The organism is Rhodococcoides trifolii (assembly GCF_014635345.1).
Taxonomy (GTDB): domain Bacteria; phylum Actinomycetota; class Actinomycetes; order Mycobacteriales; family Mycobacteriaceae; genus Rhodococcoides; species Rhodococcoides trifolii.
Map to the genome: position 1 here is coordinate 681,741 of NZ_BMCU01000001.1, position 56,702 is coordinate 738,442.

A 56,702-nucleotide genomic window follows, 5' to 3' on the forward strand; every position below is an offset into this window, starting at 1 on the left:
GCCGGCCAGTGCTGTCGAGCACCTCGGACACCAGATCACCTTCATGGCGCAGGTCTTGGCCGCAGTTCCCCACACGCTGCGCGCCTACCGACGACAGACCATGCTCGTCCTCACCGACATCACCTGGGGCAGCGGCAATCTCGTCGTCGGCGGCGGCACCGTGTCGGTCCTGGTGATTCTCGGCGTCGCGGTGGGCTCGTCGATCGGCATCGAGGGCTACAACGCGCTGAACCTCGTCGGTATGGGCCCGCTCACCGGGTTCATTTCGGCATACGCCAGCACGCGAGAGCTGGCTCCGATGATCGCGGCGATCGGGTTCGCGGCTCAGGCCGGGTGCCGAATGACCGCCGAGATCGGCGCCATGCGTATCTCCGAAGAGATCGATGCGCTCGAAGTGGTCGGTATTCGCTCGATCCCGTTCGTCGTCACCACGCGTGTGATCGCCGGGATCGTCACCATCATTCCGCTGTACCTGCTCACCCTCATTCTGACGTACGTGTCCGCGTCGTTGGTGGTGTCGCTCTTCGGAAATCAGGCAACGGGAACCTACGACCACTACTTCTCCGCGTTCCTCCAACTGTCGGATCTGGGCTACTCGCTACTCAAGGCAACAATTTTCGTCGCGTTCGTCATCATGATTCACGGCTACCAGGGCTACTACGCCACGGGCGGACCGGAGGGTGTCGGGCGAGCATCGGGCCGCGCCATCCGCGCCTCGCTCATCGCAATCGTCATCCTGGACATGATTCTCACCGTGGTCATCTGGGGTGTCGACGTCGGTATCAGGATTTCGGGGTAACGCGACATGGCTGTTTTCGACGATCTGTCCCGCCGGTCGGCCGGTCCCCGCTCGCTGCGGCTTCGGGGTCTTGTTTTGGCCGTCATCCTCGTGCTCGTCGCTGTTCTTCTGTACAAGTACGCCGTGGGCGACTTCAAGAACAAGTTCGACGTCACCATCGACACCGTTTCTGTCGGTGACGGTTTGGCCGTGGGGTCCGATGTCAAGTACCGCGGTCTGCCGGTCGGGCGGGTGGACGAGATCGAGGCGCTCGGTTTCGGGCAACAACGGGTGCACGCGAGTATCGATCCGGCGTCGGCGAACGCGCTCACCGACGACACGACGGTTCGGTTCTCGTCGGCAACCGTGTTCGGAGCGACGGTCATCGAGCTGTTCTCCGAGGGCAAGGGCAACCCGCTGCGTCAGGATTCCGTGCTGAAGCTGGGACCCGAGACCGAAACTGCAACGGTCACCGGCGTTTTCCGCCGACTCGCGGGCCTCACCGACGTGCTGGACGCAGACAACACCAATCGCGTACTCGACCTGATGTCGCGGGTGTCGACCGAGTTCGGCGACAGCCTGAAGCCGTTCTTCGACACCGCTCAGATGCTGGCGGAGACGCAGCGTGCACCGCTCGGTTGGAAGCTCCAGCGCGGTGCAGTGCTGGCCGACGGACTGGGGGCGTCGATCGGACCGGTGACGGACGTGGTCAGCCAGGTGGTGAACAGCAGTGAGTACTTCGAGAACCCGGTGAACCGGGACCGCGCCATCAAGGCGATGTCCGGGCTGGGAACGGGCCTCACCGTTCCTCTCGGCGATCTGTTCCGAGACAACAATCCGAACCTGAAACCGCTCCTGGACACCACCTTCGACATCCTGCTGCCGGTTGCGTTGTCCGCGGGGACGTTGGCCCCGTCGTATCAGCGAATTCCCGGAGTGTTGAAGGGGATCGACGATGCGTTTCCCAACGTCGACGGAAAGACACAGTTGCAGCTCGCCGTGATCGTGAAGAACATGCCCACGCTCGCGGGCCCCGTGGCGATGTTCGCCGGAGGCGCGCAATGAGCCGGCGTGCAGAGGTGAAGTCCACGGCCGCAGGCATTCCCACCGGAACCCTGGTGAAGCTCGGTGTCTTCGCAGCGGTGGCCATCCTGTGTCTGGTCCTCGTCGGCGGCGCTCTTCGGAACGGTTCCGGAGACGATCGGTCGCCGTACGACGCCCGTTTCGGTGACGTGTCCGGCCTGTACGAAGGCGACGACGTCCGCATGTCCGGCGTGCTGGTCGGAACGGTCACCGGCGTCGACCTCGACGGCGCGCAAGCCAAGGTGTCCTTCGACGTCGATGCCGATCGCGAACTGCGCACCACGACGAAAGCCGCTGTGCGCTACCAGAACCTGCTCGGCCAGCGGTATCTGGAGTTGGTGCCGTCGGACGACCGGGGATCGGAACTACCGTCGGGATCGACGATCAGCGACGACATGACCATTCCCTCCTTCGACATCACCACACTGTTCGACGGGTTCCAGCCGATTTTCGAAACCCTCGACACCAACCAGGTGAACCTGTTCGCGCAGAACGTGTTGGACCTCGTCCAAGGCGACGGATCCGGTCTCGGCCCGGTACTGCGCGACCTCGACGGCTTGACCACCTACGCCCAGCAGCGCGAGAACATCATCGTCCTGCTCGTGCGAAATCTCGGAGCGATCTCGGGTGTCGTCGGCGAGCGATCGGAACAGCTCGGACGACTCTTCGCCGAGCTCGACCGAGTGGTCTCGACGTTCGGCAACCAGGCCGACACACTCTTGGCCGCCGTCGACGACATCAACAACGGACAGGGTGAGTTCCTCGACATCGGTGAGCAACTCCGCGACATCTACGACTCGTCCTACGGACCGTTGGACGGCCAGTTCCACCGACTCGTTCCGGGCGCGCAACAGATCGTCGACCTGCTGGCCATGACACCCGGCCTGCTGCGTTCCTTCGACGGCTCGCTGAAGTCCGCGCCGGGGGGCGCAACGTACGCCTGCTCGAGCGGCGACACCGACATCCCGGGTATCGGTTCCATCGTGCTCGGAAACCAGAAACTGAAGGTGTGCAGATGAGTTCGGTTCGCGCCGGCAGCCAGACGCTGTGGGGGATCGTCGGCATCGTGGCGGTGGTGGTTGCAATCGTGGCCGCCGTCGTGGTGTACGTGCTTCCGATCGGGCACGACACGTACACGGCAGCATTCGAGACCACCGGCGGCGCCCACGCGGGTGACGATGTACGCGTGGCGGGAATTTCGGTCGGCTCCGTCAAGTCCATGGAATTGGTGAACGACCACGTCGAGGTGACCTTCGAGGTGAAGGAAGGCATGGTCCTCGGCGACGCGACATCGGTGGGTGTTCGGCTGCTGACACCCGTCGGCGGCCGTTACCTGTCGCTGGTTCCCGCCGGCGACAACGAACTGCCGGGTGGAGAGATCCCGATCGAACACACGCGTGTCCCGTTCACGCTTTCCGACACCATCGAGGGCGTCACCCCGATTCTGCGTGACCTGGACGGAAAGACGTTGCGCGAGACGATTTCTCAGATCGACCAAGCTGTACAGGCGCAGCCCGACGCCATCCGCGATGTGACCGACAATCTCACCTCTCTCACCGGTGCGATCGCCGACCGACAGGACGATCTCGACAAGAGTCTCCAAGTGGCCGACGAGTACGTCGGCGAACTCGGTACCGATCGTGAGATCCTTCTCGGCCTGCTGAAGCAGATCGGCATCATCACCTCCAAGCTCGGAGCCAAGCGCATGGATGTCGCGCTCGCCGCCGACAAGCTCTACCGGTTGTTCAACCTGCTCAACCGCCCGATCGTCGCGCTGGATCAAGGTCTCGGGCCGTCGATCGACGCGCTCGAGTCGATCGTGGCGACGCTGAAGGCGTCGACTACGCCGCTCGACGACGCAATCACGGCCGGTCGCGAGTTCACCGACTCGATGTCGGGTCTGCTCGACGCCGGACGAGGTCCGGTCATCGACCGCAGTGCCGACGTCGTCACCGGGGCGAGCATCTGCGTTCCGCTTCCCGGAAAGGTGTGCTGACGTGGCCGTTGGCAAGAAACTGGTGTTGGGCGCCGTGGTCCTGGTGGTGGTGCTCGGCGCCGGCACGGCAGCATCGTCCGCGGCTCAACTGATCGGCACCTCGACGTCGGACGTGTGCGCCGAGCTGACCGACTCCGTGGGCCTGTACGAGGGAAACAACGTCACCCTGCTCGGCATCCCGGTCGGCGAGATCGAGAGCATCGAACCACAGGGCGACCATGTGCAGGTGACGATGTCGGTGCAGGATTCTCTGCAGTTGCCGGTCGACATCGGTGCCGTGACCATGTCCGATTCGATCGTCACCGATCGCCGACTCGAACTCACCAAGACCTACGGCGACGGTCCGACATTCGATCGCAGTCAATGCATTCCGCTCGAACGCACGCGTACGCCCATCGGCATCAGTGACACCCTCGAGGCCGTCAACAAGCTGGGTGCGGAACTGCTCGGCACCACCTCGACCACCGATCCGAACAATCCGCAGCCGCCGAAGGAACAGATCCTCGGTGACACGTTGCGGTCGTTGAACACCGCACTCGACGGCAGCGGTGACCAGTTGGGCACGGCCCTGTCTCAGGTGTCGTCGTTGGTGGGCAACCCCGCGGACAAGGACACGCTCGTTCGCCGGATGATGGACAACATCGACTTGCTGACAACTACATTGGTGGACCGTTGGCCGGACGTGACGTTGCTGATCGAGAACCTCAAGCAAGGTCTCGGTGCGGCGGGAGACTTCTCCGAACGCTTCGCTCAGGCCATCGACCTCACTCTCCAGTTTCTACCGATCCTGCAGAAGGTTCTGCCGAAGGTGGCGCCGACCGTGTACAAGATCTTCGACGTCCTCGTACCCATCGTGGCCATCGTGCTGAACAAGGTGGGAGACATCGCGAGCATCCTGAGCCGTGTCCCCAAGACCACCCAGCAGTTGCCGACGGCGTTCGACCAGACCAATGCGGCTGCTGCGCTGACGTTCTCGCCGCCGTCGTTCCAACTGCCCGATGCCATGGGCACGTCGGTGAACGTCGATCTGGTTCCTCTGGTGCTCGGCGCGGCAGGTGCACGATGACGGGCCCGGTCACGATCAAGCGCTCGATCTCGGCCCTTCTGGCCGTCGCCCTGGCCGCCGCCGTGTCCGGGTGCGGTGCGTCGATTGCCGATCTGCCGGTGCCAGGAAGCTACGTCTCCGGGTCGACGTACGACGTCGACATCCAGTTCTCGAGCGTTCTCAACCTGCCCGCCAAGGCGAAAGTGGTGCTCGACGGCGTCGACGTGGGGTTGCTCGATTCGGTCACCCTGAACGGAAATTCGGCGGTCGCCCGGGTGTCGATTCAGGAGGCGGTGAGTCTGCCCGCGATGACGCGCGCCGAACTTCGACAGGGCACGCTTCTGGGTGAGATCTACGTGGCCTTGGAACGCCCGACCGACGGCGGTGCACAGGGGGATTCGCTGCGGGACGGGGACGTGATCCCACTCGACCGCACCAAGCCGGCCGACAACGTGGAGGATGTTCTGCGCGGGCTGGCAGAAGTCGTGGCCGGCGGGCACGTTGCTGACTTCCAGCGATCCGTCGAGCGTTTCAATCGGGCAATTCCGCAGGACCCCGCGACGGTCGACCTCATCAACAAGAAGGCTCGTCAGGCCCTCACAGATCTCGCGACGCACTCGAACGAGCTCGATCGGATTCTGAATTCGGCTCAGACCGTGACGAAGTCGTTCGCCGACAAGACCGACACGCTGGACACCATCCTCACCAGCGGACCGGAACGCGTGGGAGGTCTCGCCGATGCGCTCCTCGTGGTGGTCGATGCCCTCATCGACCTCGGTTACATGTCGCGCGGAATCGGTGACCTCGTCAATCCGATCGCGGGAGATCTGAAGGACGTTCTCTCGACATTGAAGCCGACCATTCTCACCGTCGCCAACGCGGACATCAGCATCCCGATGTTGGCCTCGCAGACGGACGCCCTCCTGCGTGACAAGCTGGTGCCGTTCTTCGCGTCGACACCGAACGTGCGCATCACGTCGGTGTCGGGAGAGACGAGTCCCGGTGCTGCACCGGTCGATCGGGCCAACGAGATGATCACGGTACTGCGATCGATCGGAATCGTACGATGAAGAACTCGATCCTGTCGGCCTCGGCGCTGGCTCTCGTCGCGGTCCTGGGTGTCGGATACATCGCACTGGACGTTCTCGACATGGATCCACGCCGCGACTACTCGGAGATCACGGTCCCTCTCACCACGTCCGGGGGGTTGTCGGCGGCGTCACGGGTAACGCTGCGTGGCATGGCAATCGGCACCGTCGAACATATCGACGTCGGATCCGACGGATTGCGCGCAGTCGTCCGAGTCGATGCCTCACAACAAATTCCCACGGGCACCGAGGTCAAGATCTCGAATCTCTCTGCTGCGGGTGAGCAGTTCCTGGACTTCCGTCCCGCGTCGACGTCGGGCCCCTATCTCCGCGACGGCGACACCGTCGCAGCAGAGAACGTCGACGTCTCGCCCAGTGTGAGCGACACGCTCGCGGTTGCCGATGCTCTGACTGCAGAAATCGACACCGATGCCATCGGCGGGATCGTGAACACGGTGGACGTCGCGACGAGAGGTCGTGAAGGCGACGTCGACAACATCATCGAGGTGCTCCGGCTGCTCTCGATCACCCTGTCCGATCGTAAGGATCAGGTGCGGCGGTTGTACTACAACCTGCAGGTGCTCGGTGAAGATGCGTACGCGGATCAGCTCGGACCTCGTCTGGCGGACGCGGTCCCGGAACTCAGCGCATCCGGCTCGGCCCTCGAGCACCTCATCGATTCGTACCAGAAGTACTCCTACGTGGGTGAGACGGTATGGGACGGTGAACTGGCGAGGTTGGTCCCCAAGATCGACGAGTACTTGAGCCAGCTGTCACCGGATCTCGGGTTCATCGCTACCGTGCTGCGGCCGGTGACCAAGCCGATCAGACCGCTCCGGGTCGACGCCGGGGCGCTGGTCACGATGCTCGAGCAAGTGTTTCCGCAGGGTGGTCCCGCCAGGGTCGCCGTGACGTTGCCGGGCAACTGAACTGCAGGGCAACTGAACAGCCGGGCGACCGACGTTCCACCGATAGAAGAGAAGGCAAGTATGACAATCGATCTCGACAAGAAGGCGTCGAAGGACGTCGACGACACCGACACGGCGACCACCGAGACGGCGGGCACCGACGCGACGGACACGGACACCGCCGCCTCACCGCGGTCCCGCGGTCGGATCGTCACCGTCGTTGCCGTGGTGGTCGCGGTGATCTCGATCGTCGCCGCTGTGGTGGCGGGTCTGGCGTGGCGTTCCGCCGATGGGGCGCTGGCGGCCGACCGGGCAGCAGCCGCCGACCGGCAGACCGCGATCGACACGGCCCGCGCCTACACCGAACGGTCGTTGACGTACGCCCACACCGATCTCGACGGATTCTTCGCCGGGGTGGAGGACGGGACGACGGATTCACTGAAGGAGCGCTTCGAAGGCGTCCGAGACGTGCTGTCGCAGATCATGTCCCAGTCACAGGTGGTGGCGTCCGGCAAGGTGAACGCGGCCACCGTCACAGGCCAGGACGGTGACACGTACACCGTGTCGGTGTTCGCGACCCAGACGACGCAGAACCTGCAGCAGCCCGAGCCCGGTGCGGTGCCGACCCTGCTGACGGTCACGGTCGAACACACCGGTGACCAGTGGCTGGTCACCGATTACGGGGCCGACACCGGTCAGTAGGGGTCTATCCCCGCGTGGCGCTCACGAACTGAGCGACACCGCGGATGTCCTGGCCGATCTCGGCGAATCCGGCTGCGCGCAGAATGTCGGTGAACGTCGACTTGTCGAACATGCGGATGCCGCTCAGCGCTGCACCTGCGGTCACGGCGGCCTTCACGGGTGCGAAGGAGCGTCCGTAGCTCGTCATCAGGGCGATGCGCCCACCCGGTTTCACCACACGCATCAGCTCGTCCACGACGGTGAACGGTTCCGGTACCAAATACAGTGCGGCGTAACAGCACACGGCGTCGAAGGACCCGTCCGCGTACGGGAGCGTGCGGGCGTCCCCCCGAACGTAGGCGGCGCGGGGACCGCGGTTGTCTCGTACGGCTCGGGCAATCATGGGAGCGGAGATGTCGAAACCGATGGCAATGCCGTCGCCGCCAAGGTGCTCGGACAGGAATCGGGTGAAATTGCCGGGCCCGCACGCGACGTCGAGCACGGTCATCTCGCCCTTCAATCGCATATCGGAGACGGCTCGGCGTCGTTCGTCGTCGACCGACATGCTCCCGACGCCCATCGCCACCCGGCCGAGTGCCGGACGCCAGAGCTTCTCGTAGATCGCTGCCACCACCGGATTGTTCATCGCATGCTGGGCCACGGTGGGCGTCGGTGCGTCAGCGGTGTCGGGGAGAACGTCGACGAAACCGCCGGAGGTGCTCACGCGCGCGACGCGCGCCGTGTCGATCATCCCGGCAGCGCGGCTCAGCGCGTCGTCGGCGGACGGAGAAGCTTCTCGGGCAGCAGCCATGTCGACTTTCCTGACGTCGGTTTCGATCCGGTACGGAGGGGTGCTCTTTCCCTGTATTCGGTAGCGACCCCAGAAGTCGACGTCACCGACGGTTCCGGGCGCTTCACCGCCCGGTGTGCGCACCAGGGCCGGTTTTCGGCGTCCACCCAGCGCTCGATGCAACGCGTCGTCCGGTCTGATGCGCCCGTACCACCGGTAGATCCCGTCAATGGGTTGCGCGTGCCCGCGCAACTCCAGCTCGACCGCGAACTCGGTGTCGTCGACGACGAGAGTGGCGGGACCCGCGTAGTCGGCGTCGGTCATGATGGAGCCACCGAATCGGCGGAGTCCATGCCGCACAACGCCATTGAATCAGGTACGGTCACAGCTGTGCTCCTCCGTTGTTGACACCTGCCGTGAGGTCGACCACACTTTCGACAGTAACCGATACCAGCGGTACCGGCTACGGCAAGTTCGGTGTGGGTGGGGACATGTCGACCACGAGCGGGGGCACGATGGCGATCGATTCGACGGTGCGCGATTCGACGGTGGGCAATTCGAGGACGCGCGACCGGCAGAAGACGGCTGCTCGTTTGTTGAAGTCCACCGCGAACAACTTCTACGACTCCGAAGTCGACATCGACTGGGATCAGCCGTGGGTCGACGGGCTGCGTTTCATGCCCGACAACCGTATCTCGTTGTACGGCACGGCGTTGTGGAACACGTTGACGCCGGAGCAACGCATCGAACTCGGTAGGAACGAGATAGTCAGTATCCTCTCGTTCGGCATCTATGCCGAGTTGTTTCTCAGCGGGAATCTTCTCCGCGTCGCCACCACGAGCGGTTTGTCGGACCACTCGCTGTACGCACTCGCCGAGATCGGTGAAGAGGCGAGGCACTCGCTGATGTTCGGCAGGGCCATCGAGAAGATGGGCCGCGGACCGGTACTGCGGCCGCGTCCGATGATCACGTTGGCCCATCTCGCCCAGTTCCTCCCGGTGGGCCCGGCGACCTACGGGACCATCCTGTTGATCGAGGAAGTTCTCGACCGCGCTCAACGAGAAGCGATGCATGACGAAGGAATTCAGCCACATCTGCGACAGCTCATGAAGATCCACGTGCTGGAGGAGGCGCGGCACATCACGTACGCGCGTGAGGAACTGGTACGTGGCATGGCCCGTCTCGGCCCGGTGCGCCGAGCTCTGCATCGCGTGATCCTCGCCGGGGCAGCGAACTTCACGTTCCTGGCGCTGGTGCATCCCTCGGTGTACCGAAGCGTGGGGATTCGTCCGGTGCGTGGATTCGTCACCGCCGTCACCAGTGAGACCTTTGCGCGCAACAGCACGTTCGCGTCGGACGCCATGATTCGCTTCTTCCAGGACGCCGGCATGCTCGAAGGTCGGGTGACCAAGCGCTTGTGGAAAATGACGCGCGCCGTGCCCGACGATCTGGTTCTGTGACATCCCGGTCCGTCGCCGTCGACGGGTTCGATCCCGAGGTCGACGTCGACTGGTCCGCGCCGTGGCGCCACGACCTGTACGCGATGCCCCCGGAGCGAGTGTCGCTGTACGGCAGTCGAATCTGGGTGCGGATGTCCGAGGACGAGCGTCGCGACCGTGCGCTGCACGAGGCCGTGGCTGTCCTGTCGTTCGGTGCCTACCTGATCACCGTGCTGGTGGCCACCCAATTACGACGGGTGTCCGAGGGCGGACTGAACACCGCGCCCGCGCGCACCGCACTGGTCGAGATCGGGGGCAGCACCCGCGCTGCCGTCTTGTTCGGACGCGTCGTCGGCGCCTCGGGGCTGCCGCCCTACCCGTTGCCCCGCGGAACGCTGGGCGCGGTGAAGTTTCTTGCGTTCGTTCCGCTGGGTGCATCGTCGTTCGGGGCGAGTCTGCTGGTCGAGAACACGCTGACCGCGACGTTCGACGGCGTCGCACGCGACGAGCGGGTCGAACCCCATGTGCGACAGGCGCTTCGGCTGTTCGCGTCGGAGAGTGAGCAGCGCACTGCCTTCGCGCGCGAACAAGTACTGAATTCGATGGAGCGCGGCAACGCCGTCTCGCGGGCATACCACCGGACGCTGCTGGCCGTGGTGGCCGACGCTCTTCTGCGCATGCCGGCCACGGGCCGGGTGCGTCCGACCGTGGGGCCGGGGCCGGGGCGGTGGCGGACGCGACGGGCGGCGTCGCGCGGAGAACGTGCGGCGCGAGCACGAGTCGCACGGCAATCGGCGGAGTTCTTCGCCTCGGCGGGACTGATGGATTGCGGCGTCGCACGAAGGTTGTGGGCGTTGACAGGGACGACGACCCGGTTCACGACAGCACGGTAATGCAGGCGCGGCAACGATTTTCGATGGGGTGGACGTAGTAGTGACAACGATTCGCACACGAGTGGTGGTGATCGGCACCGGATTCTCCGGAATCGGTATGGGGATCAAGCTGAAGGAGGCGGGCCACCACGACTTCGTGATTCTCGAGAAGGCCGACGACATCGGCGGCACGTGGCGCGACAACACGTATCCCGGATGCGCCTGTGACGTTCCGTCGCACCTGTACTCGTTCTCGTTCGAGCCGAACACCGAGTGGTCCAAGATGTGGTCCGGGCAACCCGAAATTCTCGCGTACCTTAGGGGTGTCGTCGACAAACACGGACTGCGCGAACACATTCGGTTCGGCCGGACCTGTGCCGGCGGCCGGTGGGACCCGGAGAATTCGGTGTGGCACATCGACACCGTCGAGGGCGACACCGTCGTCGCGCAGTTCGTGGTGTCGGGGGTGGGCGCCTTGCACATTCCGAACGTTCCTGCCCTCGACGGAGTCGAGACTTTCGACGGTCCGGCGTTCCACTCCGCGCAGTGGGACCATTCCGTCGACCTGACCGGCAAACGTGTCGCGGTCATCGGAACCGGTGCCAGCGCAGTTCAATTCGTTCCGCAGATCGTGGATCGAGTCGCCGAGCTCCAGCTCTACCAGCGCACCCCGGCGTGGGTGACACCCCGAAAGAACTTCGAGATCCCGTCGGCGGCGCGGGCCGCGTTCCGGCGACTTCCCGGTGTGCGACGGCTCTTCCGCGACGGGGTGTACCTGTTTGCCGAAACGCTGGCGTTCGGGCTGAACGGACGTCCCTACCTGATGAAGCCGATCGAGAACGCGGCGAAGAAGAACATTGCCAAGTCGATCGATGACCCTGCGCTTCGAGAGAAACTGACGCCGGACTACCGCATCGGATGCAAGCGCATCCTGGGGTCCGACACCTACTACCCGGCCCTGAATCGAGAGCACACGCAGGTGATCACCGACGGCATCGAGAAGGTGACGCCGCGCGGCATCGTCGCCCGCGACGGCATCGAACGAGAGGTCGACGTGATCGTGTACGCGACCGGGTTCCACGTGACCGACGGGTTCGAGAGCGTGAACATCGCGGGCCTCGACGGAACGCAGCTCGTCCCACACTGGCAGGAGAACGGCATTCGGACACACCTCGGCATCACTGCGGCGGGCTATCCGAACGCCTTCTTCCTTCTCGGACCCAACACCGGGCTCGGACACAACTCGGTCGTGTTCATGATCGAGCAGCAGATCTCGTACGTCATCGAGGCAATCGGGTTGGTCGACTCCGCGTCGGCGCGAGCGATCATGGTCCGTGACGACGCGCAGGCCCGCTTCGACACCGAGATCCACCGCAAGCTCTCCCGCGGTGTCTGGTCCACCGGTGGGTGCACCAGCTGGTACCTCGACGCGTCCGGAGTCAATCGCACCATCTGGCCCGGAGGGACGTGGCAGTACTGGCTTCGCACCCGCTCGGTCGACCCAGCCGACTACGAGTTCCTCGGAGTTCGTCGGGACACACCGACGGATCTCGCGGAGGTGTCGGCGTGAAGTCGTTCGACGGCAAGGTCGCGGTGATCACCGGCGCCGGTTCGGGAATCGGTGCGGCGTTGGCGCTCGAGCTGTCGCGACGCGGCGCCCGTCTGGCGATTTCCGACGTCGACTTCGCGGCTGTGTCGGGAACCGCCGCGGCGTGCGAGGCGCTCGGCGCCACGGTGGTCCCGTCCGCCCTCGACGTGAGCGACCGCGCGGCCGTCTACGCGCACGCCGACGAGGTTCGAGCCCACTTCGGCACCGTGAATCTGGTGATCAACAACGCCGGAGTCGCGCTCGGAGGCGATGTGCTCGACATGTCCTGGGACGACTTCGAATGGTTGATGAACATCGACTTCTGGGGCGTCGCGCACGGAACCAAAGCGTTCCTGCCCGCGCTCGTCGAGTCGGGAGACGGACATCTGGTCAACATCTCCAGCGTCTTCGGTCTGGTGGGTGTGCCCGGCCAGAGTGCGTACAACTCGGCGAAGTTCGCGGTGCGCGGGTTCACCGAAGCGCTGCGGCAGGAAATGCGGATCGCGGGACACCCGGTCGGTGTCACCTGTGTGCATCCCGGCGGGATCAAGACCAACATCGTCAAATACGCCCGCGGTATGGACGACATGGGCGATCCGGAGAAACGTTCGAAGGCGTTTCAGCGGTTCGCGCTCACGAAGCCCGCCCGCGCGGCGAACGTCATCCTGGCGGGTGTCGAGAAGGACAAGCCGCGGGTGTTGATCGGTCCCGACGCGCGCGGCTTCGACGTCGTGCCGCGGGTGTTCGGTCCTCGGTATCAGGACGTGTCCGCCGCGCTGACCCGAATGGGGAACGCGTTGGGTGAACGGTTCACGAAGTCGAGTTAGCTGGTTACTGTTTGTGTAACCGTGTCGATACAGACAAATTGATTGAACATTGGATGAACAGGAGAAGGATCACATCATGGCTTCGTCTACCGCCCCCACAGTGCTCGGAATCGGGCTCGCCGCCACGGGGGCCGCGCACTTCGTAGCGCCCGACGCGTTCGCCGGGATCACCTCCGCAGCGTTCCCGAAAGACGTCCGGACCTGGACTTATCGCAACGGAGCCACCGAATTGGCGGTCGGCACCGCCATCGCGATCCCACAGACTCGCAAGCTGGGATTCGTCGCCCTCGCCGGGTACGTCGGATTCCTCGGATATCGGGCATACACGGCACGCTGACCTGTCGGCGCCGGGGGTAGTCGGTTTACGAGTCAACGATGCATGGGTAGACATGTAGCTATGTCCACAGCAACTGCATACGCCGCCACTGCCCCCGATGCCCCGCTCGAGAAGACCACGATCGAGCGGCGCGAGCTCGGACCGAACGACATCCTGATCGACGTCAAATTTGCCGGCATCTGCCACTCCGACATCCACACCGCTCGCAACGAGTGGGGCGGCACCACCTACCCCGTCGTCCCCGGACACGAGATCGCCGGCATCGTCGCCGAGGTCGGATCCGACGTCACGTCCCGCAAGGTCGGCGACCGCGTCGGCGTCGGCTGCTTCGTCGATTCCTGCGGTAAGTGCGAGGCCTGCCTCGACGGCGACGAGCAGTACTGCTCCAAGGGCGTCGTGCAGACCTACAACTCGAAGACCTACGAGGGCGAGTTCACCAACGGTGGCTACTCCACGCAGATCGTCGTCACCGAGAACTTCGTCCTCGGGATTCCCGAAGGCATCGAGCTCGACGTCGCCGCTCCGCTCCTCTGCGCCGGGATCACGCTGTACTCGCCCCTCAAGCACTGGAACGCCGGCCCCGGAACCAAGGTCGCCATCGTCGGAATGGGTGGCCTCGGCCACGTCGGCGTCAAGATCGCTCACGCGATGGGCGCACACGTCACCGTCCTCAGCCAGACGCTGAGCAAGGAAGAAGACGGCAAGCGTCTTGGCGCAGACGAGTACTACGCCACCAAGGACACCAGCGCGCTGAAGGACCTGCGCGGCAAGTTCGACCTCATCCTCAACACGGTGTCGGTCAACCTGCCCATGGGTGACTACCTCGGCCTGCTCGCCCGCAACGGCACGCTCGTCGAGCTCGGTGTCCCCGAGAAGCCGCTCGAGCTCCCCGCGTTCAACCTGCTCGCCAACCGTCGCTCGTTTGCGGGTTCGATGGTCGGTGGCATCGCGCAGACCCAGGAAATGCTCGACTTCTGCGCCGAGCACCACATCGGCGCCGAGATCGAGACCATTCCGGCCGAGAAGATCAATGAGGCCTACGACCGCGCGGTCAACTCCGACGTGCGCTACCGCTTCGTGATCGACGCGTCGACGTTCTGATCGCACCACCCTTCACCGACTGAGGGCGCCCCTCACGTCGCTGGATCGACCGAGAGTGCCCCCGAGTCCGAGCCACGAGGCCGGAGTCGGGGGCACTTCTCTACGCCTGCGCCAACCTCTTCTTCTCAACCTCGACGTCGAAGTCCGGGGGCGGCCACGACAGGTCGAACTTCTCCAGGGCATCGATCAGCAACTCGGTGACGGCGAGGTGCGCGAACCACTTGCGGTCACAGGGCACCACATACCACGGCGCCAACTCGGTGTCCGTGCGGTCCAACACCGCCTGGTAGGCCTCCTGGTACTTCGGCCAGTACGAGCGCTCGGTGACATCGGCGGGGTTGTACTTCCAGTACTTGTCCTCACGTTCGAGCCGCTCGGCCAGCCGCGCTTTCTGCTCGTCGAGAGAGACGAACATGGCCACCTTCACGATCGTCGTCCCGCTCTCGACGACCCGCTTCTCGAACTCGTTGATCTCGTCGTAGCGCTGCTCCCACACCTCCTGCGGAACCAGGTCGTGAACCCGAACGACGAGTACGTCCTCGTAGTGCGATCGATCGAAGACACCGATCTGGCCTGCCGCGGGCAGGGCCTTCTCGATCCGCCACAGGAACGGGTGCCGCTTCTCCTCGTCCGTCGGCACACCGAACGCGGTGTGCGACACCCCTTGCGGATCCACCATCCCGATGACGTGCCGAACCATCCCGCCCTTGCCCGCGGTGTCCATGCCCTGCAGTACCAGCAGAATGCTGCGGTGATCGCCGGATCGACCACCGGCGTAGAGCTTCTCCTGCAAAGCGGCGAGAACCTCACCGCGCTCGCCGAGCAACTGCTTGCCGTCGCTCTTGCGCCCGTGAAATCCGGGCTTGGCTCGCGCGTCGATGTCCGCGACGCGGGTGGTCGCGTCTGCGCGTAGTGCGAGGGTTGCTGATGTCGTCCAGGTGGCCATAGTGCGCATAGTAGGACCAGGCACGGTTGATTTCGGGGAGAAACGAGTAGTGCGCAACTCGGCTCGACCGCGCTATCCGAACTAGCCTTCTCTCGGTGGGCGGGGTGCCCGCGACAGTCGGGAGTGCACGTGAGCGATCTCGGTTCGACGACGTTGCGACTCACGCTGGCCATGCGCGGCGGGGTCAGCCTGGCGGTCTGGATCGGGGGAGCCGTCGCGGAAATAGACAACTTGCGCCGCGCCTCGCTGACTCCGAATCCGTCGGACCCTCGAATGCGTCGGTATCGCGAGCTGCTTGCCGCCGCCGGATACGGCAAGGTCGAGGTCGACATTCTGGCGGGGGCCAGTGCCGGCGGTTTCAACGCCGTTCTCTACGGGCTCGCCCAGAGTTACGGGGCCTCGCTCGAGCCCACTCGGGATCTGTGGGCGAACACCGGTGGTATCTGGCAGATGCTGCGGCCCGTCGGCATCGGGCCGCTCGTGTCGTTCTTGCAGGGCGACGACTACTTTCTCCCCACCGCTCGAATGTCACTCGGCCGGTTGACTTCTCGGGCCGGTGACTCGGTCGACTTCGCTGCGGACAACGTGACCGTCGAGCTTGCGGCGACGCGAATCGACGACGGCAGCGCCTCGGCGTGGGGAAGTCAGGCCGCGTTCTCCTTCGTGCGATCGGCCGGTTCCCTCGAGTCGGGATTCTCCACCATTCCGGGCTCCGGGCAGGACCCGTCGGATCCAGTCGTGGCGCGTGCCATCGACCGCCTCGCGCTCGCCGCGCGCGCGACGTCGTCGTTCCCGGCCGCCTTCGAACCGGCGACCATCTCCTCGCTCGCCACCGCGGACGACGTCGGCGAGCGTCCCAACATGGCCACCGTCTTCCCCTACGCCCGAGACGCGGTCGACCCGGGGTACTTCGACGTCATCGACGGCGGTGTGCTGGACAACATTCCGGTCGATCGGGCCATTCGAGCGATCGGCCGTGCCGCCGCGTCGACGATCACCGAGCGACGGCTGTTCTACCTAGACCCCGAACCGCCGCGAGACCCGCTTCCGATGTCGCCGGTCAAGCAGTTCGTGATCCAGGGTGCGGTGACGGTCATCAGGTACGCCACCGCACTGAAGAAGCGAACGGAAAGCGTTCAGGACGAGTTGCCTGCGCTGCGGATCCACAACGAGCGTGAACAGAAGGCGCGTGCCAGATCGGCCGCCCTCGCGGGGCTGCTGGAACGTGGCCCGAGCGAACCGCACCGGGTGCCCGCACTCGACGAATACGCCCGTTTCCGTATCGATGTCGACACCGAGAGGCTGGCCGATCTGTTGACCGATCCGTCTCGGTTCGTTTCGGGTGCACCGGGATTCGCGCGACCGTTCGGCCGAGTGTCCGAGTCGGCGACGCTAGGGCTACGCGAGAGGCTGCAGAAGCTCTACCTCGATGACGCCTCGCTGGTGGACGGAGACATCCGAGCAGTTCGCGACATCGCTGCACTGGTGATCGCCTGGGTTCGCGAACTCGAACGTCTTGCGGTGACGGGTGACGACCGCGCTCGGGACGCCGGGCGCGCGCTGGGGCGCGTCAAAGCTCTGCTGTACCGCGTGCTCACCGTGACCTTCGATGCCCGACGTCGCACGGTGGATCTCGTCTACGCCCGCGGAATCGGTCCGGTCGCCGCGATCCGAGACACGTTGCCGGACATCGAGTCTCTGGCCGTCGAGAGCGCGCGTGCAGGACGGTGCCTGCCCGCGCTTTCACCCGAGCTCGACGACGCGCTGTGCGTCGACACGACCGTGGACGACGGTACCTTCTACGCTGCCCTCGCGAACTGGTCGTCTCTGCCCGAAGGGTCGGACGGTGTTGTGCTGCAGCGGCTGTGGGACGTCGTATCCGCTGCCCGTGGTGCCGTCTACGATCTGTCGGACCCCGTGCTGCGGGTGGGCGGCGCCGGTGCGGCGTGGACACGCTGGCGCGGCACCGTCTTCTCGCGGCTGTACGCACCGTCGTGGCGTAGCGCACCGGCAGCGCACCTGTTTACCACGTTCGCAGCGACCGGTGACGTTCCGGGGACCTCCTCGGTGGTGCAGTACCACGAAATCCGCGGGGACCAGTTCACGCCGCTCGCGTACAGCTACTGGCTCGACGGAGACCCGCACCCAGAGATAGACGCGCAGATCGAGTCGGTGATCGACGCATCGATGAGGACGTGGATATCACGGTGGATTCACGACCCCGCCGCTCCGGTGACGCTGCGCACCCGAGAGAAAGCGCTGACCACCGATGCGAAGCTCGCCGGCAACGTCGTCGCGAGGTTCGGGGGGTTTCTGCACGCCGGGTGGCGCGTGAACGACTGGAAGTGGGGCCGCATGGATGCGGCCGCCGGACTGGTCGACTCGCTCGGCGTCGAGCCCTCCGAGCGGGGCGCAGCGATCGCGGAGTTGCAGAAGCTGATTCTCGCCGACGCGGCCGACGTCGTCGAACAGCCCGAGACCGTGGGGGATTCGAGCCTGAGCGTCGGCGCGGAGGGCGTCCGGGATCTGGCGCCGTCGTATCTGTTCGCTCTCGTCACCCGACTCGCCGTGCTGGCGCCGCGCGTGCTGTGGCCGTCGGAACCGCTCACGTCGGCGAAGGGCCTGCTCGGGCGAGTGGGGTCGTTGGTCCTGCGTCCGCTGTTGCCACCGCTGATCCTTGCCTCCGACGCGGTGCGCGTCGCCTTGGCGGCGGCCACGCTGGTACTCCTCGCGCAGCTGGTCGGAATGCACACTGCCACAATGGGTCCCATAGCGGCTCGTTCTCTCCTGATCGTCACGCTGGCGGCGGGGGGAGTGATGGTGTGGCGGTGGCGGGCCGCTCGGACGAGATGGTCGCGGCTCGTGGAGAAGGTTCGTGCCGCGGACGAGCCCGAGGACAAGACCAAGCATCTGTGGGTCGACTGCGTCGACAGCGAACGAGCGCAACATGTTCGAGCAATTCGGTTCGCGGTCGCGGCGGTGCTGCTCGGGTGCGTTGCCGCAGTGTGGGCACTGATCAGCGTCGACGGTCCGGCAACACTCGGGCTGGAAGCTGCAGCCGTCCTCGTTGCGGGGGTCGTCGTGGCTGTGGCGATCAGTGATGCGCGGACTCTGAACGTCCGCGTCACCGCGCGTCGCATGCGGTATCGGCGGGCAGCAGGCGGATTCGTCGCCGCCGGTCTCGTCGTGGCCACCGTTGTCCTCGCCGCTGTCGACGTACACGTCGCCGAATCCAGTACTGTGCACGCGGTTCTGGTCGGTTTGTCCAGTGCTGCGCTGTCGGGTCTGTCGCTGTGGGGCTGGTCGGCTCGCACGCACGCGGCGTCGTGGATCGGTGTCCTCGGTGTTCTCGGAGCGGCCGGCTTCTGGGTCTGGAGCCCCGGATCCGCGGCTGTCCTTCCGTTCGCCGTCGTGTGGTGGACAGCAGGCGTGTCCGTCGCCTATCTGTTCGTTCCGGCCCGCGAGACTATCGAAGGGGACGGGCTGTAGTCAGCCGGCGCGACTACCGGAACTCGCGACTACCCGGAAGTTCAGTGCAGCTCCTCGCGCAACCCCGCCAGCGTGCGCGCAAGGAGTCTGGAGACGTGCATCTGCGAGATGCCCATCTTCTCGGCGATCTGGGTTTGCGTCATGTTGCCGAAGAACCTGAGCAGCAACACATTTCGTTCACGCTCGGGAAGTTTGGCCAGCAGGGGACGAAGCGCCTCGTGGTTCTCGACGTTCTCCATCTCTTTGTCGTAGTCGCCGAGAGTGTCTGCGAGAGTCAGTCCTTCGGAATCGCCACCCGTCGAGGCGCTGTCCACCGACAGGGTCTGATACGCGTTTCCGGCGGTGAGGCCCTGGGCCACTTCGTCACGTTCGAGGTCCAGGTACTCGGCCAACTCGGACACGGTCGGGGACCGGCCCAGCGTCTGCGCGAGGTCGCCCACGGCACGACTGAGCTGCAGGTGAAGCTCTTTCATGCGACGCGGGACGCGCACGGCCCACCCGGCGTCACGAAAATGGCGTCGAACCTCGCCCATGATGGTGGGCACCGCGAAGGAGACGAAGTCGGATCCGCGCTCGACGTCGAAGCGGTCGACGGCGTTCACCAGACCGACCCTCGCAACCTGAACCAAGTCGTCGTGCGCCTCACCGCGACCGTCGAAACGGCGGGCGATGTGCTCGGCGAGGGGCAAGCACCTGGTGACCAGCGCATCGCGCTTCACGCGGCGTTGCGGATCGCCTTCGGGCAGGGCAGAGATGGCGCGAAAGCGCTCCGCGACATCCGCATACTCGTCGCTCCGGCGCGACTTCTGCGGGGGTGCGGCTGTGGTGGGGGCAGAGGTGTCCGTCACTCGTCCCAGCCGTGCTTGCGCTTGGAGAACTCGATCGTGGTGGTGATGACGCCGTCGGCGGCCTCGGACTGATACGTCGAGACCGAATCGGTGAGGGCGTTGAGAACGTGCCATCCGAAGCCGTTGGCGTCGAGCGCCGCACGGTCGATGGTCGTGGTGGTGACCGCGACGTGGATTTCGGTGTCCGAAGGCACGAAGCGACAGACCATGCGAGCGCCGGGAGTGGCGCGAACGATGAGCCGACTGCAGGCCTCGTCGATCGCGAGCCGGATGTCGGCGATGCTGTCGATGTCGAAATCTTCCTGCGCCGCGAGTGTGGCCGCTACTGCGCGTGTGACGGACAGCTGGCTTGCGTCGGCGTGGACTCCGAGCTCGATTGCCGATTCGTCACCGTCGACGTTCGGCTCCGGTGTGATTGCCCGTGTCATGAGGCCTCCTGTTGTTCTGATCGGCCGAAACGATCGATACGTCGGACTCTCGTGGGTTCGTGTCGACTTGTAGTACCCGGTTCGACCGGGCGGGAAACGCGGAGCCGGTTGTACCCCACAGTCGGTTGTGAGTGCCGGATACGTAGCGTAGCGTCGGACCCAGGTTGAGTCAGCAGCCGGCGAACGAAGCACCGACGATAGCTGCTCCCGCATATGGCGTGCCCGCTTGACCAAACAGGATTGTGCGCCTCTCCACCGCGGCTTTGCACCGTCTCTTCGATGTTTCTCCCTGTGTTGCACGAACGGAGAACACCATGACTGTCTCTTTCACACCCATCAACGACAGCACCACCACCAGGACCGATCTCGGCGTCACCGACATTCCCGGCGGTCGAGTCGTGTCCAGTCGAGTACGTTCCGATGCCGTCCTCTTCGCCGTGTCGGGTGCGGTGGACCTGGCCAATGTCGAACTGTTCGGCACTACCGTATCCGCGGTGGTCGGGCAGTCCGACGCCGTCATCATCGATCTCTCGGGCGTCGAATTCATCGGCACCGCAGCGCTTTCCGTCCTGTCGGACATCGACTCGGAATGCGCCCGTCGAGGAACCACGATGACGTTGGTGGTCGGGAAAGCCGCCACCCGCGTGATCACCGCAGCACGGTGGGTTCCGAACACGGCCCCCACAGCCTCGGTCGCCGACGCACTGCTCGTCTAGAACACCATTCGGAACGCTTCGCCTCGTCGCGCAACGCGGTCGCTAGACTCCGACGTCATGGAGCCGGTGATCGCGTTGCGCGAAGTCGCGTTCTGGCTCGAACGTGCACGCGCCGAGAGTCGCCGAGTGCAGGCGTACCGCAAGGCCGCCGACATTCTGGACGGTCTGTCGGACAGCCGTCGGGCCGAGCTGGCGCGGACCGACTCCTGGACCACGCTCAAGGGCGTCGGGCCCAAGACCGCCGCCGTCGCCGCGCAGGCCGCCGGCGGCGACATCCCGGACTACCTCACCGAACTGCGCGCTGCCGCCGAGCCGATCGGAGTTGGTGGTGATTCTTTGCGTACGGAACTGCGCGGGGACCTGCACACGCATTCGAACTGGTCCGACGGCGGTAGTCCCATCCATGAAATGATGTCCACCGCACAGTCTTTGGGGCACCAGTACTGCGTACTGACGGATCATTCGCCCCGCCTGAAGGTCGCCAACGGTCTGTCCGCGGAACGCCTGCGTGAACAACTCGACGTCATCGACGAACTCCGCGACGAGCTGGCTCCGTTTCGTATCCTCACCGGGATCGAAGTGGACATCCTCGACGACGGCGGACTCGATCAGGACGACGAACTGCTGGACCGACTCGATGTCGTGGTGGCGAGCGTGCATTCGAACCTGCGTGCCGACACGGCGACGATGACGCGGCGCATGGTCGCCGCCGTGCAGAACCCTCGTGTCGACGTCCTCGGCCACTGCACCGGACGGCTGGTGGAAGGCAACCGGGGTACTCGGCCCGAGTCGTCCTTCGACGCCGACGCCGTGTTCGCTGCCTGTCGCGACGGCGGCACCGCGGTGGAGATCAACAGTCGACCAGAGCGCCGCGACCCACCGCAGCGCCTCATCGCTGCAGCTCTGGACGCCGGCTGCCTGTTCTCGATCGACACCGACGCCCACGCCCCCGGCCAGCTGGACTGGCAGGGGTACGGCTGCGAGCGGGCGGTCACGGCAGGCGTGCCCGCGGCCCGGGTGATCAACACCTGGTCGGCGGAGAAACTGCTGGAGTGGACGGCGTCGTGAACCCCACCCGGTCGGAAACTGTGCGCCCGACGGTGACCTGATGAAAGAATCCGGTCACAGGTCCGGCGGGAGAGGGAGTCGGTAGGTGGACTTCGATCGAAGCGCGACTCATGCCGCCCTGATCGCAGTGGCCGACTCGTCAGCTGCCGGTGTCGTGATCGTCGACAGTTCCTCTCGTTTCCGGTACTTGAATGCGGCCGGTCTGGCCATGATCGGTCTGGAGACCATGGACGGCCTCACGTCGCTGAACGGGCGCAGCGTGATCGCCGACAGTGTGCTGCTGCAACTCGAGGACATCCGCGTGGCGGTGGAAACACACGGTGTGTGGTCAGGGACGATGGATGTCGTCGACGTGCCGACGGGTTCGCCGTTTCCGGTGGAGATGACCGTCTACGCCCTCGGCCATACCGGTTCGCAGGCGGTCGTCGCCGGCGTGTTTCACGATGTGCACGGTCGCGCACGTAGGGCCGAAGGTGGTTCCGCCGACGGGGACCGTAGCCGCGAACTCGAGCAGCAGGCCATCGCCGGTCTCAACCGAATAGCCCTGACCGGTCGGGTCGACGAGGTGACCGCCGCCGCGGTATCCGCCGCGATCGACGTGGTGGGCGCCGAGAACGCGATGATCTATCGTCCGACTCCCGACGATCGGCTCAAGTTCGTAGCCGCTGCCCTGCCCACTCTCGTGGATGCATCGGCGGTCCAGGTCCCGGCCGATTCCCTCGCGGGGTACGCGATCGAGCACCGGGGCGTGGTCGTCTGCCCCGACTCCGAGCTGGAGACCAGGTTCGACACGGATCTGCTGAAACGCTTCGGATTCCGCAGCGCCATCGCGGTTCCCATTCCGGGCACGGACTCCGCGTGGGGTTCGCTGGCGGTCTATCAAAGCGAACCCGGTGCGTACTCGGTACGCACCGTCATGTTTCTGACCACCGTGACCGAGGTGATCTCGGCGACCGTGCGGCGTGCCGAACTCGAACGGCAGCTCAGGTACCAGTCGCTGCACGATCCGCTGACCCAACTGGCTAACCGCACGTTGGCCTACCAGCGCATCGACGCCGCTCTGGCGCGCTCGCGCGCCGGGTCCCGCATGACCGCGGTCATGCTGATCAACCTGCACGACTTTCGCCTGGTCAACGACAGCTTCGGCTTCGCCGCGGGCGATCAGGTTCTCGCCGCGGTAGCCGAGCTTCTCACCGAGTCGGTCACCATGCACGACACGGTCGCCCGGTTCGGCGGCGACGAATTTCTCCTGGTCTGCACCGACCTCGGCAACACGTTCGACGCCATCGCGTTGGCACAGGCCATTCTGGCGCGGCTGCGGCGACCACTCGACATCGGCGCCCGCGCGGTGGAGATATCGGGATGCATCGGGATTGCCGCCGGATACGGCGAGGACACAGCGGCAGACATGGTCCGCCACGCCGACATCGCAGCGTCCGGTGCGAAGGAGGAGGGCCCGGGCAGCTACCAGGTCTTCGACGAGGAAACCGGCGCGCCGGCCTTGCGTCGCCTGGCGATCGCGGACGCGCTGCGCACCGCCCTCGAGACGGACGCCCTGTCGATGGCCTACCAACCGGTGTACGAACTGGCGACCGGCCGATTCGTCGCCGTGGAAGCCCTTGCCCGGTGGAACGGATCGAGCCTCGGAGTCGTCGGACCCGACGAGTTCGTTCCGATCGCCGAGCGGTCCGGTTTGATCGTTCCGCTCGGCGAGTGGGCGCTACGCCGGGCGTGCCTGGATTCGGCACAGTGGAGTGGAGTGGTGGAACTGCGGGTCAACGTCAGCCCGTTGCAGCTGCGGCATCCCGACTTCGCCGCGTCCGTTACGGCGATTCTCGACGAAACCTTCTTTCCCGCACAGCAACTCGGCATCGAGATCACCGAATCCATCTGGGTCGAGGACACCGAGACGGTCAAGCGCAACCTCACGGTTCTGCACGAGATGGGTGTCTCGGTTCTGCTCGACGATTTCGGGGTGGGACACAGCTCGCTCAGCTACATCACGCGCTTTCCGATCGTCGACTACGTCAAGATCGACAAGTCCTTCGTCTCGGATCTGCCGGGGCCACAACCGGAATCGGTCGTCTCCGCGATCGTGACGCTGGCCCGCGCGTTCGATCTGACCGTGGTGGCCGAAGGCGTCGAGACGGTGGCGCAACTCGACTGCCTGCGCCGCAGCGGATGCGACATGGCGCAAGGTTTCCTGCTCGCCGAACCGATGCCCGCGGCGAGCGTGCAAGCGGCAATCGACGCTGCTACGACAGGGTCAGCGAGAGCCGCTGACGACAGTCCCGCCGGGACGGTCTGAGGCGCGACGGCCGGATGAGCGACGGCGACCACCGCCCGAGAGTCGCTTGACGCGGTACATCACCGAATCGGCCGCATTCCACGCAGCGACGGAACTCCCCGTCGACGCGAACGACGCGAAGCCGACCGACATCGAGATGGCCTCGTGCTCCAGAGAGCCCGACAGCTCGGCCACTTTGTCGGCTGTGGTCTTGTGTCCCGATCCGACCAGCAGAATCCCGAACTCGTCGCCGCCCAGTCGGGCCACGATGTCCGTCGGTCCCGCCCAGTCGGTGAGCACGCCCGCGGTGCGGCGGATGAGCTCGTCGCCGGCGGCGTGACCGTAGCGGTCGTTGACTTCCTTCAGACCGTCGAGGTCGGCGACGACGACGGCAGCGGGGTCACCGAACTCGAGCCAGCGCTCGTTCTCGGGTGTCAGCCACCGGTCCCACCCGCGACGGTTCAGCAGGCCGGTGAGAGGGTCCGACTCCGCTTCGATCTCGGCGGTCGCCGCTCGACGCTCGGCGTCCATCCGCGCGTGGTCCGAGTCGAGGACCGCGGACAGCAGTGACGACAGCAACTCGAGCAACGGGACGCGGTCGTAGAGATCGGACGAGTGCGGTTGTGTGTCGTACCCGCAGACCGTGCCGAATATCGCCCCGTCCGGCTGGAGGATGGGAATGCCGACGTAGGTCCGTAGCGGCTTCCAGTCCGGATCGTCCGACCGCGCGATGGTCGGTTCGAGCGCGGTGTCCGGAACGACGGACGGAATGTCGCCGTCGATCATCAGTTTGCACATCGTCTGTTCCCACGGGCGCGCTTGACCGTCGTGGATGTTCAACGTGTTGCCCTCGGAGGTCTTCAGGAACACCTGGTTCTCGCCGTCGAATCGGGTCACCGACCACATCGACATCGGGATCGACTGCTGAAGAAACGACACGACAGCCGCACTCGCGGCGTCGAAGCGCGACAGTGTCGGCAGGGCGCGGAGATGATTCGGGGCCATGGATAACGGTCCTCAGGTCTGTCGATGGAGCGGTAAAGCGACCCCCAGCATCACCCGGAACCATTTATCGGTCCACGTGTGTTCAGATCACACGAGCTGGTGGCGACCTTGTGAGCCGCCATTGTCTTCAGCGTTGTTTCTATTATCGCAGTTCCCGCTGAAGGGTTACGCGGAACGTCCGTTCTAGGCTGTGATCCATGGCTCCCAAGTTCGCAACAGCAGACCGCGTCCCCCACGACGAGCTGGTCGAGTTCGTCCGTCCACGTCACCGGGCAACCCTGGTCACGACCAAGGGGTCCGGTGGGCTGCAGATGTCACCGGTCTCGTGCGGCGTGGATTCGGAGGGTCGGATCGTCGTCTCGACCTACCCGGACCGCGCGAAAGCGGTCAACATCCGGCGCAACTCGGCGGTGTCCGTCGTCATCCACTCCGACGACTGGAACGGCCCCTACGTGCAGATCGACGGGACGGCCGAGGTCATCGACCTGCCGGATTCCGTCGAGCCGCTGGTGGAGTACTTCCGGAGCATCTCCGGCGAGCATCCCGACTGGGACGAGTACCGCGAAGCCATGGTCAAGCAGGGAAAGTCGCTGATCAGGATCTCCATCGACACCTGGGGTCCCATCGCCACCGGTGGGTTTCCGCCTCCCGCAGAGAACGGCTAGTCCTCCACGAGCGGGTGATCCACGGCGTTGAACCGCGCCGGCGAACCCTTGACCTGCGCGACACCGTGGATTCCGCCCCACACCTGCATCGTCAGGTAGTCGATGAGGTCTTCGGCCGTCATGGACTTGTTCGAGATCCACCAGTGGGTGGCCAACTGGACGCCGCCGACAACCCCGTAGGCCCAGGGCACCGAACCGCCGCTGTCCATCTCCATCCGGCGCAGGCGTTCGCCCAGCACCGTCGACAGCAGCTCGGCGATCATCCGCTCGGAATCGGCGACGACATCCCGATTCGGTCCCGAGCTGTTGCTCATCACGTAGAGGTACACCTCGGGGTCGGCCGCGACGGTCTCGACGTACGCCGAGATGACCTGACGCGTGAGGTTGAACTCGTCGAGTTCGACGGCGATCGCGGCGTAGATGCGCGGTGCCAGTGTCACCTCGACGTACCGCTCCAGGGTGGCGTTGGTGAGGTCGTTCTTGTCGTTGAAGTATCGGTAGAGAACGGTTTTCGAAATACCGATCTCCGACGCAATTTCGTCCATTCCGATATCGCGGCCGCGTAATCTGATCGCGGCGAGAGTTCCGTCGACCAATTCTTCGCGTCGAGCGATCTTGTGCTCGCGCCACCGTCTCTTGCGTCCGTCGGGCTTGTCCACCCTCGGTACCTTCTTCACGCTCACGTCGTCGTCGATGGTGTCGGCTCCGACCTCGTCGGCGCCGGCTGCTGCCGCTTGGTTCGCCACGACTTACGCACACTCCTCTTCGGTTGCCCCCGACCCGCGCGCGCGGCTCCCTCACCAAGCCTAGTGCTTCGGGCCAGGCACAATAGTGCTGGTGCAGCTCCTCCAAGCGGACGACGACGTCAAACGCCGTGACCTCCGCAAGATGAAGTCGGTGGCGACCGGATTCCTGATCTTCGCCACGGTCGTGTATTTCTTCTGCCGCTGGCAGGAATCGCAGGGTGCCGGGGCGTGGGTCGGATACGTCCGCGCCGCATCCGAGGCCGGCATGGTCGGCGCCCTCGCCGACTGGTTCGCGGTCACCGCGCTCTTCCGCCACCCGTTCGGCATTCCGATTCCCCACACGGCGATCATCAAGAAGAAGAAGGACCAGCTCGGGTCCAGCCTCGGCAGCTTCGTCGGGCAGAACTTCCTCGCCGCCGAGGTCGTCACTCAGAAGATCCATTCCGCCCAGGTCCCGCTGCGGCTCGGAACGTGGCTGGCGGACAAGGACCACTCCGATCGCGTCGCGGAGGAGACGTCGACGATCCTGCGTGGAGTACTCGACCTGCTGGACGACGAGGACATCGCCCAGGTCATCGACAACACCATCGTCAAACGATTGGCCGATCCGCAGTGGGGCCCGCCCATCGGTCGTGTGCTGACCTCGCTGCTCGAAGACAACCGGCAGAAGCCGCTGATCGATCTGCTCGCGTTGCGCGCTCACGAATGGGCCCAGGGCAGCCTCGAGACGATCGACCGGGTGGTCACGCGTGACTCGCCGTCGTGGTCGCCGAAGTTCGTCGACGTGCTGCTCGGCGAGCGCATTCACAAGGAACTGGTCGAGTTCACCTGGAAGGTCCGCTCGAACCCCGACCACGAACTCCGCGTCGCGGCGAACAAGTTCCTGACCGACTTCGCCCACGATCTGCAGCACGACCCGGACACCATCGCCAAGGCCGAGAACATCAAGTCCGAACTGATGGGCCGCGACGAGATCACCGGTCTCGCGGCCGCCACCTGGAAGGTGGCCAAGAAGCTCATCGTGGAATCGGTCGACGATCCGAACAGCACGCTGCGTGCCAAGGTCAGCGAGAACGTGCAGAAGTTCGGCATCCGGTTGCGCGACGACGAAGAACTCCGCACCAAGGTCGACGGGTGGCTGCTGTCGGGAGTGCGCTACATCGTCGACAACTACACAGACGAGATCACCACCGTCATAACCGACACCGTGGCTCGGTGGGACGCCGACGAGGCGAGCAAGAAGATCGAACTTCAGGTCGGCCGCGACCTCCAGTTCATTCGTATCAACGGAACGGTGGTCGGTTCGCTGGCCGGTCTCGTGATCTACACGGTGTCGCAGCTGTTGTTCGGCTGACCCTTCGGACCGGGTAGTTGCCGCCTGCGCGTGACTCCCATCACGCTGCTAGCAGAGTGCTTGCAATTGCTAGCAGTGCTGGTTAACGTGTTTCTCGTAGGCGACGACAGCACGAGGAGTCGACATGCGGGACGAGAACGAGCAGGACGGTGACGAGGCCACAGTGGTCGGCGCAGCCGGTGACCTGGCCGCTCGCGTCGTCAACACCGCGACCGCCGACATCGGGGGTTTCATTCGCGCACAACGTGAATCGGCCCAGGTGTCACTTCGACAACTCGCTCTGCTCGCCGGTGTCAGCAATCCCTACCTCAGTCAGATCGAGCGTGGGTTGCGCAAGCCGTCGGCGGACGTCCTCGCCCAGATCGCCAAAGGTCTTCGGGTGTCGTCCGAGGTCCTCTACGTGCAGGCCGGTTTCCTCGAAGAACGGCCACACAGTCCCATCCGGGACGCAGTTCTGTCGGACGTGACCATCACGGAGCGGCAGAAGCAAGTGCTACTCGAGATCTACGACTCGTTCCGACGCGAGAACGACACCACCGAAGTCGACACCATCGAAGACAAACCCGAAGGAGACACCCCCTCATGACCGAACCCAAGTTCGACACCGTCAAGACCCCGATCTACGCCGCAGTCGGCGCCGGCGATGCCGTCGTCCAGGCCGTGGCCGACGTCGTCGCCCAGGTGCGTGCCCGCGCCGAGGAGACCACGTCCGACGTCACCGATCGCGTCGACACGGCCCGTGCCCGCGTCGCGGACCTGCAGGAAGATGTCACCGAGAGCATCGAGACGCTCCGTGGACGCCTGCAGAACCTCCCCTCCGAGCTGCCCGACGACATCGCCGAGCTGCGCGAGCGTTTCACCCCGGAAGAGCTGAAGAAGGTCGCCGAGGCGTACCTCAAGGTTGCCTCCGACCTGTACACGGCACTCGCCGAGCGCGGTGAAGAAACCGTCGAGCGCATCCTGAAGAACCCGACCGTCGAGGAAGGCATCGACCGCGCCAACGCTGCGGCCAACGACGCCGTCGACCTCACCGAGGACACCCTCGGCAAGGTTGCTTCGCAGACCCGCGCCGTCGGCGAACGCGCCGCGAAGCTCGCGGGCCGCGCGTCGGAGAAGGTCCAGGAAGGTGCCGCCGAGCTGACCGAGGAGATCGAGGAGAACGCCGACGAGCTGTCGAAGAACCTCGACGAGGCCGGCTCCAAGGCCAAGTCGCGCAGCACCGAGGCGTCGGAGAAGGTCGCCGGCGCAGCCGGAACGGTCGAGGCGAAGACCCGCGGCACCAAGGCGTCGCCCATCAAGCGCGCGCCGGCCGCCAAGGCCACCCCGGCTCCGGCCAAGAAGGCCACCCCGGCCAAGAAGGCTCCGGCCAAGAAGGCTTGATTCTTCAGCTGTCCGATTAGTCCGGCTCCCACGCTTCGTCAGGTGGGAGCCGGTTTCGTATAGTGGTGCACATGTTTGCTGCGAATACCGCGACCGGCTACGTCCTCCTCGCACTTCAGCTGGTAGCTATGGCCGGTGCGGTGTTCGCCATCGTGCACGCACTGCGTCAGCGCACGGACGCCTTCCCGGCCGCCGGCAAGCTGACCAAGCCCATGTGGCTCGGCATTCTCGTCGTCGCGTTGTTGATCCTGTTCGCCTTCGGCTTCAGCGGATTCTTCGGCATCATCGGCGTCGTCGCGGTGGGCGTCTACCTCGTGGACGTACGGCCGAAGGTCGAAGAAGTGCAGCGCGGAAGCGGCAATCGCTGGTAGGTCACTCGCTACCGGCAACCGTCAGATACAGCAGCGCCACGTTCAGCGCGACGATCAACCCGGTCGCCAGCGTCGCGAGCAGGACAGTCGTGCGTGAGTTGGTCCGTTCACCCATCACGTCCTTGCTGGACGTGATGCGCACCAGCGGGATCAGCGCGAACGGAATGCACAGGCTCAGCACCACCTGACTCAGGACCAGAGCCAGCGTGGGATCGACGCCGATGCCGAGGACCACCAGGGCCGGAATCAGGGTGATCACCCGTCGCGCCTGAATCGGGATGCGCTTGCGCAGCAGCCCCTTCATGATCTCGGCGCCCGCCGCGCACCCGATCGATGTCGACGCGAGGCCCGACGCGAGCAGTCCCACCGCGAAGATTGCTGCCACGCCGCCGCCGAGGTTGTTCTCGATCGCGGCATGCGCTCCGTCGATGGTGTCGGTGCCCTCCTCGCCGCGGAACGCGGACGCCGCCAGCAGCAGCATTCCGATGTTCACCGTGCCCGCGATCATGAGAGCGAAGGTGACATCCCACTTCGTCGCGCGGAGCAACCGATCCAGCACGCCGGCGTCCTTCTGTACGCCGTGCCGATCCCGCGCCAGAGCCGAGTGCAGGTAGATGGCGTGCGGCATGACAGTCGCCCCGAGCATGCTCGCCGCGAGCAGAACGGAATCGGCGCCGTCGAATCCCGGTACCAATCCCGCCACCACGCCGGAGCCGGAGACGTCGGTGAACAGCAATCCCGTCAGGAAGCCGACGGTGATGACGGCGAGCATGGTGATCACGACGAACTCGAACGTCCGTTGGCCCTGCCGGCTCTGAACGCCCAGCACGATCATCGAGACGACGCCGGTGATGAGTCCGCCGACGAACAACGGCAGCCCGAACAGCAGGTTCAGTGCGATTGCTCCACCGATCACCTCGGCCAGGTCGGTGGCGATGGCGACCGCTTCGGCCTGAACCCAGAAGAGTCGCCGAGGCCACGTCCGCAGCCGAATGCCGAGCATCTCCGGGAGGGACTTGCCCGACACCAGTCCCAACTTCGCGGACAGGTACTGCACCAGCACGGCCATGGCGTTCGCAGCAACCAACACCCACACCAACAGGTAGCCGTAGCGGGCTCCGGCGGTGAGGTTCGCCGCGACGTTACCCGGGTCGACGTACGCGATCGCGGCCACGAACGCCGGCCCCAACAGGGTCAGTGTCCGCGCGGGGCCGAGGGTGGTGGTCTCCGACATGGGCACACTCTATTCGCATAACCGCAATCAAGAGTTAGTCGGGCCGAAATTGGCCTCGTCCGCCGATCTGGCGAGTGAAATACGCAACCGCTGGAGATATTGCACTCGCGGATGGGTATTCCCCTCGCAGAATCAGGGATCTGGTCAGGCCGAGCATTACCCTGGCCAGGAGCAACGCGTCGGCTCCGGGGACCGGCGACAACTTTCAGGGGGCACGGATGGTCAGCAGGAACAGGGCGATAGCCATTGGCGCGGTCGTGGCCGGCGCGGTAGGTATCGCGGTGGCTGCGCGGAGAACGCCCGCAGTCCGCCGACTGCTCGACGGCGAGGACTGGCTGTTGCACGAGCCGACCGTCGACTACCGCATCGTCCCCGTGGTCACCGACGACGGCGCGCATCTGCACGTCCGCGAGTACGGAGACCCCGACGCCGAGCCCATCGTTCTCAGCCACGGATGGACATGTTCCGCCGACTTCTGGGCTCCGCAGGTCAACGCCCTCGCCGGCAAGTACCGCGTGATCGCGTACGACCAGCGCGGTCACGGAAGCAGCGATCTCGGCACACGTCACTTCGGACCCGACGTGCTGGGCGACGACCTCGCCGCGATTCTCGAAGCCACCATCACCAGCGACCAGAAGGCAGTTCTCGCCGGGCACAGCATGGGCGGAATGTCGGTGATGGCGTGGGCCGGCGACCATGCCAAGCAGGTTCAGCAGTACGTGAAGGCAATCCTGTTGGCGGACACGGCATCCGACTCGCTGATCGCCGAAACGACCGTCGTGCCGCGCTTCCCGCGAATCCCTGCGCGGGTGGCCACGTCCGTCCTGTCGTCGGGGCTGCCCATTCCCACGACCCCGTTCTCGTCCCGCGCGGTGAAGTACGTGGCGTTGGGCCGATACGCGACGCCCGCTCAGGTCGCGTTCTGCGAGAAGATCGTTCGGGAATGCGAGCCCAAGACGCGCGGCTTGTGGGGAGCGGCGCTGAGCGCGCTCGACATCCACGAGGCCCTCGAGAACATCGACGTGCCGACGACGGTCATCGTCGGCACCGCCGACCGACTCACCCCGCCGACCCAGTCGCGCAAGCTGGCCGCCGCCCTCGAACGGGCAGGGGTGCTGGACCGGCTCGTCGAGGTGCCGGACGCGGGACACATGGTCTCGGTCGAAGCCATCGACGCGTTCAACGCCGAGTTGGTCAGATTGGCCGAAGAGAACTAGCCGAACACCGGTTAGCTGAACACCACGGTCTTACGGCCGTGCACCAGCACCCGGTCCTCGAGATGCCAACGCAATCCCCGTGCGAGCACCAGCTTTTCGATGTCTCGGCCCTGGCGGACCATGTCGGCGACGGCATCGGAATGGTCGACGCGGATCACATCCTGCTCGATGATCGGACCGGCGTCGAGCTCCGAGGTCACCAGGTGGCACGTCGCACCGATCAACTTCACCCCGCGTGCGAAAGCCTGGTGGTACGGCTTCGCGCCGACGAACGACGGCAGGAAGCTGTGGTGGATGTTGATCGCGCGCCCTGCCCAGTGCTCGCACAGCTCCGGCGGGAGCACCTGCATGAACCGCGCGAGCACCACGGCGTCGGGAGAGTATGAGTCGACCAGCTCCTTCAGCTCGGTGAACGCCGGCCCGCGCTCGGCCGGGTCCTTGGGGAACGGCACGTGGTGAAACCGCACTCCGTGTGCGGTGGCCGTCGCCTCGAGTTCGGGGTGGTTGCCGATGACGGCACTGATGGTTGCCGGAAGTTCGCCGCCGGCGGCGCGGCCGAGCAGATCGTGCAGGCAGTGCGCCTCCTTGCTCACCAGCAGTACCACCCGCTTCGGCTCGCCCGAATCATGCAGCGCCCATTCGGTTTCGGGGCCGATCTCACGGGCGACCACCTCGAAGCGGGACCGTAACTCGTCCGCCGAGACCGACACGGACGACGCGGCCACCGCCTGGCGGGTGAAGAACCAGCCGCTGTCGGCGTCGGCGTGGTACGCGGCCTCGACGATGGATCCGCCGAGGTCGGCGAGAAACGTCGAGATGCGGGCGACGATGCCGGTGCGGTCGGGGCAGCCGAGGGTCAGGACGAAGCGGCGGTCGGAGGAACTCACCCGCGAATTCTCTCAGGTGGGTCTCGCGGGCAGGCCGGAGGCCGGTCGGGTGGACGGCGGGCAGGCCGGAGGCCGGTCGGGTGGATGTCGGGTAGGCCGGAGGCCGGTCGGGTGGGATGGCTGTTCCTGCTGTGAGCATGCCAAGCTGGACCAATGACAGATCTGACCCGTGCCGACGTCGCCCGCATGGTCGACCACACCCTGCTCAAGCCCGAGGCGACGCACGCCGACGTAGACGCACTGATCGCCGAGGCAACCGATCTGGGCGTACTCGCGATCTGCGTCTCGCCGTCGATGCTGCCGGTGCGCGCACCGGACGGCCTGGTGGTCGCCGTCGTCGCGGGTTTCCCGTCGGGCAAGCATCATTCGTTGGTGAAGGGGTCGGAAGCACGTTTGGCGATCCAGCAGGGTGCGCAGGAGGTCGACATGGTCATCGACGTCGGCGCTGCGATCGAAGGCGACTACAACTCGGTGCTCGCGGACATTCTGACCGTGCGAGAAGCGGTGGGCGACACGGCAGTTCTCAAGGTCATCATCGAGTCGGCGGCGCTGACCGACGACGCTATCGTCGAGTGCTGCCGCGCAGCCGAACGGGCCGGCGCCAACTTCGTGAAGACGTCCACCGGTTTCCACCCGTCCGGCGGCGCGAGCGTGGAGGCGGTACGGCTCATGGCGGAGACCGTCGGCGGTCGGTTGGGTGTGAAGGCCAGCGGCGGGATCCGGACCACCGAGGCCGCGCGCGCCATGATCGAGGCCGGCGCGACGCGGCTCGGGTTGTCCGGTTCGCGGGCGGTGCTGGAGGGCTTCAGCAGCTGATCTGCTGCTGACCTTCCTGAGCCGCCGGCATCGTGTACTCGCCGCCGGTGAGAGACATCTTCAGGCCGGTGTCGGTGACCTCGATCGACTGCGGCGTCATGCCCAGCGGGTAGGCCTGCAGGCTGTCGGTGAGCACGGAGACCACGCTGTCGGCCAGGTCGGTCGGGATGCCGAAGCCGAGGATGTTCGCGTCCACGGTCTGGACCTCGATCTTGTCTCCGGCCACGACGGGCTTGACCGTCAACTGCGCGAGCCCGCCGACGATGGCGAAGTTCAGTGTTCCCGCGGCTGCGTCACTGGTCACGCCGCTGATCAGCCCGCCGATGCCCTGGGACGCCAGCGTGGCCTGAATGCCGGAGTTGGACCAGTCGACGTCGGCCGACGAGCTGCCGATCGTGCCCGAGCTGGTGTCGGAGACGTTGTTCAGGTTCACGTCGTCGATCTCGGCACTGACCTTCATGTCCTGCGCGGGGCCGAACTTCGTGTCGTCGCTGGTGATCTCGACGGACTTGAACTCCTTGGTGGCCAGCTGCACCAGCACCGGGTAGAAGCCCAGTCCCACGTCGATCTGGGAGCCGAGCTCGGACTCGAACTGGTTCGCCAGGCACGTCTCGACGCGGTTGCGGGCGTAGAACTCGCCGCCGATCAGCGCCGCGAGAAACGCCACGACGACGATCAGGGCGATGAGGGGGAGGCGAGACTTCCGCTTCCGAGTATCCGAAGTGGTCATCTTGGAAGTGTGACCGAGTTGTCTGAGCTAATTCTGTGAACCGTGAGCCGCCGCAACGTCTGTGACGTGTGACACATCGGGGGTAGGCTCGGCGCATGATCGGTGACGGCAGGACCGACCAGTTCCAGTGGATGGTGTCGGAGCAGGACGGCTACTTCACCACGGCCCAGGCCGCGCATTCCGGCTACTCCGCGATGGCCATCGCCACCCGCGTGGACGACGGTGTCTGGGACCGCGTCGAGTCCGATCTGCTGCGCATCGGCGGGTGGCCCCACAACGAGCTCGAAGAGTATGCGAAGTGGTGTGCCTGGCTGGGAACCGGTGCTGTGATCTCTCACCAGAGCGCCACCGAGTTGCACTGCCTCGGAAATCTGCACCCTCAGTTCGTCCACGTTCGCGTCAGCGGAACCGCCCGAGCACACGATCGGCGGCTGGCAGTGCACCGCGGGCGGCTCGACGGCCGTGACATCGAGTACACCGGGTCCTTTCGCATCACCACGCCGATCTGCACCACGCTGGATCTGGCCGCGGGCGGCATCTCTCAGTTCACCCTCGACGAGGTGGTGGGCGACGGTCTCGTGCTCGGTCGGCTGGACGCGGACGAACTGTTCGCTCGCGCTCTCGAATCCGGTGCGCGGGTGGCCGAGCGGATCGAGTTGGCGCTGTCATCGAGGTGAGGCGACGCTCCACGGAACCGTGAAGATGTTGTCGCGCAATCGTCTTCGCGGGTTGTCCAACCCCGGAACGTCCACCGCCAGAATCTTCGACGCCTCCCTCCATCTCACCCGAGGCCCGAACGGCGCGAGTGGGGCCGCTGTGTCCCACGCACGATCGGCTGCAACCAGCAGCTCGTGCACGGGTTGGCCCGAAACATTGTGGTGGATCAACGCTTTGGGTAACCGTTCCGCCAGATCTGACGGCCGCGGGACGGTGAACGGATCCCACGCGAACGTCACCGTCTGCGGGCCGTCGGCGGTCACGGTGATCCAGATTGCACGGCGGCCGAGTTCGTCGCACGTCCCGTCGATCAGCATCCCGTCCGGCGCCATGGCCGAGGTGACGCGCGCCCAGGCTCCCTCGACGGCGTCTTCCGGGTATTGGCGGAGCACGTTGAACGCCCGCACCAGGACGGGGCGTAGACCGGCCAATTCGAAACCGCCACGGGCGAATTCGACTCCGTCGCTGCCGGGTACCACTCGCGCGGGATCGATTTCGAGGCCGATCACGCGAACGTCGGAACGTACGGTGCGCAGACGCGTCGCGAGCTCGAGCGTCGTCGTCGGGCTGGCGCCGTAGCCGAGGTCGACCACCAGTGGGTCGGCGGCGCCCCGCAGGAGAGCGGCCACCGCGGGGTCGTGCATCAGCCGGCGGTCACTGCGTCGAAGGCGGTTGATACCCGTCGTGCCGCGGGTGATGACGCCGTCGAACTTGGGCACTTCCAGCTACGCGTGCTTTGTCTTCAGGTAGTTCTCGGTCACTTCGCCCTCACCGCGCCACAGGTCGACGAGGTTCACCAACATCAGCTGCTCGAGTTTGCCGCCGATGAACGGCAGGTACACCTTTGCTTCGGACGTGGTCCGCAGCGTCGCACCGGCGTCGGTGGGAAACAGGGAGACGACACCGGTGAGGCTGCCCGGCCCGGCGGGGATGGACGCGTCGTACGTTCCGGCGGTGGTCTCGCTGTAGGCGTCGTAGTGGATGTTGCGGGTGATGATCATGTCCTTCTTCATCACCGTCTGCGCGATGTCCGGCAACTCGGTGCGCGGAATCGTGTGCAGCATGGTGATGTCGATTCCGCTGTCCTTGACGTCGAACGTCTTCATCTCGTTGTGCGAGTACTTCCGCATCTCCTCGATGATCGCGTCCCAGTAGTCGCGTGAACGGAGCGCTTCGTACACCTGCTCGGTGGTGAAGGGCAGGCGCGCGGAGTAGTTCATCTTGCGTGCCATCAGTGCTTGCCCACCCACTCTTCGGTGAACTCGTGCTCGGCGTCGATGAGCTGCAGCACCTGCTCGATGACCGCCGACTCGATCTTCCCGCCGAAGATCGGCACCTTGACCTCGGCGGCGCCGTTGGTGGTGAACGTGGAGCCGTTTCCCTTCGAGCTGAGGGTCAGCGTTCCGCGCAGGCCGGCGGGAGCCCCTTCGACGTTGGCCTCGAACGTGCCGGCCGAGCCTCGGGCGTCCACGGATCCCCAGGATTCGATGCGGTTGATGATGAGGTCGCCGGGGCGGATCGCGGTGATCGCACTGGGCAACAGATCTTCGGCGATGGCCTGCTTGAGCTCGATCCGCACCGTTCGCGTGTCGGGGTCGTCTCCCTCGACGGTCACCGAGGTCAGCTCGGCGTTCGGGCCACCGACGGCCTCGGTGCGGTCCTTCCAGTACTGCTCGGACGTGAACGCCGCGTGGACGGCACTGACGGAGTGCGTGGACGAGGCCGTGTGGTCGAACTTACGAGGCATGAACGGAAATCTAGCGTGCAGGCTTACTGCGCAATTCATGCCCCTTCGAAGTCAGACACTTGCCTGTCTCGAGGTTCCAATCCCACCCATGAAGGTTGCACGTGAGCTTGTTACCGTCCACAACTCCGAACTTCGACAGGTCGGCCTTCAGGTGGGGGCAGCGGCGCTGAATTTCCCAGCCGTCCTTCACGATCGTCGCGGTGTCGTCGTGCGCTTCGGCGAACCAGCCGTCGGCGTAGGCGATGCGCTCGTCGGTGAGGCACTTGAAGAACGTGTAGAGGAATTCGTTGTACCCGCCGACACGCTTGGCCTTGAACCTGGTCGACAGGAAGATCGAGTTGACCCAGTCGGGCTCGTCGTCGCGCAGGACGGTCCGCACCAACTCGGCCGGGATCTCGAAGGAGTAGCGGAACTTCTCGTCCGAGATGGGCTCGCGGACAATCCTTTTCGGGAAGTCCAGCACCACGTGCTCAGCTCCCATGATCATCACCACGGGATACCCGATCCCGTCCGAGATCTGATCCGTCTGCGTCATGATCGGCTCGAACAGGGCCTTGAGCGCTTCCAGCATAGGCTCACCGGCCGCCGGCGCCCACGACGCCTTGACCTCGGCCAACACGCCCGCCTGGCGCTGCGCGTAGGCCTCGATGTAGTCGGCCTTGCCCGTGGTGAAGATGGCTTCGACCTCGTCGGTCGGGATCGGGTGCGTCAGCGAGGTGAGCGTCGACCCCGCCAGATCGGCGGTCGTGCCCGGCATCATGAGCAGCCCGTTGTCCTTGCCGTGGCGTCGCATCTGATCGAGGAACACCATCTGGTCCGGGAAGATGTTCGCCGGATCGCCGTAGACGTCGTTCAGCCCGCGCAGTTCGTCGTCGAGAAAGCACGGGGGACCGGCCGACGGGATGACCCACGTCGCGTCGACCTGCTCGATGTACTGACGGCACCGATCCATCTGACGCTGACGCTTCTGCGTACCGAAGGCGTCCTTGGCGCGCTGGGGCATGTCGTAGACCATCGGGTACCAGATCGCGCCCGAGTACTGCAGCATGTGCACGTCGACCGGCCCGAACTGATTCGTCAGCACGTCCAGGTCCACAGGACGAGCGTCGTTCATGTTGAACGCGACGGTCTCGCCGTCGGACACCACGAGGCCCGAGTCGCCGATCGGTCCGTCGGCCGGAGCGCGCAGCGCGATGATCATGATGTCGAGATCGCCCTTGGGCCCGGACACCGTGTGCTTCAGCGAGTCGGTCGTCTCGAAAAAATTGTGGAAACCGAGCTTCTCCAGCTCGTGCTTGAGATCCGGCACGGGGTAGTCCGGCAGCAGCACGGTGGTGTCCTTGTTCACGTGCTCGGCGAGGTTCTTCGGATCGAAGTGGTCCTTGTGCAGGTGCGAGACGTACAGGTAGTCGCAGTCACCCAACGCGTCCCAGTCGAGCTCGGAGTTGTCCGGGAACGGGAACCACGACGCGAAGTACGCCGGGTTGACCCACGGATCGCACAGGATCGTTCCGGCGCTCGTACTGATGTGAAAACCGGCGTGTCCGACGCTGGTGACCTGCACGTGAATCCTCCGATAGCTTCTTGCCCCCGTACAGATGGTAATCGGGGCAGACATCACTGTCGGACGTGGAGCCTGCGGAACGACCGGGTAGCACTGTCGGACCACGCGGGTAGCGTTGTCGACCGTGACGAGCACTTTTGCGGACCTGACGACGATGCGCGTGGGCGGCCCGGCCCTGTCGCTGATCGTCGCCGAGTCGACGTCGGAGGTGGTCGACGCGGTCCGCGCAGCCGGAACCTCGTTGCTGGTGATCGGTGGTGGGTCCAACCTCCTGGTCGGCGACTCCGGTTTCGACGGGACCGTCGTCAAGATCGCCAGCTCGTCCCTGGTGGTCGACGGGGACCGTGTGATCGTCGACGCGGGTGTCGAATGGGACACAGTGGTGATCGCCGCCCTCGATGCCGGGTTGGCGGGTCTCGAGGCGTTGTCGGGGATACCCGGGTCCACCGGCGGCACCCCGATTCAGGACGTCGGCGCCTACGGATCCACCGTGTCCGAGACGTTGGAATCGGTGACGATCCTCGACCGTGAGAGCGGAGCCGTCGAAGTCTGGGACAACGCCCGCTGCGGGTTCGGCAGCCACCGATCGTCGGCGTTCAAGTACACCGACCGCTACGTGGTGCTGGACGTGACGTTCCGGTTGGCGACGAGCGAGATGTCGCATCCGGTGCGGTACGCGGCGCTCGCCGACCGGCTCGGGGTCTCCATCGGAGACAGCGTTCCGGCCCGCGACGTGCGCAAAGCGGTGCTGGAGCTGCGCGGGGAGCGCGGCATGGTGCTGGAACCGGTCGACCACGACACGTGGAGCGTCGGCTCGTTCTTCCTCAACCCCGTGCTCACCGAGGTACCGGATGCCGCGCGGGACGCGCCGCAGTTCGACGACCCGAAGGGCACCAAGCTCTCGGCTGCCTGGCTCATCGAGCACGCCGGCTTCCACCGTGGGTACGGCGCCGAGTTCGGCGCGGGAACCGTCTCGCTCTCGACGCGGCACGTGCTGGCGATCACCAACCGTGGGGGAGCGACGACTGCCGACGTGATGGCCCTCGCGGGTCATGTCCGAGCGGGAGTGCAGGAGCGGTACGGCATCACGTTGACCCCCGAATGTCGCCTGGTCAACTGTTCGCTGGGCTGACTCGTGGTGTAGCGCAGGTACCGTGGGGCTGTGCAAAAGCAGGGTTTCAAGACAATTCTTCTGATGATGACCGCCGTCATCGCGCTCGTGGCGTTGGTCGCGGGCTGCACCATCGGCGGGGGCGGGGACTCCTCGTCCGGCGGCGGTGGCACCGCGCCCACCACTGAAGCCGCTCCGGTGGCGAAGGTGACGTCGAGCCCGGCCGACGGCGCCGTCGACGTCAGCCCCACCGCCCAAGTCACGCTGACCGTCGCCGACGGAACCCTCGAGAACGTCGCGCTCACCAACGCCGACGGCACCCTCGTCACCGGCGCCCTGAACCCCGCCGGCACGGTCTTCACTGTCGGCGAACCGCTCGGATACGGAGCCACCTACACCTGGTCGGGCACTGCTCTGGGGACAGACAAGAAGCAGGTTCCGGTCACGGGCAGCTTCACCACCGTCACCCCGGCGTCACGCACCTCGGTCAACACCAACATCGGTGACGGGCAGGTCGTGGGCGTCGCCGCCCCGATCATCCTCAAGTTCGACGACGCGATCGTCGACAAGGCGGCCGTCGAGAAGGCACTGACCGTCACCACGAATCCGCCGACCGCCGGCGCGTGGGCGTGGCTCCCGGACGACGGCGGCTCACGCATCCACTGGCGCCCGCAGAACTACTGGGTTCCCGGCACCACGGTGAAGGTCGACGCCAAGCTCTACGGCGTCAACTACGGAGGCGGCCAGTACGGCGACTCCGACGTCACCATCGACTTCAGCATCGGCGCAGCGCAGATCGTGAAAGCCGACGCAACGAGCCACCGCATGCAGGTGGTCCGCGACGGACAGACCGTGATGGACATCCCCGTCAGCTACGGCGAGGGCAACGAAGACCGCAACGTCACCCGCTCGGGTATCCACGTGGTGTCCGAGAAGTACGAAGACTTCATGATGTCGAACCCGCCGTACTACACGAACGTGCGCGAACGGTGGGCCACCCGCATCTCCAACAACGGCGAGTTCATTCACGCGAATCCGGCGACCACCGGTGTGCAGGGCTCGTCGAACGTGACCAACGGATGCATCAACCTCTCGACCGAAGACGCGCAGACGTACTTCCAGATGGCCGTCTACGGCGATCCGGTCGAGGTGACGGGCACCCGCATCGACCTGTCCGCCGCCGACGGTGACATCTACGACTGGGCCATCGACTGGGCGACGTGGCAGACGATGAGTGCTCTCTAGGCGCTTCGCGCACGGGTGTGAAAAAGCGTGCCAGAGGACTCTTTTTCACACCCGAGCGCCGAAGGCGCCTACCTGCGAGCGAACCGTGCACCCGACCCCGGCGCCTGATCCCGCGGCCGGATGACGATGGTGTCGAGGTTGACGTGCGACGGGCGTGACGCCACGAAACCGATGACCTCGGCGATGTCCGCGGCGACGAGCGGTTCGATGCCGTCGTAAACCTTCGCGGCCTTGTCCTCGTCACCTTCGAAGCGCACCAACGAGAACTCGGTCTCGACGGCTCCGGGCGCAATCTCGGTCAGGCGCACCGGCTTTCCGAGCAATTCGCCGCGCAGCGTGCGGTGCAGGACACCTTGGGCATGTTTGGCCGAGGTGTAGCCGCCGCCGTTGTCGTACGTCTCGAACGCGGCGATGGACGTGATGGTCACGACGATGCCGTCGCCCGACTCGATCAGCTTGGGTAGCAACGCTTTCGTCATGCGCAGCGTGCCCATCACGTTGGTTTCCCACATCCAGCGCCAGTCCTCGAGGTCCGCATCGAGCACTGTCGCAAGGCCTTTCGCGCCGCCCGCGTTGTTGACGAGAACGTCGATCGTCGGCAGTACCGAGGTGAACGCGGCGACGGAATCCTCGTCGGTGACGTCGAGTTGCAGCGCGGTGCCGCCGATCTCCTCGGCGAGCTTCTCGAGTCTGTCGACACGCCGCGCACCGACGAAGACGTGGAAACCGTCGGCGGCGAGTTTGCGCGCGGTTGCTTCACCGATTCCCGAGCTGGCTCCGGTCACGACGGCGGTGGGCTGGGATGAACTGGTCATGGGAGGAGATTATCGGGGTGCGGCCGCTGTGAGTGAGGGGCACCCTGAGTCGATCCAGCGGTGTGAGGGTGCCCCTCAGTCGCACAGGGAAGACCGCTAGCTCGCAAGCGACGAATACCCCGACGCATCCCCGGCCTTCACTCGCGACGACTCTCCGCTCACGCTCACCGGCACGTCCCCGGCGAGGGTGATGCGCTCCATGCGTCGGTACTGATCGTCGTAGTCGGACACGGCGTAGTGCTGGGTGGCGCGGTTGTCCCACATCGCGACGTCGCCCGGCTGCCACGACCAACGAATGGTGTTCTCGAGGCGGGTGACGCGATCCTGAATCAGGTCGAAGATGGCCCGCGACTCCTTGGTGCTCAACCCCACCAGGCTGCGGGCGAAGTGTCCGAGCAGGATTGCGCGCTCGCCGGTTTCGGGGTGCACGCGCACCACGGGGTGCTCGGTCTCGAAGTACTGCGCCCGGAATTCGTTGCGGTACTTCTCGGCCTTGCTGGAGACGCTCTGCTCGGCGGACGTGGCGGCGTAGTCGAAGATGTTGGTGTGCACGGCCCACAGGTTGTCGGCGAGGGCCTTGAGGGCGGCCGGAAGTTGTTCGTACGCAGCGGTTGCCGACGCCCAGGCTGTGGTCCCACCGTAGGCGGGAAGCGTGACCGCCCGTAGGACGGACGCTTTCGGGATACGGTCGACGAAGGTGACGTCGGTGTGCCAGCTGTCGGCGCGATCGTATTCGGAATCGATTGCGAGAGCACGGTTTCCGCGCGAGGTCACTGTCGGGTGCGCGGTGGTCGGCGTTCCCAGCAGTCCGGCGAACTCGTACTGCGACTCTTCGTCCAGGTGGTGCTGGTCGCGGAAGAAGATCACCTTGTGCTCGAGCAGTGCGTCGTTGATGGAGCGCACGGTGAACGCGTCGAGTTGTCCCCCGAGGGTGACACCGTCGATTCGCGCGCCGATGTTCGCGCCCAATTTGACGACCGACAGTGCTGAGCTGCTCATGAGGGGACCCTTTCGACTGAACACATCATCCGACGTAAACACAGTTTGCGCACCTCGGGAAGAGTTTCGCTCAGCGTGATCGAAACCCACCCGAGCAGGGCAAAGCCCGAGAAGTGCTAGCTTGGTGCCATGGCAACCGGACCCCGCGTCACGTATGTGACTGCTGCTTTGGGGTCCCGTCTGCCTTTGGCCCGTGAGTTGTGTTGTCCGAACGGCTGTCTCTGCCGCTGACTGTCGGTTCGGTCCACGAATCGGTAGTCGGCTGCGCGTCATCAGTTCGCACCGACCTCGAGGACCACCAATGTCTGTTTCGACCATCGAGCCTGCCTCGACCATCGAGTCCGTCTCGACCCGTTCACCGCTGCGGCGCACACGTGCCAAGATCGTGGCGCCCGACCTGCGACTGTCCGGGACGCCGGCGTCCGCGGTTCTGCGTACTGCCCTGCTCCAGGGCCCGGTCTCGCGTGACGTGATCGCACGGAGTTCGGGAATTTCGACCGCCACGGTCAATCGCCAGGTCTCCGCCCTCGTGGCGTCGGGTCTGCTGCGCGAGCGCGCCGACCTCGCCGCCTCCGGCGCCATCGGGCGACCCCGCGTGCCCGTCGAGATCGATCACGAGCCGTACCTCACGATCGGAATCCACATCGGATCCGTGACCACCGGAATCATCGCCACTGACCTGCGCGGCCGCATTCTCGGCGCCGTCGACATCGCCACTCCCGACGGGACGGGCGCCGGCCTCCGGCCTTCCGGCGGCGGCAGTACCGGCCGGGCCGCTCTGGAGATCATCGCGGCCAGCGCACAGGCCTTCGCCGCCCGGTGGCACCGACGTCGCCCGTTGTGGGTCGGAGTTGCCCTCGGTGGGCGAGTCGACACCGCCGCCGGCACGGCGGACCACCCCCGGCTGGGGTGGGTCGGCGCACCGGTCGGGGCGGTGCTCGGCGAACGCCTCGGGCTCCCGGTCTCGGTGTCGCCGCACGTCGAAGCAATGGCCGCCTCCGAGCTCCTGCTCGCGCCCGGACGCAAGCCCGACACCGGCTCGTCGCTGTACTTCTACGCCCGCGAGACCACCGGCGTCGCAATCACGATCGACGGGCGCGTCCACACCCCGTCGGGCGGTCCCGGCTCCATCGCGCACTTGCCGACGGGCTCGTCGGCGCAGTGCTCGTGCGGCCGTACCGGATGCCTCGAAGCGTCGGTCAGCGACAGGTCCGTCGTGGAGGCCGCGCGCAGTGCGGGTGTGGTGGACGGGGGAGCGGCCATCGCCGCGGTCTACGCCGCCGCACGGGCGGGTTCGCTTGCTGCGCACCGCATTCTGATCGAGCGCGCCGAGATTCTCGGACGCACCGTCGCCGTCCTGCACGATCTGTTCAACCCCGATCGTGTTCTGCTCGGGGGCCAGGCGTTCTCCGAGTATCAGCCGGGTCTGCCGCACGTCGGTGACGCGTTCGCCGCGTGCAGCGTGCTGCCTCGTACGGACCTGCGAGTATCCGGATTCGGCAGCCGCGTGCAGGAATACGCTGCCGCGACGGTCTCGCTGAGCCCGATCTACAGCGACCCCATCGGTGCGATGCGCAAGGCTGATTCGGCACTGGTCTGACCCGGTTCCTAATCTGACCGGATGAGCATCAGAGAAGCGTTCGGATCCGACGGCACGTCCATCGTCTATCGCGTCGACGGGCCCGCCGGCGCTCGTCCGATCGTCATGCTCCACGGCTGGGCGCAATCGATGGCCTGTTGGGGCGACAAGGTCACCGACCCGTTGAAAGAGAAGTACCGGGTCATCGCGGTCGATCTACGGGGTCACGGATATTCCGGTGCCCCGGCCACCGGATACGACGATCCGGCGCTGTGGGCCGGTGACGTCGCCGCCGTCCTGGAGCAGGAGGACATCCGGTCCGGTGCGGTGTTGCTCGGCTGGTCGTACGGCGGACTCGTCGTCTGCGACTACCTGTCGGAGTTCGGGTCGGGAGCGATCGCCGGGCTCGTCCTGGTCGCCGCGATCACCAGCATCGGGCGCGGCGAGGAGGGTGGACGCGTCGGGCCGGCGATGCGGGCGGCCGTTCCGGGAGCGATGTCGGTCGAGTCCCGCGTCGCGATCCGCGCGCTGGGAAGCTTCGGCAACGCGCTCACCGGGCCGGGCGAGGGACTCGGAGAACGGGCGCAGGCACTGTTCGGAGCGAGCTTGTCGACGCGTCCGCGGGTGCGGGCTGCCGTCTTCGACCGGGTGGTCTCGCACGACGCGATGCTGACCGAGCTCGATGTCCCCACTCTCGTCGTCCATGGGACGGCCGACTCGATTGTCGACGTTTCCGCAGGTCGGTGGGCCGTGTCGTTGATCGAGGGCGCGACGGGGTCGTGGTGGGAGGGAGTCGACCACGGTCCGTTCGTCGCTGATCCGGAGCGGTTCGTGGCGGAGTTGACGGGGTTCGTGGACGGGCTCTGAATCGGACAGGAGTGGAGCCTGCGGAACGAGCGCCCAGAGCAGCGGGGCACTATGAAGGAGTGGCCCGCACCGACCGTCCTGAGCGCGTTGCCGTTCTGTCGTTGCATACCTCGCCCGTAGCGCAGCCGGGAACCGGTGACGCCGGGGGTATGAACGTCTACATTCTGCAGACGGCGCGGCAGATGGCGTCACGCGGAGTCGAGGTCGAAATCTTCACCCGGGCCACCTCGTCGAAAGATGCCGCGGCGTTCGAGGCGGCGCCGGGAGTGCTGATTCGCAACATCGCGGCGGGACCGTTCGAGGGGCTCGACAAGCACGATCTTCCGACTCAGCTGTGTGCGTTCGCCGCGGGGGTGCTGCGCGAGGAGGCGCGGCACGAGCCCGGGTACTACGACGTCATCCATTCCCACTACTGGCTGTCCGGTCAGGTGGGCTGGCTGGCGCGCGATCGCTGGCGGGTGCCGTTGGTCCACACGGCGCACACGCTCGCTGCGGTCAAGAACGCGTCGCTCGCCGTGGGGGACAAGCCCGAGTCGGCGTCGCGCGAGATCGGTGAGAAGCAGGTCGTCGAGGAGGCGGATCGCCTCACGGCCAACACCATCGACGAGGCAAAGTCGCTCATCGAGGTGTACGGCGCCGATCCGGACAAGATCGACGTCGTCGCTCCGGGGGCGGATCTGAGTGTGTTCAAACCGGGCGATCGCGCGCGGGCGCGGGCGGCGCTGGGCGTCGACGCCGGTGAGATTGTCGTCACGTTCGTCGGCCGCATCCAACCGCTCAAGGCGCCCGACGTTCTCATCTCCGCTGCCGCGGAGCTGCACCGGCGCGAACCTGCACTCCCACTTCGGATCCTGATCGTGGGCGGGCCCTCGGGCACCGGTTTGGAACGCCCGGATTCGCTGATCAGGCTGGCGGCGTCGTTGGGCATCTCCTCGCTCGTGACGTTCCTGCCGCCGCAGCCACCCGAGCGCCTGGCGGAGGTGTATCGCGCGTCGGATCTTGTTGCGGTGCCCAGCTATTCGGAGTCGTTCGGGCTGGTCGCCATCGAAGCCCAGGCCTGCGGAACCCCGGTCGTCGCCGCGGACGTGGGTGGCCTCGGTGTCGCGGTACGCGGCGGCGAGACGGGAGTGCTTGTCCCGAGCCATGATCCGCTGGAATGGGCGACCGCCATCGGCTCGCTGCTCACGAACGATCGTCTGCGCGCTCGGATGGCAACGAATGCACCGAAACACGCCCAGAATTTCTCGTGGGAGCACACGGCCGACGCTCTGCTCGACACCTACCAACGTGCGGCGCAGCACTTCGGTGGTGTGATTGCGCAGGCCGTAGATGGGGAACGCCCATCGGGGGAGTTCTCACCTCGTCGACCGCGGGGTGTGTGGCGGCTGCGACGACAGGGAGTGAAGAGTCTGTGACGGACACACGTATTGCCGACACCAGTGAGCTGATCGCTGAGGTTCTGAAGGACCGCGGCCTCGATCACGGCCGTGTCAAGGACAACGAGTTCGTCGTCGAACTTCCGGGTGAGCGCCGACTGGTCACGACCACGATGCTGACCGTCGGTAACCACGGGGTACGGGTCGAGGCGTTCGTCTGCCGCAAGCCGGACGAGAACTTCGAAGGTGTCTACCGGTTCCTGCTCCGGCGTAACCGCCGGCTGTACGGAGTGCACTACACGATCGACAAGGTCGGCGACATCTATCTTGTCGGCCGCATCTCGACGCATGCGGTCACCGGCGACGAGCTCGACCGCGTCCTGGGTCAGATCCTCGAAGCGTCGGACGGAGACTTCAACACGTTGCTCGAGCTCGGTTTCGCGGAATCGATTCGCCGCGAATGGAAGTGGCGCGTCTCGCGAGGGGAGTCGCTGAAAAACCTCGAGGCATTCGAGCATCTCGTGAAGTCGGACGGCCCGGTGGATCCGTGGACCGGTTCGGCGATGAAGGGTTCGTAGCTCGAGAGGGCAGGTAATATCGGACATGCTGTGACGGGTGTCACCTGAGATATCTGTGTCGAGGCGACACAGTATTCTCGTGGCACCCGCGTCCGTGCATTCCGCAGAAGGAGTCCCATGAGTTTCAAGAGTCCGTTTCCAGACGTCGAGATTCCGAACAAGAGTGTCTACGACTTCCTGTTCGGCGACATCGCCGACGAGGACCTGGCACGGCCCGCCCTCGTCGACGGCTCGTCCGGTGCGGTCACCGACTACAAGACTCTGATCGGTCAGATCAACGGTGTCGCAGGCGCTCTCGCGGCCCGCGGGGTCGAGGTGGGCGACGTCGTCGCGCTCCACTCTCCCAACGTCCCCGCCTTCGGATCCGTGTTTCACGGCATCCTCCGTGCCGGCGCGATCGCCACCACCATCAACGCCCTCTACAACGCCGAGGACATCGGGAAGCAACTCACCGATTCCAAGGCCAAGATGATCTTCACGGTGTCTCCGCTGCTCCCGCAGGCGAAGGCCGCCGCCGACGCTGTCGGTATCGCGGCCGAGAACGTGATCGTGCTCGACGGGGCCGAGGGCCATCAGTCGCTGAAGGACCTGCTGACCGAAGGTGCGGCCGCTCCCGACGTGAGTTTCGACCCCGCAACGCATCTCGCGGTCCTGCCGTACTCGTCGGGCACCACCGGCCGCCCCAAGGGCGTGATGCTGACTCACCGCAACCTCGTCGCGAACGTCTCGCAAATTCAGCCCCGCATGGGCGCCGACCACGACGACGTACTGCTCGCCGTCCTCCCCTTCTTCCACATCTACGGCATGACGGTGCTGCTCAACCTGGGCCTCAAGGTGCGCGCGTCGCTGATCACGATGCCGCGATTCGACCTCGAGCAGTTCCTCTCGCTCACCACCGAGAAGAAGATCACCTACCTGTTCATCGCGCCGCCCGTCGCCGTCGCTCTGGCCAAGCATCCGCTGGTGGACAAGTACGACATCTCGAGCGTTCGCTGCGTCTTCTCCGGTGCTGCAGCGCTCGACGAGAACCTCGGCAACGCCGTCGCCAAGCGGCTGCACACCAAGGTCCGCCAGGGCTACGGCATGAGCGAGCTCAGCCCGGTCTCGCACTCCATCCCGTTCGACGGCGACGACATGCCGCTGAGCAGCTGTGGTGTTGCGGTCGCGAACTCCGAGAACAAGATCGTCGACCCCGCGACCGGAGAAGAGGTCGAGTACCCGGAAGCCGGATCCGACCAGGTCAGCGCACCGGGCGAGCTGTGGATCAAGGGTCCGAACGTGATGGTCGGCTACCTGAACAACGACGAGGCGACCAAGGAAACACTCGACTCGGACGGCTTCCTGCACACCGGTGACATTGCGATCGTCGACGGTCAGGGCTGCGTCTCGATCGTCGACCGGCTCAAGGAACTGATCAAGTACAAGGGCTACCAGGTCCCGCCCGCCGAGCTCGAATCGCTCTTGCTGACGCATCCGCAGATCGCCGATGCCGCCGTGATCGGCGTGCTCGACGACGAGGGTGAGGAAGTGCCGAAGGCGTTCGTCGTGCTGCAGCAGGGTGCCGAACTGTCCGAGGACGACGTGATGACGTTCGTGTCGGAGAAGGTGTCACCGCACAAGAAGGTGCGCCGCGTCGCGTTCATCGATGTCGTGCCGAAGTCTGCGTCGGGCAAGATTCTGCGCAAGGATCTCCGCGCGGCGGAGAAGGCTCACTAGTTCCTTTCGGCAGCGGCGCGTCACCTGCCCGGGTGGCGCGCCGCTGTGGACCGCGGGAAGGCTGGAGGCCGGTCGGCATTTTTCGTGTAGACAGGATTCATGGACCTCACCGTAGAGATCGCGCAGGGCACCGTCAGAGGACGCGAGGCCGACGGTATCGCCTCGTTCAAGGGTGTGCCGTATGCGCAGGCCCCGTTCGGCGCCAACCGTTTTCGCGAACCGACGGCTCCGCCGAGTTGGGAGGGCGAGTTCGACGCCGGTGACTTCGGCCCGACTCCGCCGGCGCCCGGCTACCTCCCTCCCATGAACGACATCCTCCCCGCACCGATGATCGACGGGGACGACTGCCTGAACCTGAACATCTGGACGCCCGACCTCACCGCGTCCTCGCCGGTGCTCGTCTGGATCCACGGCGGCGCGTTCGTCAACGGCAACGGCGCTATCCCGACGTACGACGGTGCCGCGTTCGCGCGCGACGGAATCGTGTTGGTGTCCATCAACTATCGGCTCGGCGCCGAGGGTTTCGCGCACATCGAGGGAGCGCCCGACAACCGCGGACTGCTCGATCAGGTGGCTGCGCTGAAGTGGGTGCAGGCCAACATCGCCGTGTTCGGCGGCGACCCCACGACCGTCACGATCATGGGTGAATCGGCCGGCGCCATGTCCGTCGCCACCTTGATGTCGATGCCGCGGGCCGACGGACTCTTCACGCGAGCCATTCTGCAGAGCGGCGCGGGACACCACGTCATTTCGGCGGAGTCGGCGCGGAAGGTCGCCGACGCGCTTGCCACCTTCGCGGGAGTTCCGGCCACGGTCGACGGTCTGTCTGCGCTGTCGCCCGCGGATCTCGTTGCTGCGCAGGCGAAAGTGTCCGCGAGTGTGGCGCAGGAGCCGATGAAATGGGGCGAGGTCGCGCTCAACACGATGGCGTTCGAACCCCACATCGACGGCGACGTGGTCCCGGGCCGGCCGATCGATCGCATTCTCGACGGAGAAGGCGCCGTGGTCGACGTGCTGATCGGCAGCAACACCGACGAGATCGCGCTCTTCCTCGTACCGGCCGGGATGACCGACTACGTCACCGAAGATCTGGTGCGCATGACGCTGACCGGCTACGGAGCGGACGTGGAGAAGGTCCTCGGGGCCTACCGAGAGGTGATGCCCGACGCGTCGGCCGGCCACCTGATGATCGCGATCATGACCGACTGGGTGTTCCGCATTCCGGCGCTGCGGATCGCCGAGAACCAAGCCTCCTACGTGTACGAGTTCGGTTGGCGCTCATCGCTGTTCGACGGCAAGCTCGGTGCGGCTCACGCGGTGGAGATCGGGTTCGCGTTCGACAACCTCGACGGTTCCGCCGGCATCACCGGCCCCCACCCGCCGCAGGAACTGGCCGACGACATGCACCGCGCGTGGGTCGCGTTCGCCCGCGACGGCAAGCCCGGCTGGGAGTTGTACGGCCCGGAGCGATCGGTCAAGTTCTTCCCCGGTGACGTCGTCGACGATCCCGGTGCCGCGACGCGCGAGGTGTGGGACGGGGTTCGCTAGGCGCGGGTCAGGTGGCTCACCCCGTGAACGGCGGCACGAACTCGCACGGCACCGGCCTCGGGTGCGCCGGATCCAGCGCATTCAGCACCATCGCCGCGGCCCTCGGTGAGCCGGCGATCCCTGCGTGTTCGGAGAAGTCCTGATCGCAGGTGTCCTGCACCACGATGTTGGTCGCGTTCGGGGCCTCCACGTAACCGGCGGTGTACGGGACCACGACCTCGTCGTAGCGGGTCATGATGTTGGTGTACGTGATCTGCGGCAGGTAGGTCGGCGTGGTGGCGAGCCACTCGTACCCCGGAATCGGTGACGAGAGCGTCCAGAGCGGTGCGAGCGAGACGTACTTGTCGATCCTGGACGCTCCGCCGAGGAAGTGGGCGTAGTAGCTCGGAATCACGGTGCCCTGTGAATGCCCGACCACGTCGAACTGCGCGGCACCGGTGGCCTGCAGAACTCGGTCGGCGAAGGCAGCGAACTGCGCGCCCTTCTCCTCGATGTCACCGAGCCCGCCGATCGCGCTCAGCGGCCACGGGCCGGGTAGCGCCCCGTAGGTGAGGGCGAAGACGCAGTACCCCTCGTTCTTCAGAAGCGGAGCGTAGGTGCCCCAGTTGGTCTGTTGACCACCACCGGTTCCGTGCACCAGGATCACCGGATTCGGGTGCGCCGCAGACGGTGTGCACGAGAAGTCGTTGGTGCCGGGGAGCGATCCGCCGGGGTTGTTCAGCTCGTTCGGCACCCCGGCGAAGAAGTTGTAGTCGACCGGCAGGGGTTCGGCTGTCGCGGTCGGCGCGCAGGCCAGGAGAACGGCGATCCAGAGCGCTGCGAACGAGCAAGTTCTCATGGCTGCAGATGGTAGACAACCGCGCGCGACGCCGGGCCCGCGTGAGAAACTTCCCGCATGACCATCGGAACCCTGATCCTGCTTCGCCACGGCGAGAGCGAATGGAATGCCTCCAACCAGTTCACCGGCTGGCAGGACGTGCGCCTGACCGAGAAGGGTGAAGCCGAGGGCAAGCGCGCCGGCGAGCTGATCAAGGAGTCGGGGATTCTGCCCGACGTCCTCTACACCTCGCTTCTGCGCCGCGCGATCAGCACCGCGAACATCGCGCTCGATGCCGCGGACCGTCACTGGATCCCCGTCGTCCGTGACTGGCGTTTGAACGAGCGGCATTACGGTGCGTTGCAGGGCCTGAACAAGGCGGAGACCAAGGACAAGTTCGGTGACGAGCAGTTCATGCTGTGGCGCCGCAGCTACGACACGCCGCCGCCGCCCATCGAGGTCGGCAGCGAGTACAGCCAGGACGCCGACCCGCGCTACGCCGATCTCGAGTCGGTTCCGCTCACCGAGTGCTTGAAGGACGTCGTCGTCCGGTTCATCCCGTACTACGAGGAGACCATCGCCAAGGACCTGCTCGCCGGTAAGAACGTCATCGTCGCCGCGCACGGCAACTCGCTTCGCGCGCTGGTCAAGTACCTGGACAACATCTCCGACGACGATATCGCCGGGCTCAACATCCCCACCGGCATCCCGTTGCAGTACGACCTCGAGATGTCCGACGGCAAGCTCGTGCCCACCAATCCCGGCGGTACCTACCTCGATCCGGAAGCCGCGGCGGCCGGTGCAGCCGCAGTGGCGAACCAGGGCAAGAAGTAACAGCAGGTAAACGACGAGGAAACGCCCGTGCAGCGGCTGGTGACCAGGAGAAATCCTAGCCCACCCTGCGCGGGCAACCGTTTGCCCGACCGTACGATTCTGGTGTGAATGTCGCGTCCGTAGTGGTGATCGCCGTGGTTGCGGCGATCCTGGGCTACCTCGTCGGCGGCGTTCTGATCCCGTATCTGAACACCCGGCACTCCACCCGTCGGAGCCAAGAATCCGGCCTGACGATGTCGCAGGTCCTCGATCTGATCGTCCTGGCGTCGGAGAGCGGCATCGCCGTCGTCGACCAGTTCCACGACGTGGTGCTCTTCAACCCGCGCGCCGAAGAGCTGGGGATGGTCCGCAACCGCGCCCTCGACGATCGCGCGTGGAAAGCCGCCACTCGCGTTCTCGAAACGGGGGAGGACGTCGAGGTCGACCTCAGCTCCGACGTCGCCGACACCAGGGGGCGCACCCGCATCGCGGTGCGCGCCGTCGCCCGCCTGCTCAGTCGACAGGACCGCCGCTTCGTCGTCCTCTTCGCCGACGACGACTCCGAGACGGTCCGCATGGAAGCGACGCGTCGCGATTTCGTCGCCAACGTCTCGCACGAGCTGAAGACACCCGTCGGCGCGATCAGTCTCCTGGCGGAAGCGTTGCTCGAATCCACCGACGACCCGGTGTCCGTCATGCACTTCGGCGAGCGGATGCTCGGCGAGTCGACACGGCTGGGAAACATGGTGTCCGAGCTCATTTCGCTCTCCCGACTCCAGGGCGCCGAGAAGCTGCCCGACCTCGAGGTCGTGGACGTCGACACCGTCGTCAAGCAGGCGCTCGAGCGGTCCGAACTCAAGGCCGAAGCGACCGGAATCACGGTGACCACCGACCACCCCAGCGGCCTCGAGGTGCTCGGTGACCAAAGTTTGCTAGTGACGGCGCTGGCGAACCTGGTGGAGAACGCCATCGCGTATTCGCCTCAGGGAGCGCCGGTGTCGGTCAGTCGGTCACTGCGCGGAGACGTCGTCGCGATCGCCGTGACCGACCGCGGAATCGGCATCGCGAAGGAAGATCAGGAACGCGTCTTCGAGCGCTTCTTCCGCGTCGACAAGGCTCGCTCGCGTGCCACCGGCGGTACGGGTCTCGGGCTCGCCATCGCGAAACACGTTGCTGCCAACCACAACGGCAGCATTTCTCTGTGGAGCAAGCCCGGCACCGGGTCCACCTTCACCCTCAACGTTCCAGCTCACATCGAGGACGACCAACTGTGACAACAACTGTGGAGGCATCGACGTGACCAGCGTGCTGATCGTGGAAGACGAGGAGTCGTTGGCAGACCCCCTCGCGTTCTTGCTGCGCAAGGAAGGGTTCGAGGCGACGATCGTGGGTGACGGTCCCTCGGCGCTGGCCGAATTCGACCGCGCCGGAGCAGATATCGTTCTGCTCGACCTGATGCTCCCCGGCATGAGCGGCACCGACGTGTGCAAGCAACTGCGGTCCCGCTCGGGCGTGCCGGTCATCATGGTGACCGCACGCGACAGCGAGATCGACAAGGTGGTCGGGCTCGAACTCGGCGCCGACGACTACGTCACCAAGCCCTACTCGGCGCGCGAGCTGATCGCCCGCATTCGCGCGGTGCTTCGTCGTGGCTCCGACTCCGAGGACGTGATCGACAACGGGCTGCTCGAAGCGGGCCCGGTGAAGATGGACGTCGAGCGGCATGTCGTGATGGTCGACGGCAACCAGATCACGTTGCCGCTCAAGGAGTTCGATCTGCTCGAGTACCTGCTCCGCAACTCCGGACGTGTTCTGACCCGTGGCCAGTTGATCGATCGAGTGTGGGGCGCGGACTACGTCGGCGACACCAAGACGCTCGACGTTCACGTCAAGCGGTTGCGCTCGAAGATCGAGAAGGACCCGGCGAAGCCGTCGCACCTCGTCACCGTGCGCGGGCTGGGGTACAAGCTCGAAGGCTGAGCGCAACCAACCGAGGGGCTGAGCTACGCGCCCAGATCCGTGTGCGACGTCCCCACGCCCGTGACCTTCCCGAGCCGCTCCGCTTCCCGCGTCGCGGGGTGGACGGCGATGAGGCCGAGTCCGGCCCGGCGACGGCACAGCGCCGCGAGTTCGGCGTACACGTCCGCGCCGAGCAACTCGGTGAGCTCGGGACCGTACGACTGCCACACCGGCCGGGCGCCCACGTGGGCGTCGGGTGAGCCGGAGCAGTACCAGCTCAGGTCCTCGCCGCCCTCACCCCAGCCTCGACGGTCGTATTCGGCGATGACGGTTTCCAGCACCTGAACTCCGTCGGGACGGGTCTTCCATTCCTGGGTGCGGCGAACCGGCAGCTGCCAGCACACGTCCGGTTTGACCTCGAGCGGCTCGATTCCCTTGCGCAGCGCCATCTTGTGCAGTGCGCATCCGATGCCGCCCGAGAAGCCGGGACGGTTCAGGAAGATGCACGCGCCCTTGTACTTTCGGGTGCGCAGGGCCTGCTCGTCGTCGAGTTCGTCGGCTTCGACGTAACCCTTCTTGCCGAGCCCCTTCTCCATGAACTGCCATTCGTCGGCCCGCAGCATGGCGACGGATTTGTTCAGCTTCTCCAGGTCTTCGTCGTCGGAGAGGAAGGCGCCGTGCGAGCAGCAACCGTCGTCGGGTCGACCGGCCACCGTTCCCTGACAGGCCGGAGTACCGAAGACGCACGTCCACCGTGAGAGAAGCCACGTGAAGTCCGCTCGGATGAGGTGCTCGGGATTGTTCGGATCGGTGAATTCGACCCACTCGCGCGGAAAATCCATGTCGACCTCTGGGGCCGCAGACGTACCAGGTGTCACAGTGTTCGACCGTAGACCCAGTACCGTGTGCGTGTGCGATTAGGTGTTCTCGACGTCGGAAGCAACACAGTTCATCTGCTGGTGGTCGACGCTCATCGCGGCGGCCATCCCACGCCCATGAGCTCCACCAAGGCTGCGCTGCGCCTCGCGGAGAACACGGACGACTCCGGCGACATCACCGCACAGGGAGCGGATCGCTTGGTGCGCACGGTCGCCGACTTCGCCTCGATAGCCAAATCGTCCGGCTGCGGTGAACTGATGGCGTTCGCCACCTCCGCTGTGCGCGACGCCAAGAACTCCGATGCGGTCCTCGCGCGTGTCCGCAAGGAAACCGGGGTCAGCCTGCAGGTTCTCGAAGGCGACGACGAAGCACGACTGACGTTCCTGGCCGTCCGTCGTTGGTACGGGTGGAGCGCCGGCCGCATCCTGAACCTCGACATCGGGGGAGGATCGCTGGAGCTGAGCACCGGCGTCGACGAGAACCCGGACATGGCGATCTCGCTTCCTCTCGGCGCCGGCCGCATGACACGGGACTGGCTCGACGAGGACCCGCCCAGCAAACGACGGGTCGCCGTCCTGCGCGACTGGCTGGACGCAGAACTGGTCGAACCGGCCAAGAAACTGCGCGAACCGGGCGCGCCCGATCGCGTCGTCGGAACGTCCAAGACATTCCGATCACTTGCCCGATTGACCGGTGCGGCGCCGTCCGCCGCTGGTCCGCGCGTTGTAAGAACACTCACATCCGACGGTCTACGCCAGGTCATCGCGTTCATCTCTCGAATGACCGCCGCAGACCGTGCAGAATTGGAAGGCGTGAGCACGGATCGATCACGGCAACTGGTAGCCGGCGCCCTCGTGGCGGAGGCGGGCATGCGTGCGCTGTCCGTCGACTCGCTGGAGATCTGCCCGTGGGCTCTGCGGGAGGGCCTGATCCTTCGCCAACTCGATACGGAGACATTCGGTGAGACGGTGGAACTGCGATGACTGACGAACCGGCCGACGGCCAGCAGGTGTCCGTCGCGGAGCTCCTGGCCCGCAACGGTCAGCGGGTGGGCGCCGCAGGTGGGCGTCGTCGTCGTGGGGTGGCGGGCGGTATCTCCGTCGCCGAGCTGACCGGGGAAATCCCCGTCGTTCAGGACGAGCCGCGGGCGGAGACCGAACAGCCCGAACCCCCGCGTGCCGAACCCCCGCGTGCCGAACCCCCGCGTGCCGAACCTCCGCGTGCCGAACCTCCGCGTGCAGAACCCCCGCGTGCAGAACCCCAGCGTGCCGAACCCCCGCGCCCAGAACCGGTTGCTCCAGTGGCCGCGGTTGCCGAGACGAAACGCCCCGAACCCGCCCGCCCCGAGGTCAAGCGCACGCCGACCAAGGCCCAGGTGAAGGCGCCCGTCTGGCCGACCGACGGTGACACTCCGGATCGACCGTCGAAGTCCACGATGGACACCACACGCACCTTTGCCATGGCCGAGATCGAGGCCGACGAAGACGCGAGTGCGGATGCAGCCGAGACGGCTCTGATTCCGAAGGTCGTCGAGAGAACGCCGCCGAAGTCGACCAAGACTGTCGCTGCACCCGCGATCGACGACGCTCCGGACACCGACGCCCACGAGGTGGTGGAGGCGCCGGTCGAGCCCGGCGTGGACCATTCCGCCG

At 65.7% G+C, this 56,702-nt stretch carries 56 protein-coding genes (2 of these 56 cut by a window edge); 39 read left to right on the top strand and 17 right to left on the bottom strand.

Annotated elements, in window-relative coordinates; genetic code table 11:
* The 8 genes in view from IEW02_RS03235 to IEW02_RS03270 are tightly spaced (at most 60 nt apart) and all read left to right on the top strand, a layout consistent with a single transcriptional unit that may run on beyond the window.
* Positions 1-799, top strand: the 3' portion of a protein-coding gene (locus IEW02_RS03235; RefSeq protein ID WP_371829905.1) for an MlaE family ABC transporter permease. It extends 71 nt beyond the left edge of the window; only the last 799 of its 870 coding nucleotides appear in the window; its start codon lies beyond the left edge, outside the window; its stop codon occupies positions 797-799.
* 6 nt (positions 800-805) lie between these two features.
* Positions 806-1,843: an MlaD family protein gene (locus IEW02_RS03240; protein WP_188543237.1), complete on the top strand. Its 1,038-nt coding sequence runs from the start codon at positions 806-808 to the stop codon at positions 1,841-1,843.
* Complete coding sequence (locus tag IEW02_RS03245) at positions 1,840-2,880, top strand: MlaD family protein (protein ID WP_188543238.1); 1,041 nt, start codon at positions 1,840-1,842, stop codon at positions 2,878-2,880. Before IEW02_RS03240 ends, IEW02_RS03245 begins: the two co-directional genes overlap by 4 nt.
* A complete protein-coding gene (locus IEW02_RS03250) occupies positions 2,877-3,857 on the top strand; it encodes an MCE family protein (protein WP_188543239.1) in 981 nt (326 codons plus the stop codon). Before IEW02_RS03245 ends, IEW02_RS03250 begins: the two co-directional genes overlap by 4 nt.
* 1 nt (position 3,858) lies before the next feature.
* Positions 3,859-4,923: an MCE family protein gene (locus IEW02_RS03255; protein WP_188543240.1), complete on the top strand. Its 1,065-nt coding sequence runs from the start codon at positions 3,859-3,861 to the stop codon at positions 4,921-4,923.
* Positions 4,920-5,972, top strand: a complete 1,053-nt coding sequence (locus IEW02_RS03260) for an MlaD family protein (protein WP_188543241.1) — start codon at positions 4,920-4,922, stop codon at positions 5,970-5,972. The genes IEW02_RS03255 and IEW02_RS03260 overlap by 4 nt, the downstream gene beginning before the upstream one ends.
* Positions 5,969-6,919, top strand: a complete 951-nt coding sequence (locus IEW02_RS03265; RefSeq protein ID WP_188543242.1) for an MlaD family protein — start codon at positions 5,969-5,971, stop codon at positions 6,917-6,919. Before IEW02_RS03260 ends, IEW02_RS03265 begins: the two co-directional genes overlap by 4 nt.
* A 60-nt stretch (positions 6,920-6,979) precedes the next feature.
* Positions 6,980-7,600: an Rv1363c family protein gene (locus IEW02_RS03270; protein WP_188543243.1), complete on the top strand. Its 621-nt coding sequence runs from the start codon at positions 6,980-6,982 to the stop codon at positions 7,598-7,600.
* 4 nt (positions 7,601-7,604) lie between these two features.
* On the opposite strand, the gene IEW02_RS25400 is transcribed toward IEW02_RS03270, so the two are convergent.
* Positions 7,605-8,693, bottom strand: a complete 1,089-nt coding sequence (locus tag IEW02_RS25400) for a DUF4873 domain-containing protein (protein ID WP_308933149.1) — start codon at positions 8,691-8,693, stop codon at positions 7,605-7,607.
* 167 nt (positions 8,694-8,860) lie between these two features.
* Here IEW02_RS25400 and IEW02_RS03285 point away from each other — a divergent pair, with 167 nt between their 5' ends.
* From IEW02_RS03285 to IEW02_RS03310, 6 genes are all read left to right on the top strand, one after another.
* Positions 8,861-9,829, top strand: a complete 969-nt coding sequence (locus IEW02_RS03285) for an AurF N-oxygenase family protein (protein WP_188543244.1) — start codon at positions 8,861-8,863, stop codon at positions 9,827-9,829.
* Positions 9,826-10,701 carry a diiron oxygenase gene (locus IEW02_RS03290; protein ID WP_188543245.1) on the top strand — a complete coding sequence of 292 codons (876 nt, stop codon included), beginning with the start codon at positions 9,826-9,828 and terminating at the stop codon, positions 10,699-10,701. The genes IEW02_RS03285 and IEW02_RS03290 overlap by 4 nt, the downstream gene beginning before the upstream one ends.
* Positions 10,702-10,741: 40 nt before the next feature.
* Positions 10,742-12,250, top strand: a complete 1,509-nt coding sequence (locus IEW02_RS03295; protein WP_268236691.1) for a flavin-containing monooxygenase — start codon at positions 10,742-10,744, stop codon at positions 12,248-12,250.
* Positions 12,247-13,095: an SDR family NAD(P)-dependent oxidoreductase gene (locus tag IEW02_RS03300; RefSeq protein ID WP_188543246.1), complete on the top strand. Its 849-nt coding sequence runs from the start codon at positions 12,247-12,249 to the stop codon at positions 13,093-13,095. The genes IEW02_RS03295 and IEW02_RS03300 overlap by 4 nt, the downstream gene beginning before the upstream one ends.
* Positions 13,096-13,171: 76 nt before the next feature.
* A complete protein-coding gene (locus IEW02_RS03305) occupies positions 13,172-13,432 on the top strand; it encodes a DoxX-related protein (RefSeq protein ID WP_188543247.1) in 261 nt (86 codons plus the stop codon).
* Between the two features lie 60 nt (positions 13,433-13,492).
* Positions 13,493-14,533: an NAD(P)-dependent alcohol dehydrogenase gene (locus tag IEW02_RS03310; RefSeq protein ID WP_188543248.1), complete on the top strand. Its 1,041-nt coding sequence runs from the start codon at positions 13,493-13,495 to the stop codon at positions 14,531-14,533.
* A 100-nt stretch (positions 14,534-14,633) separates the two neighbouring features.
* Here the strand turns inward: IEW02_RS03310 and IEW02_RS03315 are convergent, their stop codons facing one another.
* Entirely contained in the window at positions 14,634-15,488 is an 855-nt protein-coding gene (locus tag IEW02_RS03315) for a polyphosphate kinase 2 family protein (protein WP_188543249.1), read from the bottom strand.
* A 120-nt stretch (positions 15,489-15,608) separates the two neighbouring features.
* Here IEW02_RS03315 and IEW02_RS03320 point away from each other — a divergent pair, with 120 nt between their 5' ends.
* On the top strand, positions 15,609-18,968 hold the full coding sequence (locus tag IEW02_RS03320) for a DUF3376 domain-containing protein (RefSeq protein ID WP_188543250.1): 3,360 nt from the start codon (positions 15,609-15,611) through the stop codon (positions 18,966-18,968).
* A gap of 41 nt (positions 18,969-19,009) precedes the next feature.
* On the opposite strand, the gene IEW02_RS03325 is transcribed toward IEW02_RS03320, so the two are convergent.
* Both IEW02_RS03325 and IEW02_RS03330 read right to left on the bottom strand, forming a co-directional pair.
* Positions 19,010-19,816, bottom strand: a complete 807-nt coding sequence (locus IEW02_RS03325) for a SigB/SigF/SigG family RNA polymerase sigma factor (RefSeq protein ID WP_229745755.1) — start codon at positions 19,814-19,816, stop codon at positions 19,010-19,012.
* Positions 19,813-20,244 (bottom strand): ATP-binding protein, encoded by a 432-nt coding sequence (locus IEW02_RS03330; RefSeq protein ID WP_188543252.1) that lies wholly within the window; start codon positions 20,242-20,244, stop codon positions 19,813-19,815. Before IEW02_RS03330 ends, IEW02_RS03325 begins: the two co-directional genes overlap by 4 nt.
* 314 nt (positions 20,245-20,558) lie before the next feature.
* Between IEW02_RS03330 and IEW02_RS03335 the strand changes: the two genes are divergently transcribed.
* The 3 genes from IEW02_RS03335 (at position 20,559) to IEW02_RS03345 (ending at position 24,336) form a co-directional block, all read left to right on the top strand.
* Positions 20,559-20,960, top strand: a complete 402-nt coding sequence (locus IEW02_RS03335) for an STAS domain-containing protein (protein WP_188543253.1) — start codon at positions 20,559-20,561, stop codon at positions 20,958-20,960.
* Between the two features lie 57 nt (positions 20,961-21,017).
* Positions 21,018-22,028 (top strand): PHP domain-containing protein, encoded by a 1,011-nt coding sequence (locus IEW02_RS03340; protein ID WP_188543254.1) that lies wholly within the window; start codon positions 21,018-21,020, stop codon positions 22,026-22,028.
* Positions 22,029-22,113: 85 nt separating this feature from the next.
* Positions 22,114-24,336, top strand: a complete 2,223-nt coding sequence (locus IEW02_RS03345; RefSeq protein ID WP_188543255.1) for a putative bifunctional diguanylate cyclase/phosphodiesterase — start codon at positions 22,114-22,116, stop codon at positions 24,334-24,336.
* Here IEW02_RS03345 and IEW02_RS03350 read toward each other — a convergent pair.
* Positions 24,295-25,320 carry a GGDEF domain-containing protein gene (locus tag IEW02_RS03350; protein ID WP_188543256.1) on the bottom strand — a complete coding sequence of 342 codons (1,026 nt, stop codon included), beginning with the start codon at positions 25,318-25,320 and terminating at the stop codon, positions 24,295-24,297. The genes IEW02_RS03345 and IEW02_RS03350 overlap by 42 nt on opposite strands.
* A 197-nt stretch (positions 25,321-25,517) precedes the next feature.
* Between IEW02_RS03350 and IEW02_RS03355 the strand changes: the two genes are divergently transcribed.
* Positions 25,518-25,985: a PPOX class F420-dependent oxidoreductase gene (locus IEW02_RS03355; RefSeq protein ID WP_188543257.1), complete on the top strand. Its 468-nt coding sequence runs from the start codon at positions 25,518-25,520 to the stop codon at positions 25,983-25,985.
* Here the strand turns inward: IEW02_RS03355 and IEW02_RS03360 are convergent.
* On the bottom strand, positions 25,982-26,680 hold the full coding sequence (locus IEW02_RS03360) for a TetR/AcrR family transcriptional regulator (RefSeq protein WP_371829917.1): 699 nt from the start codon (positions 26,678-26,680) through the stop codon (positions 25,982-25,984). The genes IEW02_RS03355 and IEW02_RS03360 overlap by 4 nt on opposite strands.
* A gap of 193 nt (positions 26,681-26,873) precedes the next feature.
* On the opposite strand from IEW02_RS03360, the gene IEW02_RS03365 reads away from it, so the two are divergent.
* The 4 genes from IEW02_RS03365 (at position 26,874) to IEW02_RS03380 (ending at position 29,836) form a co-directional block, all read left to right on the top strand.
* Positions 26,874-28,085, top strand: a complete 1,212-nt coding sequence (locus IEW02_RS03365; RefSeq protein WP_188543982.1) for a DUF445 domain-containing protein — start codon at positions 26,874-26,876, stop codon at positions 28,083-28,085.
* A gap of 124 nt (positions 28,086-28,209) precedes the next feature.
* Positions 28,210-28,671: a helix-turn-helix domain-containing protein gene (locus tag IEW02_RS03370; RefSeq protein WP_188543258.1), complete on the top strand. Its 462-nt coding sequence runs from the start codon at positions 28,210-28,212 to the stop codon at positions 28,669-28,671.
* A complete protein-coding gene (locus IEW02_RS03375) occupies positions 28,668-29,465 on the top strand; it encodes a heparin-binding hemagglutinin (protein WP_188543259.1) in 798 nt (265 codons plus the stop codon). The genes IEW02_RS03370 and IEW02_RS03375 overlap by 4 nt, the downstream gene beginning before the upstream one ends.
* A gap of 71 nt (positions 29,466-29,536) precedes the next feature.
* Positions 29,537-29,836 carry a DUF2516 family protein gene (locus IEW02_RS03380; RefSeq protein ID WP_188543260.1) on the top strand — a complete coding sequence of 100 codons (300 nt, stop codon included), beginning with the start codon at positions 29,537-29,539 and terminating at the stop codon, positions 29,834-29,836.
* A gap of 1 nt (position 29,837) precedes the next feature.
* On the opposite strand, the gene IEW02_RS03385 is transcribed toward IEW02_RS03380, so the two are convergent.
* Positions 29,838-31,070, bottom strand: coding sequence for an Nramp family divalent metal transporter (locus IEW02_RS03385; RefSeq protein WP_188543261.1), 1,233 nt, complete (start codon positions 31,068-31,070; stop codon positions 29,838-29,840).
* A gap of 218 nt (positions 31,071-31,288) precedes the next feature.
* Here IEW02_RS03385 and IEW02_RS03390 point away from each other — a divergent pair, with 218 nt between their 5' ends.
* Positions 31,289-32,287: an alpha/beta fold hydrolase gene (locus IEW02_RS03390; RefSeq protein ID WP_188543262.1), complete on the top strand. Its 999-nt coding sequence runs from the start codon at positions 31,289-31,291 to the stop codon at positions 32,285-32,287.
* An 11-nt stretch (positions 32,288-32,298) separates the two neighbouring features.
* On the opposite strand, the gene purU is transcribed toward IEW02_RS03390, so the two are convergent.
* Complete coding sequence (gene purU, locus IEW02_RS03395; RefSeq protein ID WP_188543263.1) at positions 32,299-33,174, bottom strand: formyltetrahydrofolate deformylase; 876 nt, start codon at positions 33,172-33,174, stop codon at positions 32,299-32,301.
* Between the two features lie 153 nt (positions 33,175-33,327).
* Here purU and deoC point away from each other — a divergent pair, with 153 nt between their 5' ends.
* Entirely contained in the window at positions 33,328-33,990 is a 663-nt protein-coding gene (deoC, locus tag IEW02_RS03400; RefSeq protein WP_188543264.1) for a deoxyribose-phosphate aldolase, read from the top strand.
* Here the strand turns inward: deoC and IEW02_RS03405 are convergent.
* Positions 33,980-34,720, bottom strand: a complete 741-nt coding sequence (locus tag IEW02_RS03405) for an LmeA family phospholipid-binding protein (protein WP_188543265.1) — start codon at positions 34,718-34,720, stop codon at positions 33,980-33,982. The genes deoC and IEW02_RS03405 overlap by 11 nt on opposite strands.
* A 95-nt stretch (positions 34,721-34,815) precedes the next feature.
* Between IEW02_RS03405 and IEW02_RS03410 the strand changes: the two genes are divergently transcribed.
* Positions 34,816-35,397, top strand: coding sequence for a type IV toxin-antitoxin system AbiEi family antitoxin domain-containing protein (locus tag IEW02_RS03410; RefSeq protein ID WP_188543266.1), 582 nt, complete (start codon positions 34,816-34,818; stop codon positions 35,395-35,397).
* Here IEW02_RS03410 and IEW02_RS03415 read toward each other — a convergent pair.
* The 4 genes from IEW02_RS03415 to IEW02_RS03430 are packed head-to-tail and all read right to left on the bottom strand — an operon-like array spanning position 35,386 to position 38,748.
* On the bottom strand, positions 35,386-36,162 hold the full coding sequence (locus tag IEW02_RS03415) for a class I SAM-dependent methyltransferase (protein WP_188543983.1): 777 nt from the start codon (positions 36,160-36,162) through the stop codon (positions 35,386-35,388). The genes IEW02_RS03410 and IEW02_RS03415 overlap by 12 nt on opposite strands.
* Entirely contained in the window at positions 36,163-36,669 is a 507-nt protein-coding gene (locus IEW02_RS03420; RefSeq protein WP_188543267.1) for a DUF2505 domain-containing protein, read from the bottom strand. It abuts the gene before it with no gap.
* The gene (locus IEW02_RS03425) at positions 36,669-37,184 is read right to left on the bottom strand and encodes a DUF2505 domain-containing protein (protein WP_188543268.1); all 516 of its coding nucleotides are present in this window, start codon (positions 37,182-37,184) and stop codon (positions 36,669-36,671) included. The genes IEW02_RS03420 and IEW02_RS03425 overlap by 1 nt, the downstream gene beginning before the upstream one ends.
* A 10-nt stretch (positions 37,185-37,194) precedes the next feature.
* Positions 37,195-38,748 (bottom strand): MBL fold metallo-hydrolase, encoded by a 1,554-nt coding sequence (locus IEW02_RS03430; RefSeq protein ID WP_188543269.1) that lies wholly within the window; start codon positions 38,746-38,748, stop codon positions 37,195-37,197.
* Positions 38,749-38,872: 124 nt separating this feature from the next.
* Between IEW02_RS03430 and IEW02_RS03435 the strand changes: the two genes are divergently transcribed.
* Positions 38,873-39,880, top strand: coding sequence for a UDP-N-acetylmuramate dehydrogenase (locus tag IEW02_RS03435; RefSeq protein WP_188543270.1), 1,008 nt, complete (start codon positions 38,873-38,875; stop codon positions 39,878-39,880).
* Positions 39,881-39,943: 63 nt separating this feature from the next.
* Positions 39,944-41,104 carry a L,D-transpeptidase gene (locus IEW02_RS03440; RefSeq protein ID WP_188543984.1) on the top strand — a complete coding sequence of 387 codons (1,161 nt, stop codon included), beginning with the start codon at positions 39,944-39,946 and terminating at the stop codon, positions 41,102-41,104.
* Positions 41,105-41,172: 68 nt separating this feature from the next.
* On the opposite strand, the gene IEW02_RS03445 is transcribed toward IEW02_RS03440, so the two are convergent.
* Entirely contained in the window at positions 41,173-41,919 is a 747-nt protein-coding gene (locus IEW02_RS03445; RefSeq protein WP_188543271.1) for an SDR family NAD(P)-dependent oxidoreductase, read from the bottom strand.
* 96 nt (positions 41,920-42,015) lie between these two features.
* The gene (locus tag IEW02_RS03450) at positions 42,016-42,918 is read right to left on the bottom strand and encodes a TauD/TfdA dioxygenase family protein (RefSeq protein ID WP_188543272.1); all 903 of its coding nucleotides are present in this window, start codon (positions 42,916-42,918) and stop codon (positions 42,016-42,018) included.
* 301 nt (positions 42,919-43,219) lie between these two features.
* Between IEW02_RS03450 and IEW02_RS03455 the strand changes: the two genes are divergently transcribed.
* The 6 genes from IEW02_RS03455 (at position 43,220) to IEW02_RS03480 (ending at position 50,582) form a co-directional block, all read left to right on the top strand.
* Complete coding sequence (locus IEW02_RS03455) at positions 43,220-44,518, top strand: ROK family transcriptional regulator (protein ID WP_188543273.1); 1,299 nt, start codon at positions 43,220-43,222, stop codon at positions 44,516-44,518.
* 21 nt (positions 44,519-44,539) lie between these two features.
* On the top strand, positions 44,540-45,364 hold the full coding sequence (locus IEW02_RS03460; protein ID WP_188543274.1) for an alpha/beta fold hydrolase: 825 nt from the start codon (positions 44,540-44,542) through the stop codon (positions 45,362-45,364).
* Between the two features lie 59 nt (positions 45,365-45,423).
* Positions 45,424-46,779 carry a D-inositol-3-phosphate glycosyltransferase gene (gene mshA, locus IEW02_RS03465; protein WP_188543275.1) on the top strand — a complete coding sequence of 452 codons (1,356 nt, stop codon included), beginning with the start codon at positions 45,424-45,426 and terminating at the stop codon, positions 46,777-46,779.
* A 29-nt stretch (positions 46,780-46,808) separates the two neighbouring features.
* Entirely contained in the window at positions 46,809-47,318 is a 510-nt protein-coding gene (locus IEW02_RS03470) for a type III secretion system chaperone family protein (protein WP_371829918.1), read from the top strand.
* Between the two features lie 117 nt (positions 47,319-47,435).
* Positions 47,436-49,034, top strand: a complete 1,599-nt coding sequence (locus IEW02_RS03475) for an AMP-binding protein (protein ID WP_188543276.1) — start codon at positions 47,436-47,438, stop codon at positions 49,032-49,034.
* 99 nt (positions 49,035-49,133) lie between these two features.
* On the top strand, positions 49,134-50,582 hold the full coding sequence (locus IEW02_RS03480; RefSeq protein ID WP_188543277.1) for a carboxylesterase/lipase family protein: 1,449 nt from the start codon (positions 49,134-49,136) through the stop codon (positions 50,580-50,582).
* A gap of 16 nt (positions 50,583-50,598) precedes the next feature.
* Here IEW02_RS03480 and IEW02_RS03485 read toward each other — a convergent pair whose 3' ends face one another.
* A complete protein-coding gene (locus IEW02_RS03485) occupies positions 50,599-51,420 on the bottom strand; it encodes an esterase/lipase family protein (protein WP_188543278.1) in 822 nt (273 codons plus the stop codon).
* Positions 51,421-51,477: 57 nt separating this feature from the next.
* On the opposite strand from IEW02_RS03485, the gene IEW02_RS03490 reads away from it, so the two are divergent.
* The 3 genes from IEW02_RS03490 (at position 51,478) to IEW02_RS03500 (ending at position 54,192) form a co-directional block, all read left to right on the top strand.
* Entirely contained in the window at positions 51,478-52,233 is a 756-nt protein-coding gene (locus tag IEW02_RS03490; RefSeq protein ID WP_188543279.1) for a phosphoglyceromutase, read from the top strand.
* A gap of 104 nt (positions 52,234-52,337) precedes the next feature.
* Positions 52,338-53,486 carry a sensor histidine kinase gene (locus tag IEW02_RS03495; RefSeq protein WP_188543280.1) on the top strand — a complete coding sequence of 383 codons (1,149 nt, stop codon included), beginning with the start codon at positions 52,338-52,340 and terminating at the stop codon, positions 53,484-53,486.
* A gap of 22 nt (positions 53,487-53,508) precedes the next feature.
* Complete coding sequence (locus IEW02_RS03500; RefSeq protein WP_188543281.1) at positions 53,509-54,192, top strand: winged helix-turn-helix domain-containing protein; 684 nt, start codon at positions 53,509-53,511, stop codon at positions 54,190-54,192.
* Positions 54,193-54,215: 23 nt separating this feature from the next.
* On the opposite strand, the gene IEW02_RS03505 is transcribed toward IEW02_RS03500, so the two are convergent.
* Complete coding sequence (locus tag IEW02_RS03505) at positions 54,216-55,013, bottom strand: DUF3109 family protein (RefSeq protein WP_188543282.1); 798 nt, start codon at positions 55,011-55,013, stop codon at positions 54,216-54,218.
* Between the two features lie 69 nt (positions 55,014-55,082).
* Between IEW02_RS03505 and IEW02_RS03510 the strand changes: the two genes are divergently transcribed.
* The gene (locus IEW02_RS03510; RefSeq protein WP_188543283.1) at positions 55,083-56,033 is read left to right on the top strand and encodes a Ppx/GppA family phosphatase; all 951 of its coding nucleotides are present in this window, start codon (positions 55,083-55,085) and stop codon (positions 56,031-56,033) included.
* A protein-coding gene (locus IEW02_RS03515) for a Yip1 family protein (protein ID WP_188543284.1) crosses the window boundary here: on the top strand, positions 56,030-56,702 show its 5' portion. Its footprint extends 383 nt past the window's final position; only the first 673 of its 1,056 coding nucleotides appear in the window; the start codon lies at positions 56,030-56,032; its stop codon lies off the right edge, out of view. Before IEW02_RS03510 ends, IEW02_RS03515 begins: the two co-directional genes overlap by 4 nt.

Coding starts and splice junctions, on each gene's coding strand:
- IEW02_RS03390 (WP_188543262.1), top strand. CDS start 31,289: ATGGTCAGCAGGAACAGGGCGATAGCCATTGGCGCGGTCGTGGCCGGC.
- IEW02_RS03250 (WP_188543239.1), top strand. CDS start 2,877: ATGAGTTCGGTTCGCGCCGGCAGCCAGACGCTGTGGGGGATCGTCGGC.
- IEW02_RS03460 (WP_188543274.1), top strand. CDS start 44,540: ATGAGCATCAGAGAAGCGTTCGGATCCGACGGCACGTCCATCGTCTAT.
- IEW02_RS03240 (WP_188543237.1), top strand. CDS start 806: ATGGCTGTTTTCGACGATCTGTCCCGCCGGTCGGCCGGTCCCCGCTCG.
- IEW02_RS03410 (WP_188543266.1), top strand. CDS start 34,816: ATGATCGGTGACGGCAGGACCGACCAGTTCCAGTGGATGGTGTCGGAG.
- IEW02_RS03485 (WP_188543278.1), bottom strand. CDS start 51,420: ATGAGAACTTGCTCGTTCGCAGCGCTCTGGATCGCCGTTCTCCTGGCC.
- IEW02_RS03330 (WP_188543252.1), bottom strand. CDS start 20,244: ATGACACGGGCAATCACACCGGAGCCGAACGTCGACGGTGACGAATCG.
- IEW02_RS03480 (WP_188543277.1), top strand. CDS start 49,134: ATGGACCTCACCGTAGAGATCGCGCAGGGCACCGTCAGAGGACGCGAG.
- IEW02_RS03340 (WP_188543254.1), top strand. CDS start 21,018: ATGGAGCCGGTGATCGCGTTGCGCGAAGTCGCGTTCTGGCTCGAACGT.
- IEW02_RS03380 (WP_188543260.1), top strand. CDS start 29,537: ATGTTTGCTGCGAATACCGCGACCGGCTACGTCCTCCTCGCACTTCAG.
- IEW02_RS25400 (WP_308933149.1), bottom strand. CDS start 8,693: ATGACCGACGCCGACTACGCGGGTCCCGCCACTCTCGTCGTCGACGAC.
- IEW02_RS03475 (WP_188543276.1), top strand. CDS start 47,436: ATGAGTTTCAAGAGTCCGTTTCCAGACGTCGAGATTCCGAACAAGAGT.
- IEW02_RS03265 (WP_188543242.1), top strand. CDS start 5,969: ATGAAGAACTCGATCCTGTCGGCCTCGGCGCTGGCTCTCGTCGCGGTC.
- IEW02_RS03285 (WP_188543244.1), top strand. CDS start 8,861: ATGTCGACCACGAGCGGGGGCACGATGGCGATCGATTCGACGGTGCGC.
- IEW02_RS03260 (WP_188543241.1), top strand. CDS start 4,920: ATGACGGGCCCGGTCACGATCAAGCGCTCGATCTCGGCCCTTCTGGCC.
- IEW02_RS03425 (WP_188543268.1), bottom strand. CDS start 37,184: ATGCCTCGTAAGTTCGACCACACGGCCTCGTCCACGCACTCCGTCAGT.
- IEW02_RS03455 (WP_188543273.1), top strand. CDS start 43,220: ATGTCTGTTTCGACCATCGAGCCTGCCTCGACCATCGAGTCCGTCTCG.
- IEW02_RS03405 (WP_188543265.1), bottom strand. CDS start 34,720: ATGACCACTTCGGATACTCGGAAGCGGAAGTCTCGCCTCCCCCTCATC.
- IEW02_RS03350 (WP_188543256.1), bottom strand. CDS start 25,320: ATGGCCCCGAATCATCTCCGCGCCCTGCCGACACTGTCGCGCTTCGAC.
- IEW02_RS03310 (WP_188543248.1), top strand. CDS start 13,493: ATGTCCACAGCAACTGCATACGCCGCCACTGCCCCCGATGCCCCGCTC.
- IEW02_RS03335 (WP_188543253.1), top strand. CDS start 20,559: ATGACTGTCTCTTTCACACCCATCAACGACAGCACCACCACCAGGACC.
- IEW02_RS03370 (WP_188543258.1), top strand. CDS start 28,210: ATGCGGGACGAGAACGAGCAGGACGGTGACGAGGCCACAGTGGTCGGC.
- IEW02_RS03385 (WP_188543261.1), bottom strand. CDS start 31,070: ATGTCGGAGACCACCACCCTCGGCCCCGCGCGGACACTGACCCTGTTG.
- IEW02_RS03315 (WP_188543249.1), bottom strand. CDS start 15,488: ATGCGCACTATGGCCACCTGGACGACATCAGCAACCCTCGCACTACGC.
- IEW02_RS03440 (WP_188543984.1), top strand. CDS start 39,944: ATGATGACCGCCGTCATCGCGCTCGTGGCGTTGGTCGCGGGCTGCACC.
- IEW02_RS03365 (WP_188543982.1), top strand. CDS start 26,874: ATGAAGTCGGTGGCGACCGGATTCCTGATCTTCGCCACGGTCGTGTAT.
- IEW02_RS03245 (WP_188543238.1), top strand. CDS start 1,840: ATGAGCCGGCGTGCAGAGGTGAAGTCCACGGCCGCAGGCATTCCCACC.
- IEW02_RS03450 (WP_188543272.1), bottom strand. CDS start 42,918: ATGAGCAGCTCAGCACTGTCGGTCGTCAAATTGGGCGCGAACATCGGC.
- IEW02_RS03445 (WP_188543271.1), bottom strand. CDS start 41,919: ATGACCAGTTCATCCCAGCCCACCGCCGTCGTGACCGGAGCCAGCTCG.
- IEW02_RS03355 (WP_188543257.1), top strand. CDS start 25,518: ATGGCTCCCAAGTTCGCAACAGCAGACCGCGTCCCCCACGACGAGCTG.
- IEW02_RS03270 (WP_188543243.1), top strand. CDS start 6,980: ATGACAATCGATCTCGACAAGAAGGCGTCGAAGGACGTCGACGACACC.
- IEW02_RS03375 (WP_188543259.1), top strand. CDS start 28,668: ATGACCGAACCCAAGTTCGACACCGTCAAGACCCCGATCTACGCCGCA.
- deoC (WP_188543264.1), top strand. CDS start 33,328: ATGACAGATCTGACCCGTGCCGACGTCGCCCGCATGGTCGACCACACC.
- IEW02_RS03505 (WP_188543282.1), bottom strand. CDS start 55,013: ATGGATTTTCCGCGCGAGTGGGTCGAATTCACCGATCCGAACAATCCC.
- IEW02_RS03305 (WP_188543247.1), top strand. CDS start 13,172: ATGGCTTCGTCTACCGCCCCCACAGTGCTCGGAATCGGGCTCGCCGCC.
- IEW02_RS03420 (WP_188543267.1), bottom strand. CDS start 36,669: ATGGCACGCAAGATGAACTACTCCGCGCGCCTGCCCTTCACCACCGAG.
- IEW02_RS03490 (WP_188543279.1), top strand. CDS start 51,478: ATGACCATCGGAACCCTGATCCTGCTTCGCCACGGCGAGAGCGAATGG.